The 54,116-nt window shown below is 39.4% G+C and carries 77 protein-coding genes, 1 other RNA gene, 1 pseudogene, 1 riboswitch and 2 other annotated features (2 of these 82 cut by a window edge); of the genes and pseudogenes, 13 read left to right on the top strand and 66 right to left on the bottom strand.

The features are described 5' to 3' along the window. The 34 genes from E2L03_RS13180 to E2L03_RS20920 all read right to left on the bottom strand — a co-directional run. Positions 1–82: the 5' end (the start) of a phage tail terminator protein gene (locus E2L03_RS13180; protein ID WP_166740308.1), read on the bottom strand. 323 nt of this gene lie to the left of the window's left edge; 82 of the gene's 405 nt are visible here — the first part of the coding sequence; the start codon lies at positions 80–82; the stop codon falls past the left edge of the window. 2 nt (positions 83–84) lie between these two features. Then, complete coding sequence (locus E2L03_RS13175; RefSeq protein WP_134259364.1) at positions 85–435, bottom strand: minor capsid protein; 351 nt, start codon at positions 433–435, stop codon at positions 85–87. Next, complete coding sequence (locus tag E2L03_RS13170) at positions 432–773, bottom strand: putative minor capsid protein (protein WP_134259363.1); 342 nt, start codon at positions 771–773, stop codon at positions 432–434. The genes E2L03_RS13175 and E2L03_RS13170 overlap by 4 nt, the downstream gene beginning before the upstream one ends. Before the next feature lie 4 nt (positions 774–777). Beyond that, positions 778–1,887, bottom strand: a complete 1,110-nt coding sequence (locus E2L03_RS13165; RefSeq protein ID WP_134259362.1) for a phage minor capsid protein — start codon at positions 1,885–1,887, stop codon at positions 778–780. After that, positions 1,884–2,225: a hypothetical protein gene (locus E2L03_RS13160; RefSeq protein ID WP_134259361.1), complete on the bottom strand. Its 342-nt coding sequence runs from the start codon at positions 2,223–2,225 to the stop codon at positions 1,884–1,886. The genes E2L03_RS13165 and E2L03_RS13160 overlap by 4 nt, the downstream gene beginning before the upstream one ends. Beyond that, positions 2,215–2,355 (bottom strand): DUF7210 family protein, encoded by a 141-nt coding sequence (locus tag E2L03_RS20485; protein WP_166740307.1) that lies wholly within the window; start codon positions 2,353–2,355, stop codon positions 2,215–2,217. Before E2L03_RS20485 ends, E2L03_RS13160 begins: the two co-directional genes overlap by 11 nt. A 31-nt stretch (positions 2,356–2,386) precedes the next feature. Beyond that, positions 2,387–3,430, bottom strand: a complete 1,044-nt coding sequence (locus E2L03_RS13155) for a major capsid protein (protein ID WP_134259360.1) — start codon at positions 3,428–3,430, stop codon at positions 2,387–2,389. A gap of 15 nt (positions 3,431–3,445) precedes the next feature. Next, on the bottom strand, positions 3,446–3,814 hold the full coding sequence (locus E2L03_RS13150; RefSeq protein ID WP_134259359.1) for a hypothetical protein: 369 nt from the start codon (positions 3,812–3,814) through the stop codon (positions 3,446–3,448). 12 nt (positions 3,815–3,826) lie between these two features. Continuing rightward, entirely contained in the window at positions 3,827–4,516 is a 690-nt protein-coding gene (locus tag E2L03_RS13145; RefSeq protein WP_134259358.1) for a DUF4355 domain-containing protein, read from the bottom strand. Between the two features lie 63 nt (positions 4,517–4,579). Then, positions 4,580–5,917 carry a phage portal protein gene (locus E2L03_RS13140; RefSeq protein ID WP_166740306.1) on the bottom strand — a complete coding sequence of 446 codons (1,338 nt, stop codon included), beginning with the start codon at positions 5,915–5,917 and terminating at the stop codon, positions 4,580–4,582. An 11-nt stretch (positions 5,918–5,928) separates the two neighbouring features. Next, complete coding sequence (locus tag E2L03_RS13135) at positions 5,929–7,227, bottom strand: PBSX family phage terminase large subunit (protein ID WP_206698967.1); 1,299 nt, start codon at positions 7,225–7,227, stop codon at positions 5,929–5,931. Next, positions 7,217–7,951: a phage terminase small subunit gene (terS, locus tag E2L03_RS13130; protein WP_134259356.1), complete on the bottom strand. Its 735-nt coding sequence runs from the start codon at positions 7,949–7,951 to the stop codon at positions 7,217–7,219. Before terS ends, E2L03_RS13135 begins: the two co-directional genes overlap by 11 nt. 70 nt (positions 7,952–8,021) lie before the next feature. Further along, positions 8,022–8,459, bottom strand: a complete 438-nt coding sequence (locus tag E2L03_RS13125) for a hypothetical protein (protein ID WP_134259355.1) — start codon at positions 8,457–8,459, stop codon at positions 8,022–8,024. Then, positions 8,460–8,654, bottom strand: a complete 195-nt coding sequence (ykzS, locus tag E2L03_RS13120) for a protein YkzS (protein ID WP_134259354.1) — start codon at positions 8,652–8,654, stop codon at positions 8,460–8,462. It lies immediately after the preceding gene. A 104-nt stretch (positions 8,655–8,758) separates the two neighbouring features. Beyond that, positions 8,759–9,277 (bottom strand): hypothetical protein, encoded by a 519-nt coding sequence (locus E2L03_RS13115; protein ID WP_134259353.1) that lies wholly within the window; start codon positions 9,275–9,277, stop codon positions 8,759–8,761. 35 nt (positions 9,278–9,312) lie between these two features. After that, on the bottom strand, positions 9,313–10,275 hold the full coding sequence (locus E2L03_RS13110; RefSeq protein WP_134259352.1) for a DUF6731 family protein: 963 nt from the start codon (positions 10,273–10,275) through the stop codon (positions 9,313–9,315). Between the two features lie 591 nt (positions 10,276–10,866). After that, positions 10,867–11,406, bottom strand: coding sequence for a super-infection exclusion protein B (locus E2L03_RS13105; protein ID WP_134259351.1), 540 nt, complete (start codon positions 11,404–11,406; stop codon positions 10,867–10,869). A 96-nt stretch (positions 11,407–11,502) separates the two neighbouring features. After that, positions 11,503–11,937 carry a DUF722 domain-containing protein gene (locus tag E2L03_RS13100; protein WP_134259350.1) on the bottom strand — a complete coding sequence of 145 codons (435 nt, stop codon included), beginning with the start codon at positions 11,935–11,937 and terminating at the stop codon, positions 11,503–11,505. Between the two features lie 193 nt (positions 11,938–12,130). Continuing rightward, entirely contained in the window at positions 12,131–12,472 is a 342-nt protein-coding gene (locus E2L03_RS13095; RefSeq protein WP_134259349.1) for a hypothetical protein, read from the bottom strand. Then, on the bottom strand, positions 12,465–12,650 hold the full coding sequence (locus E2L03_RS13090) for a hypothetical protein (RefSeq protein ID WP_134259348.1): 186 nt from the start codon (positions 12,648–12,650) through the stop codon (positions 12,465–12,467). Before E2L03_RS13090 ends, E2L03_RS13095 begins: the two co-directional genes overlap by 8 nt. Further along, positions 12,647–13,081, bottom strand: coding sequence for a DUF1064 domain-containing protein (locus E2L03_RS13085; protein ID WP_134259347.1), 435 nt, complete (start codon positions 13,079–13,081; stop codon positions 12,647–12,649). The genes E2L03_RS13090 and E2L03_RS13085 overlap by 4 nt, the downstream gene beginning before the upstream one ends. A gap of 102 nt (positions 13,082–13,183) precedes the next feature. After that, positions 13,184–13,291 carry a DUF8096 family protein gene (locus E2L03_RS20980; RefSeq protein WP_496196929.1) on the bottom strand — a complete coding sequence of 36 codons (108 nt, stop codon included), beginning with the start codon at positions 13,289–13,291 and terminating at the stop codon, positions 13,184–13,186. A gap of 68 nt (positions 13,292–13,359) precedes the next feature. Beyond that, the gene (locus E2L03_RS13080; protein ID WP_134259346.1) at positions 13,360–13,773 is read right to left on the bottom strand and encodes a single-stranded DNA-binding protein; all 414 of its coding nucleotides are present in this window, start codon (positions 13,771–13,773) and stop codon (positions 13,360–13,362) included. 14 nt (positions 13,774–13,787) lie between these two features. Then, a complete protein-coding gene (locus E2L03_RS13075) occupies positions 13,788–14,306 on the bottom strand; it encodes an HNH endonuclease signature motif containing protein (RefSeq protein WP_134259345.1) in 519 nt (172 codons plus the stop codon). Beyond that, positions 14,307–14,486: a hypothetical protein gene (locus E2L03_RS13070; protein ID WP_134259344.1), complete on the bottom strand. Its 180-nt coding sequence runs from the start codon at positions 14,484–14,486 to the stop codon at positions 14,307–14,309. Further along, the gene (locus tag E2L03_RS20480) at positions 14,480–14,635 is read right to left on the bottom strand and encodes a hypothetical protein (protein ID WP_166740305.1); all 156 of its coding nucleotides are present in this window, start codon (positions 14,633–14,635) and stop codon (positions 14,480–14,482) included. Before E2L03_RS20480 ends, E2L03_RS13070 begins: the two co-directional genes overlap by 7 nt. Next, on the bottom strand, positions 14,632–15,195 hold the full coding sequence (locus E2L03_RS13065; RefSeq protein WP_134259343.1) for an HNH endonuclease signature motif containing protein: 564 nt from the start codon (positions 15,193–15,195) through the stop codon (positions 14,632–14,634). The genes E2L03_RS20480 and E2L03_RS13065 overlap by 4 nt, the downstream gene beginning before the upstream one ends. Further along, a complete protein-coding gene (locus tag E2L03_RS13060) occupies positions 15,186–15,683 on the bottom strand; it encodes an HNH endonuclease (protein WP_134259342.1) in 498 nt (165 codons plus the stop codon). Before E2L03_RS13060 ends, E2L03_RS13065 begins: the two co-directional genes overlap by 10 nt. Positions 15,684–15,685: 2 nt before the next feature. After that, positions 15,686–16,369 (bottom strand): sigma-70 family RNA polymerase sigma factor, encoded by a 684-nt coding sequence (locus E2L03_RS13055; protein WP_134259341.1) that lies wholly within the window; start codon positions 16,367–16,369, stop codon positions 15,686–15,688. Further along, entirely contained in the window at positions 16,366–16,635 is a 270-nt protein-coding gene (locus tag E2L03_RS13050; protein ID WP_134259340.1) for a hypothetical protein, read from the bottom strand. Before E2L03_RS13050 ends, E2L03_RS13055 begins: the two co-directional genes overlap by 4 nt. Positions 16,636–16,789: 154 nt before the next feature. After that, entirely contained in the window at positions 16,790–17,626 is an 837-nt protein-coding gene (locus tag E2L03_RS13045) for an ATP-binding protein (RefSeq protein WP_134259339.1), read from the bottom strand. Then, positions 17,559–18,329 carry a conserved phage C-terminal domain-containing protein gene (locus E2L03_RS13040; RefSeq protein ID WP_134259338.1) on the bottom strand — a complete coding sequence of 257 codons (771 nt, stop codon included), beginning with the start codon at positions 18,327–18,329 and terminating at the stop codon, positions 17,559–17,561. The genes E2L03_RS13045 and E2L03_RS13040 overlap by 68 nt, the downstream gene beginning before the upstream one ends. A gap of 109 nt (positions 18,330–18,438) precedes the next feature. Then, positions 18,439–19,149 (bottom strand): phage antirepressor KilAC domain-containing protein, encoded by a 711-nt coding sequence (locus E2L03_RS13035; RefSeq protein ID WP_134259337.1) that lies wholly within the window; start codon positions 19,147–19,149, stop codon positions 18,439–18,441. 79 nt (positions 19,150–19,228) lie between these two features. Continuing rightward, positions 19,229–19,483, bottom strand: a complete 255-nt coding sequence (locus E2L03_RS20920) for a helix-turn-helix domain-containing protein (RefSeq protein ID WP_134259336.1) — start codon at positions 19,481–19,483, stop codon at positions 19,229–19,231. A 179-nt stretch (positions 19,484–19,662) separates the two neighbouring features. Between E2L03_RS20920 and E2L03_RS13025 the strand changes: the two genes are divergently transcribed. Next, positions 19,663–19,902, top strand: coding sequence for a helix-turn-helix domain-containing protein (locus E2L03_RS13025; protein WP_134259335.1), 240 nt, complete (start codon positions 19,663–19,665; stop codon positions 19,900–19,902). A 317-nt stretch (positions 19,903–20,219) separates the two neighbouring features. Here E2L03_RS13025 and E2L03_RS20475 read toward each other — a convergent pair whose 3' ends face one another. After that, positions 20,220–20,396 (bottom strand): hypothetical protein, encoded by a 177-nt coding sequence (locus tag E2L03_RS20475; RefSeq protein ID WP_166740304.1) that lies wholly within the window; start codon positions 20,394–20,396, stop codon positions 20,220–20,222. Positions 20,397–20,499: 103 nt separating this feature from the next. Between E2L03_RS20475 and E2L03_RS13020 the strand changes: the two genes are divergently transcribed. Further along, positions 20,500–20,808, top strand: a complete 309-nt coding sequence (locus E2L03_RS13020) for a hypothetical protein (protein ID WP_124741800.1) — start codon at positions 20,500–20,502, stop codon at positions 20,806–20,808. An 89-nt stretch (positions 20,809–20,897) separates the two neighbouring features. On the opposite strand, the gene E2L03_RS20470 is transcribed toward E2L03_RS13020, so the two are convergent. Continuing rightward, positions 20,898–21,071, bottom strand: coding sequence for a hypothetical protein (locus E2L03_RS20470; RefSeq protein WP_166740303.1), 174 nt, complete (start codon positions 21,069–21,071; stop codon positions 20,898–20,900). A 152-nt stretch (positions 21,072–21,223) separates the two neighbouring features. On the opposite strand from E2L03_RS20470, the gene E2L03_RS13015 reads away from it, so the two are divergent. The 3 genes from E2L03_RS13015 (at position 21,224) to E2L03_RS20860 (ending at position 22,290) form a co-directional block, all read left to right on the top strand. Beyond that, positions 21,224–21,760 carry a DUF2975 domain-containing protein gene (locus tag E2L03_RS13015; RefSeq protein ID WP_134259334.1) on the top strand — a complete coding sequence of 179 codons (537 nt, stop codon included), beginning with the start codon at positions 21,224–21,226 and terminating at the stop codon, positions 21,758–21,760. Between the two features lie 13 nt (positions 21,761–21,773). Continuing rightward, positions 21,774–21,974 (top strand): helix-turn-helix domain-containing protein, encoded by a 201-nt coding sequence (locus E2L03_RS13010; protein ID WP_134259333.1) that lies wholly within the window; start codon positions 21,774–21,776, stop codon positions 21,972–21,974. A 190-nt stretch (positions 21,975–22,164) separates the two neighbouring features. Continuing rightward, positions 22,165–22,290 carry a hypothetical protein gene (locus tag E2L03_RS20860; RefSeq protein ID WP_276338673.1) on the top strand — a complete coding sequence of 42 codons (126 nt, stop codon included), beginning with the start codon at positions 22,165–22,167 and terminating at the stop codon, positions 22,288–22,290. A gap of 129 nt (positions 22,291–22,419) precedes the next feature. On the opposite strand, the gene E2L03_RS13005 is transcribed toward E2L03_RS20860, so the two are convergent. The 4 genes from E2L03_RS13005 to E2L03_RS12990 form a co-directional block, all read right to left on the bottom strand. After that, positions 22,420–22,761: a hypothetical protein gene (locus E2L03_RS13005; RefSeq protein WP_134259332.1), complete on the bottom strand. Its 342-nt coding sequence runs from the start codon at positions 22,759–22,761 to the stop codon at positions 22,420–22,422. 179 nt (positions 22,762–22,940) lie between these two features. Beyond that, positions 22,941–23,543, bottom strand: coding sequence for a Sak single strand annealing protein (locus tag E2L03_RS13000; protein WP_134259331.1), 603 nt, complete (start codon positions 23,541–23,543; stop codon positions 22,941–22,943). A gap of 16 nt (positions 23,544–23,559) precedes the next feature. After that, positions 23,560–23,760 (bottom strand): hypothetical protein, encoded by a 201-nt coding sequence (locus E2L03_RS12995; protein WP_134259330.1) that lies wholly within the window; start codon positions 23,758–23,760, stop codon positions 23,560–23,562. A gap of 133 nt (positions 23,761–23,893) precedes the next feature. Then, complete coding sequence (locus E2L03_RS12990; RefSeq protein ID WP_134259329.1) at positions 23,894–24,148, bottom strand: hypothetical protein; 255 nt, start codon at positions 24,146–24,148, stop codon at positions 23,894–23,896. Between the two features lie 160 nt (positions 24,149–24,308). Here E2L03_RS12990 and E2L03_RS12985 point away from each other — a divergent pair, with 160 nt between their 5' ends. Both E2L03_RS12985 and E2L03_RS12980 read left to right on the top strand, forming a co-directional pair. After that, on the top strand, positions 24,309–24,668 hold the full coding sequence (locus tag E2L03_RS12985) for a helix-turn-helix domain-containing protein (protein ID WP_134259328.1): 360 nt from the start codon (positions 24,309–24,311) through the stop codon (positions 24,666–24,668). A 45-nt stretch (positions 24,669–24,713) separates the two neighbouring features. Then, positions 24,714–25,103 (top strand): annotated as a pseudogene (locus tag E2L03_RS12980) (sigma-70 family RNA polymerase sigma factor); the annotation flags it as partial. Positions 25,104–25,418: 315 nt separating this feature from the next. On the opposite strand, the gene E2L03_RS12975 reads toward E2L03_RS12980, so the two are convergent. Next, positions 25,419–25,943 carry a hypothetical protein gene (locus E2L03_RS12975; RefSeq protein WP_208394358.1) on the bottom strand — a complete coding sequence of 175 codons (525 nt, stop codon included), beginning with the start codon at positions 25,941–25,943 and terminating at the stop codon, positions 25,419–25,421. 164 nt (positions 25,944–26,107) lie between these two features. On the opposite strand from E2L03_RS12975, the gene E2L03_RS12970 reads away from it, so the two are divergent. The 3 genes from E2L03_RS12970 to E2L03_RS12960 all read left to right on the top strand — a co-directional run bounded on the left by E2L03_RS12970 (position 26,108) and on the right by E2L03_RS12960 (position 28,626). Further along, positions 26,108–26,605 carry a kinase gene (locus E2L03_RS12970; protein ID WP_134259327.1) on the top strand — a complete coding sequence of 166 codons (498 nt, stop codon included), beginning with the start codon at positions 26,108–26,110 and terminating at the stop codon, positions 26,603–26,605. 250 nt (positions 26,606–26,855) lie between these two features. Continuing rightward, complete coding sequence (lplA, locus tag E2L03_RS12965) at positions 26,856–27,845, top strand: lipoate--protein ligase (protein WP_124741791.1); 990 nt, start codon at positions 26,856–26,858, stop codon at positions 27,843–27,845. A gap of 106 nt (positions 27,846–27,951) precedes the next feature. Beyond that, positions 27,952–28,626, top strand: coding sequence for an NUDIX hydrolase (locus E2L03_RS12960; protein WP_124741790.1), 675 nt, complete (start codon positions 27,952–27,954; stop codon positions 28,624–28,626). 70 nt (positions 28,627–28,696) lie between these two features. Here the strand turns inward: E2L03_RS12960 and E2L03_RS12955 are convergent, their stop codons facing one another. From E2L03_RS12955 to cymR, 20 genes are all read right to left on the bottom strand, one after another. After that, entirely contained in the window at positions 28,697–28,933 is a 237-nt protein-coding gene (locus E2L03_RS12955; protein WP_035396032.1) for a YrhC family protein, read from the bottom strand. 80 nt (positions 28,934–29,013) lie between these two features. Beyond that, positions 29,014–29,706, bottom strand: a complete 693-nt coding sequence (gene mtnN, locus E2L03_RS12950; RefSeq protein ID WP_038478765.1) for a 5'-methylthioadenosine/S-adenosylhomocysteine nucleosidase — start codon at positions 29,704–29,706, stop codon at positions 29,014–29,016. Positions 29,707–29,889: 183 nt separating this feature from the next. Next, positions 29,890–30,495 (bottom strand): YrrS family protein, encoded by a 606-nt coding sequence (locus tag E2L03_RS12945; RefSeq protein ID WP_051667458.1) that lies wholly within the window; start codon positions 30,493–30,495, stop codon positions 29,890–29,892. 124 nt (positions 30,496–30,619) lie between these two features. Further along, complete coding sequence (greA, locus tag E2L03_RS12940; RefSeq protein WP_035396039.1) at positions 30,620–31,096, bottom strand: transcription elongation factor GreA; 477 nt, start codon at positions 31,094–31,096, stop codon at positions 30,620–30,622. 41 nt (positions 31,097–31,137) lie between these two features. Continuing rightward, positions 31,138–31,788, bottom strand: coding sequence for a uridine kinase (udk, locus tag E2L03_RS12935; protein ID WP_038478762.1), 651 nt, complete (start codon positions 31,786–31,788; stop codon positions 31,138–31,140). Then, positions 31,769–32,428, bottom strand: a complete 660-nt coding sequence (locus E2L03_RS12930) for an O-methyltransferase (protein ID WP_243839529.1) — start codon at positions 32,426–32,428, stop codon at positions 31,769–31,771. The genes udk and E2L03_RS12930 overlap by 20 nt, the downstream gene beginning before the upstream one ends. Before the next feature lie 75 nt (positions 32,429–32,503). Beyond that, entirely contained in the window at positions 32,504–33,649 is a 1,146-nt protein-coding gene (gene mltG / locus E2L03_RS12925; protein WP_095149958.1) for an endolytic transglycosylase MltG, read from the bottom strand. Between the two features lie 124 nt (positions 33,650–33,773). Continuing rightward, the gene (locus tag E2L03_RS12920; protein ID WP_038478752.1) at positions 33,774–34,064 is read right to left on the bottom strand and encodes a DUF1292 domain-containing protein; all 291 of its coding nucleotides are present in this window, start codon (positions 34,062–34,064) and stop codon (positions 33,774–33,776) included. A 20-nt stretch (positions 34,065–34,084) separates the two neighbouring features. Then, positions 34,085–34,510: a Holliday junction resolvase RuvX gene (gene ruvX / locus E2L03_RS12915; protein WP_038478749.1), complete on the bottom strand. Its 426-nt coding sequence runs from the start codon at positions 34,508–34,510 to the stop codon at positions 34,085–34,087. Continuing rightward, positions 34,507–34,779, bottom strand: coding sequence for an IreB family regulatory phosphoprotein (locus E2L03_RS12910; RefSeq protein WP_055737379.1), 273 nt, complete (start codon positions 34,777–34,779; stop codon positions 34,507–34,509). The genes ruvX and E2L03_RS12910 overlap by 4 nt, the downstream gene beginning before the upstream one ends. 76 nt (positions 34,780–34,855) lie before the next feature. Continuing rightward, entirely contained in the window at positions 34,856–37,498 is a 2,643-nt protein-coding gene (gene alaS, locus E2L03_RS12905) for an alanine--tRNA ligase (protein ID WP_134259326.1), read from the bottom strand. 53 nt (positions 37,499–37,551) lie between these two features. Next, positions 37,552–37,759 (bottom strand) — a binding site (T-box leader). Positions 37,760–37,818: 59 nt separating this feature from the next. Then, positions 37,819–38,895, bottom strand: coding sequence for an AI-2E family transporter (locus tag E2L03_RS12900; RefSeq protein ID WP_134259325.1), 1,077 nt, complete (start codon positions 38,893–38,895; stop codon positions 37,819–37,821). Between the two features lie 96 nt (positions 38,896–38,991). Then, positions 38,992–39,180: a DUF3918 family protein gene (locus tag E2L03_RS12895; protein ID WP_038478741.1), complete on the bottom strand. Its 189-nt coding sequence runs from the start codon at positions 39,178–39,180 to the stop codon at positions 38,992–38,994. 20 nt (positions 39,181–39,200) lie between these two features. Next, entirely contained in the window at positions 39,201–39,389 is a 189-nt protein-coding gene (locus E2L03_RS12890; protein WP_176463610.1) for a YrzR-like zinc ribbon domain, read from the bottom strand. A 14-nt stretch (positions 39,390–39,403) separates the two neighbouring features. After that, positions 39,404–39,868: a PRC-barrel domain-containing protein gene (locus E2L03_RS12885; RefSeq protein ID WP_371836665.1), complete on the bottom strand. Its 465-nt coding sequence runs from the start codon at positions 39,866–39,868 to the stop codon at positions 39,404–39,406. An 82-nt stretch (positions 39,869–39,950) separates the two neighbouring features. Further along, positions 39,951–42,209: an SF1B family DNA helicase RecD2 gene (recD2, locus tag E2L03_RS12880; RefSeq protein WP_134259324.1), complete on the bottom strand. Its 2,259-nt coding sequence runs from the start codon at positions 42,207–42,209 to the stop codon at positions 39,951–39,953. Between the two features lie 10 nt (positions 42,210–42,219). Beyond that, on the bottom strand, positions 42,220–42,879 hold the full coding sequence (locus E2L03_RS12875) for a tetratricopeptide repeat protein (RefSeq protein ID WP_038478732.1): 660 nt from the start codon (positions 42,877–42,879) through the stop codon (positions 42,220–42,222). A 34-nt stretch (positions 42,880–42,913) separates the two neighbouring features. After that, positions 42,914–44,005 carry a tRNA 2-thiouridine(34) synthase MnmA gene (gene mnmA / locus E2L03_RS12870; protein WP_134259323.1) on the bottom strand — a complete coding sequence of 364 codons (1,092 nt, stop codon included), beginning with the start codon at positions 44,003–44,005 and terminating at the stop codon, positions 42,914–42,916. A 23-nt stretch (positions 44,006–44,028) separates the two neighbouring features. Continuing rightward, entirely contained in the window at positions 44,029–45,186 is a 1,158-nt protein-coding gene (locus E2L03_RS12865) for a cysteine desulfurase family protein (RefSeq protein ID WP_134259322.1), read from the bottom strand. A gap of 12 nt (positions 45,187–45,198) precedes the next feature. Next, complete coding sequence (gene cymR / locus E2L03_RS12860) at positions 45,199–45,618, bottom strand: cysteine metabolism transcriptional regulator CymR (protein WP_035396059.1); 420 nt, start codon at positions 45,616–45,618, stop codon at positions 45,199–45,201. Positions 45,619–45,802: 184 nt separating this feature from the next. On the opposite strand from cymR, the gene E2L03_RS12855 reads away from it, so the two are divergent. Next, positions 45,803–47,065 carry a replication-associated recombination protein A gene (locus tag E2L03_RS12855; protein ID WP_038478723.1) on the top strand — a complete coding sequence of 421 codons (1,263 nt, stop codon included), beginning with the start codon at positions 45,803–45,805 and terminating at the stop codon, positions 47,063–47,065. A 115-nt stretch (positions 47,066–47,180) separates the two neighbouring features. Further along, on the top strand, positions 47,181–47,798 hold the full coding sequence (locus tag E2L03_RS12850; protein WP_038478720.1) for an RsfA family transcriptional regulator: 618 nt from the start codon (positions 47,181–47,183) through the stop codon (positions 47,796–47,798). A gap of 34 nt (positions 47,799–47,832) precedes the next feature. Here E2L03_RS12850 and E2L03_RS12845 read toward each other — a convergent pair whose 3' ends face one another. Both E2L03_RS12845 and ssrS read right to left on the bottom strand, forming a co-directional pair. Next, positions 47,833–48,600: a tRNA threonylcarbamoyladenosine dehydratase gene (locus E2L03_RS12845; RefSeq protein WP_038478717.1), complete on the bottom strand. Its 768-nt coding sequence runs from the start codon at positions 48,598–48,600 to the stop codon at positions 47,833–47,835. Positions 48,601–48,705: 105 nt separating this feature from the next. Then, positions 48,706–48,884, bottom strand: a non-coding RNA gene (gene ssrS, locus E2L03_RS12840) — 6S RNA. Between the two features lie 186 nt (positions 48,885–49,070). Between ssrS and E2L03_RS12835 the strand changes: the two genes are divergently transcribed. Beyond that, on the top strand, positions 49,071–49,379 hold the full coding sequence (locus E2L03_RS12835; protein WP_038478714.1) for a hypothetical protein: 309 nt from the start codon (positions 49,071–49,073) through the stop codon (positions 49,377–49,379). Here E2L03_RS12835 and E2L03_RS12830 read toward each other — a convergent pair. From E2L03_RS12830 to hisS, 3 genes are all read right to left on the bottom strand, one after another. Beyond that, positions 49,374–50,588: a homoserine dehydrogenase family protein gene (locus E2L03_RS12830; RefSeq protein ID WP_051667453.1), complete on the bottom strand. Its 1,215-nt coding sequence runs from the start codon at positions 50,586–50,588 to the stop codon at positions 49,374–49,376. The genes E2L03_RS12835 and E2L03_RS12830 overlap by 6 nt on opposite strands. A 67-nt stretch (positions 50,589–50,655) precedes the next feature. After that, positions 50,656–50,761, bottom strand: a riboswitch (SAM riboswitch). Positions 50,762–50,817: 56 nt separating this feature from the next. Beyond that, entirely contained in the window at positions 50,818–52,590 is a 1,773-nt protein-coding gene (gene aspS / locus E2L03_RS12825; RefSeq protein ID WP_038478711.1) for an aspartate--tRNA ligase, read from the bottom strand. Further along, on the bottom strand, positions 52,587–53,873 hold the full coding sequence (gene hisS / locus E2L03_RS12820; RefSeq protein WP_134259321.1) for a histidine--tRNA ligase: 1,287 nt from the start codon (positions 53,871–53,873) through the stop codon (positions 52,587–52,589). The genes aspS and hisS overlap by 4 nt, the downstream gene beginning before the upstream one ends. A 54-nt stretch (positions 53,874–53,927) precedes the next feature. Next, positions 53,928–54,116 (bottom strand) — a binding site (T-box leader); it runs 27 nt beyond the window's last position.

The raw sequence follows: 54,116 nt of genomic DNA, 5'->3' as shown, positions 1-54,116 counted from the left end.
GTAATGTGACCGGGGAAGAGACCATTGCATAATAATCCTGCTTATTCAGCACATCGAGTAGAAGCCTTTCTAAAAAATCCATTGTCATAACTCGGCTCTCACCGCCCTTTCTGCCACCTTGATCCAATCCCCTCCGTATGCGGACTGTGCTCTTTCATACCAAAGCGGGCCAGCGTATGGGTTGGTGTCCTTAGAAAAGTTCATGCGCACACCATAATATAGAAACCTAGCGTATGGCATATCCCAGATAACCTTTCCATCCTCTAACTGCGATGCTCTGATACCGCTTTTCATGAGGTCGCCTTGATCGAACGGAATAAAGTGGTTTGAATCCTTTAGAATTTGTTCGGTGACAACGTACCTTGCTTTTTTCGTAGCGTTGATCAACTTAGGCCCCACTCGTTTCGTATCAATCGTTATCTTGACGTGCGTCATTGCAACTCCACCTCGTAATGATGTGGCGTGACTCCATCCAACGCAAAAAGTGCTTGGCATTGATGGACTCTGTAGTCATCATCACCAAACGTAACCTTCGACTTTTCTTTTAGCTTGCGGAAAAGAGGCGTGTTCTTGGCATCCAGAAATACGGTCGCTTTAAGAGCGATCTCCTCACCGTTTGAATCCTGGCGAAATGAGCTTGATGGTTCCACTCGCACTCGGTCAATCGGTAGAGGTTGCGCGAACCCCCCACCGCCGAAAGGACCTTCTTCTTCAAATTCTTCGTAAATAATTTGATGGATCAAAAGTCGCTTATCTATCGGACGAATACGCATAGCATCACCCCCTCGGATTATTAACAGCTAATTGTTCGCGGTTTCTGCGTCGTGTACGCCCTGTTTCGTTTATAAAGGTTCTCATATTAGCTTGGCGACTCGAAACCTTCTGACGAGCCAATTTAACGCCCTCGGCATCACCCATAGCATCCATCATGTTCATTTCCTGCTTGGCTTTGCGTATATCTCGTTCCAACTTACGTTGCACTTGGCTTTCTTTGTATGACTGTTCATTTTTAGCTTGGTCAATCTTAGATGGCCGTTTGATCGACACACCTTCTACGAATCCGTATTTAACATGCCTACAATTGATGCCAAACAGTCCATCCGCTTCTCCGACGCTTGTTGATGAAAGTGCAGGATATTTGTCACTTGTTCCATTTCGGCTGAAGATCTTGCCTTGATAGAGCGCACACTTAGTACGAGCGCCCATATGCTCCGATATTTCCACTAGATCAACATCGTACTCATCCATCCTGGCATCCTGCATATCGTTCGTGACACCCGTGGTTGCTGTACGAATCACCGTATTGATGTAAGGCTCAACAGAGAGCTTGCGGTTGTCTCTCGTTATGTGTCCAGTTAGCCCTTTGTCTGCCCACGCTCTAGCAGTCTCGCGTAGCGCTTGATCAGGTGTTTTATTACCTGTCAGCACCTTGGCTACCGCTTCATCTATCACGTTTCTAAACTCACTTTCAAACGTACTCAGCAAAGTGGCATTGGCTAGATTCATGCTACCTCTAGCTCGGTTTACATATGTTTGAAGGATCTGATTCGTATTATTCGCATTCGAAGCAGCTGGTAGCAAAACAGCACCTTGCGTTACAGCAGGGGCAAGCATCTTATCTGTTTCTGCAACAGCTTTAAAGCCCGCGTCTTGTAACAAATCGGTTAACTCTTCAACTGATCTTCCGCTGTACCTAGCTATGATTAATAGGTTGTCCTGACTAAGTGATCCAAGCTTTTGCAGCTGCACCAATCGCCATGACTCAATATCTTCATTCAACAGCGTTCGATTTGCACCTAGCGCTTTACCAGCGTTGACCAGTATGTCTTGCTCAATCTGAGCGTAAAGGCGAGCAACAGGATCTAGCGGTACGTTTGGCTCATTCATCTTGTTCGAATCCGTCTGAACTGAACGAGCTTGCTGTGGTTATCCGTCATCACCTTTTCCGCATTCTCTTTTGTGTTCGAATAGCTGAACTTTCCAATACTCACATTAGAAGGACCTTGCGCATCAATCGCAAAGTCCTCGTTTGGCATGTCTGTTATCATAAGCTCTTTAACTAGATCCACCCATAAATAGAGAATGTCGTCAGGCATTTTGGACAGGTTACAAAATCGTTTGATTTCGTATTCCATTTGCTCTACGTAGTCAGGTATCTGAACAATGACACCCTCGTCCGCTATCTTTAGACGTCTCTCAACAATTTTGGCAACTTTATCCCTCATCCACAACACCCGCTTTCACAAGCTCGTCATATTCAGCTTTGTTAACACTGATCGTTTCGCCTGCTTTATGACGTTTGTCGTCAAGCTTAATATTGGCTGTTAATTTAGCTTTCTTTTTTGTTGCTGCCATCGCCGGCCTCCCTTCAAGGGGGAAGACCCCCTTAATTTACTTTTGCGATGAAAATGTTATCGATTGTTTCAAAGCTTGGTAGCGTAATAGCTGATACTATTGTCTGTACGTTAACCGGATGCGCTTCTTTAAGCGTAGTAATCGCAACACCTGTATCAACAATGGATACGTTTGCTACAGATTGTCCAGTCATGAGATCCGATTCCTCTGGTGTTGTGCCGTAGTAGGTATTCCCAAGGTTCCCCTCTGGAATAAGTGTCACCTTATCATCCTCATAGAATGATTTGTTCTGACCTGCTTCATCGATGAACTTTTTATTGTATACAGCGATGCTTACACCAAGCTTTGTTTGAATAAACTGTTTCAATTCACCCTCTGTAATAAAGATATTCTCTCCACCAAGAGGCTGAATTGCTGACCGTATAGATTTATTAGCAAGTAAGTAACCGAATGTCTTACGTGTCATAACAGCACGAGTAGGACGCACACCCGTATTGTTTTCTACATCATCCTGCCATTTTTGAATGTCCTGCATTGGCGTTGCGTCCGCTTGACTCCAACGAGCGCCACCAGTAAGAGTTTCTTTGTGATCTTCTTTCATATCATAGTCATACGTGTAATCTTGGCGGTTCGCTTGAATGTCAATCGTACCCGTTGATAGCAACTGCATAATCATTCGTTCTGGTTGAACACGCGCCCCACGAACCAATGTAGTGACATCATCGAAGATGTTGTTTATGATTGGCTGGTACAAAGATGCCTGAGCCGAACCTTGCAACTTATTAAGCTCTTGTCGCATTTTTTCACCAATGTGCATTGCTTCACGGAAGAAAGGCATTTCTGTTTGCACTTTATTGAATCCAATACGATCACGAACATTCGCTTTCGTATCAAACGCGGAAGGTTCAAGCGCTACCGGCAATCCGTTCGCGCCTTTAATCCAGCTAAGATCAAGTCCTAGCTGCTTCTTTGCAGGGAATAGCGTAGCTCCAAGGTACGGTACGCTGTTACTCGGGTTGTTCGTGTAGTACGTGCCAATATTCTGTGCTGTTACTAAATCAAAAATAGTATCCATATTTGTCATCCTCTCTTATCGTACAAATGTAATTTGTTTTAATACCGCTTTTTCCTCTGCTGTTGGCGCGGTCGGTAGCTTGTTCAGGGCAACAAATCCATGAATAAGTAATGCACCAGAAGCGGGACCATGAGTAACATCCACATCCTCGAACAACACACCCTCTGCATTGCTACCACCCTCTTCTTCTGTTGTTGCTTTTACGGCAAGTACCGTGTCATCTTCTAACACCCCACCACCAAGAATGGTGCCAGCAGGTACGATCTTCTTACCGTTTTGTGCTGAGACACCCGCATCCGATACCGTAACCGCAAGGTTTACATAGTGATCAGGAAACTTAACAATTCCTTTTTTGTTACCGAATTTTTCAGTAGTAAATTTCATTAGTTTTCCTCCTTAAGAAAAGTAACCCTGTTGGGCTTTTTGTAAATCAGGTTGATTACTCTTTTGTTGTTCAGCTAATTCCTTACCAAATGCACCAGGTTCAACGTTTCCTTTTCCTCCACCCTTCGGTGTCGGACTCTTCAATCGCTCTGTCACTCCGTCTTGTACAGCTTGTCTGAACGCTGTTTCAAACGTATCAATATTCTTCTTGGTGTTCTCTGCATCACTAGATAGCAAGAGATCAGCAAAGGATACAGGGAGCTTCTTCTCGCTAAGAATATTGATAGCTTCGATTTTTAGTTCACGCTGACTCAATGCTTTTTCACGCGCCTCTAAATCAGCTTTATACTGTTCATCTTGCAATTTTTGTTTCTCGGCTGCAGAAAGACCAGCTAACTTCTCCGCCTCTGCCTTAGCTGCTTTAATGGCGTTTTCTTTCTCCTGCTCCGCTTTCTGTTTTGCAGTAGCTAGAGCTTCAGTCACACGCTTATCAGCATTGCTCTGAAGTAACTTATCAAGCTCCTCTTGTGTCTTTGGTGCTTGGAATGGCTCTGGATCTTTCGGTGGATCAGCAGGCGGTGGATCTCCTGCTCCTGGATCGGCTGGCGGATCAGCGAAGAATTGCAGGTGCATCTTCATCAACTTCGGTGCTTTATCCTCAAAAAACTTAAATCCCTTAACCTTGTTCTCTGTTGCTTTCATGTCGTTTCCTCCTTGTGCCCCTCCAAGTACGAGCCTTGCAGTTGCAGATAATAAAAAACACCCCTATTGCGGCGTGTTTAAAAGTGAATCATATTGGAATTGCAACGCTTCCTGAGTTTGCTTTCCTTTACGTACGGCATCCTCTTCCTTGCGCGCAATCTCTGCGTCTGGATCATCAACAGCAGGGTGCAAGCTAAGTGTTGTCTTCTCACTGAGAGAACCACCAAGCTTTTGAAACATATCTGTTATCTCAAGCAAGTTTTTCGGTAAGTTCCGATGGAACGTGAGATTAATTAAGTTTGGATCAAAGTTCCCACCCTTGATATTTAGATAGTTCGAGATAAGTTTAAGTCGCTTAATTAGCCCTGTCTTAAACTTTCGTTCCTTAATCGCAGATACTTGCTCCAAGCCCCACGTTTTATACTTCATACTCTCACCAGACACATTCCCTGCAAACTTTTCGTCTGTGAGATCAGGCGTTTGACTTACGCTGTGTATGTCTGCTTGTAAACGGTTCTTGTAATTCTCAACAGCCGCATCGTTGATATTCTTGATTAACCACCCAGCGCTACCCTCTTTGTCGAGTAGCAGCACCTTATCCTCTTTCATTTGCTGGACATCTGATGATTGAGTGCCGTTGTAGCCAACCAAATACAGGAAAGCGTCCGTGAAGTCCTCGAAATCATTCGCGCTGTCTGATTGAGTCTTGTTGTACGCATCAATAAGAGACAACACGACTTCAAAATCCCCTAAGGATTCATTATTATTCGTGTATTCAATGACTGGAACATCACCGAAGAAGTGTTCTTTTCGATCAACCTCTGTCATGATTCCGCTACCTTGTTCAAAGTAAATAGTGTGTGTATCCGTGTATACTTCAGCTTTGTCCTTCGTATCTCCACTCAGAATGTCTTTTGTCTCGTAGATACGTACCGCGAACAACAAACGCTCCTGTATGCAATCCGTGTAAACGGGGATGATAGACGCATTATCCACTGGCTTAAACTCAATATCTGAATCCTCGTTAGCGTAGATCAACTCAAAGGCGGTGCCAGATATGCTAATTTGTTTAGCGAGCTCATAATTCACATCTTCCTCGTAATTGGCATCAAGAACGTCAAATATCTCTTTCAGCGCCTCTTTTTCGTCACTATCATAGGTGATGGGAATGCCCACGAAATACCCTGTAGCAATATCTGTAATCAACTTAGCGTAATTGACCACAAGCCTATTGTTAGGCTTTGATGGATCTTTCTTCGTACGCTCTAAGATATCATGCTCGCCTTCATAATAGTTTTGAAGCTTTTTAAAACGTTTAGAAGGCTTATCACCACGTTGAGTGATAATCTCTTGTATCAGCTTGCCTGTAATCTCAATATCTTTGTCTACTCGTATTTTCAATATCTCACCTCCTACAAGCCTAAAGAAGCTTTGCTCACTGTTCTGATGCTATCACCCTTGAGATCGGAAACCTCATAGTCATCCAGCGCATACCAAATGGCGCTGAACGAATGCGGATCAATTGTAAATTCATCTTCTACTATCCTGTCTTGCTTATCCTTCTTATAGGTAAGGTTTTCCAGCTCAGCTTTAGCGTTAGGACAAGCGTCGGAACAAATGATCTTCGCGAACCGTTTTACTTTCTTCGTATACTGCAGCCGCGATCCGGGGAACTTCTTGGCATCGGTCATGTTAAAACCCTGTTGCTGGTAATAGCGAATGGTTTTAGGTTCAGCTGCATCCGCGCGAATTAATTCGCCCGTTCTTTTAAACTCAGCTATTTCCTTGGCTGTCTGGTCGTCCGTCATATCGTTTTTGTAATACTCCCAATGGATATAAAGGTACTTCCTCTCATGATCCACTGTGATCCTGTATAGCGCGTTATACGATGTGACAAAACCAAAGTCCATGCCTACTCGTTCAATTGGATCTCGTATGCCTCTAAGCTCCTGTAACACTTGTTCATGCGGCATCGTCTCAAACTGTGGCAGTACCTTAACCCCGTTCACGCCAAAACGACCCTTCCGCGCAATGCGATAAAGGTCTGGATCGTAATCTTTCATTTCCTCCAACTGTTCTACGTAGCTTTCAGGCAGAAACAAGTTATCATCGGCAGTTGAGTGGTGGTAATACGTGTCATTCTCTATTACAATTCGGTCATTGTAGAGTTTTTCATCGTCTAAAATTAAACGTTTATTTTGTTCATCCTTAAAGAAGTGTTTGTAAGACCAGTTATCTTTGCCGACAGGGTTTGTTGATAGCAGCATGTGCAATTTTAACTTAGGATGCCGAAGGCGCCCTAGCAGCTCTTTAAAACCCGCGTATTTAACCTCTGAGCACTCTTCCGTCCACACTAACGAAATATTATTGATTGATTTGAGCTTACCCGGCTTGTCCATACCTTTGAAGATGATCTTGCTCCCATTAGGGAAGCGAATTTGCATAGGGGACGATAAGCATTTTATTCTTCCACTCAATCCTAAGTCTTCGACAATCTCTTCTAAGAGGGAAAACGTAGAATCTCGGTGTGTGTCGTATACCTCGCGAACGACTAAAGCCGTTCGTTTCTCTTCCAGCAGCTTAATGATGATCTTAAAGGCAATGTGATAGCTCTTGCTACTACCGTATCCACCGACAAGAAACTGGAACTTGGTAGACCAGTCGAAAAGGAAGTCTTCAAAGTGTGGGTTGGCAGCTTTTTCAACGATCATCTTTAACCGCCCTCTTTACCACAATTTCAATAGGTCCCCCGTCATCCTTCGTCAACTTGTCCACTTCCACTCTGGTTTTATCAACGTTTAGCTGCATCTGTTCTAATTTGAGCAACCTCTCATCGTCTTCATGAGCTATACTGACGAATTGTTTAATTAGATTACCCATGGTACCCATAGCACGCGACATAGATGTAATAAACGTAGCCTGACGATCCCAAGCAAACTGGATATCGTACTTATCGGCTCCAGAATCGCCCCAACCGTGCTGACTCTTCTCTTTCGCTATATCGTCTTTATCTTGGACAAACATGATTTGTTGAGAACGAATGATAGTTGCGTATTGGATTTGTATCTGATCATACAGGAGATCGGCGGGCGTTTTATCTTGCATTTGGTTTATAATTTCCAACGTCTCTTGCGGAAGATACTTGGAAAAGATGCCGTGTTTGAGCGCCGCTTGGTTCCGTTCTCCAAACTGATTCTTCGGGTTAGGATTGCCACTCCTCTTTTTCTTGGTCTGCTTAGAATCCTTCGGGGTTGCATCCCTAATTCGATTGGTTGCAACCTTAGTTGCATCCTTCCCCTCGGTTGCATCCCTTTCCCATCCCTCTCGACTCTTTCTACTTTTCAAGGTTCCGAGCTTCGCCCCATGCTTTTCAGCTAATGCTTTTAAGGTGATGGTGGTTGTCTCGTATTCTTCTCTTATCTGTTCCCAATTCATTTACATGACACCTACCTCCTTTGGATCAAATGAAAAAGACCACGCTAAAAGCGCAGTCTAATCACATAATTTATTGCCTTCTGTTTGTTAAGTCAAACGTTTTGTTTATAAAGTGATCGTTTAATGTAGATCTAAGGGCTAAAACCCTAATTTGTCTACTATTTATACTTCTATTCCTTTCGGGATTTTTTTCTGTAAATACAACTAATAATTCATCCATATAACTCTCTACTTCTGAAAGAATTTCACGTTGTTTCTCGTTAAGTTTTCTTAGGTCAAGACTTTGTTTAGAGGGATAATTATGAATAGATCTTATAGCAGTGATGGCAGTTCCGTGTTTTAATAATTCCATATCTAATGCTAAATTCGTTAAATAAGTATATAAAGCAAGGAAATAACTATTTATTGCATCTCTCTTTTGTCTATTTTTATCAATTCGATATACAAAAACACTGGTTATCGCTCCACTTATTAGGCCGGTTAATATGCCAACAATCCAATTTTCCACCTAGGCTGTCCACCCCGGCTCATACGTATAGATAATAGCTCCCATATGCTGCGCGTTCCCTCTAAAGTTCTTCATGTCTTCCTGAGCTACTAATGCCAACCTAAACACGTTGAACACGTCTTTCTCTACTCGATACTCGTTTATTTCTCCGTCTCTAAGCTGTTGTAGTATCTCATTTGCTAGTTCTTCTGTCATGTTAATCGCCCCCTGCTTTAATTATAGCAGAGGCTTGGTGACAGTTAACACACAAAAAGAGAACCGCCTCGTAAGGTAGTTCTCCTTTCGCTTTTTATCTTAAGTTATTTCATCTTACTTCGTGTATCGATATCTGAAGTAGCTAGATTCATCACAGTCCTAATACTATATAATATACCTATTGTTATATAAACCATGTAATATGACCACATAACGATTGCAAAAAACACTAAGTATTTATTGTTAATTGGAACGAAAACAGCAAATGCTAAATTAATAAGAATAAAATATATGCAAGCGGAGATTTGTTTCCTTAACTCAAAATATAAATAATTATGAAGATGAGGAAAAAAATCTCTTAGTCTACTCATTACAGGACTAGATTTTAGTGTAACTAATAAGGTTAAGAAAACACCTTGAACAGTTAGTATTCCAACAGAGTAAGCTATAAAATTACCAGTATTGTCTTTTGAGTGACTTATATAACCAGAATAGAATAAGAAGACAGGGATGCAAGAAATGAAAATACAGACCCAAAATTTATTTTTTTCCCATTTTTTCCAAAAGGTTTTATTGGTCTTAGAAGTAAAATTAGATATTTTAGCACCTTTTTCTTTAGTCATATATGCATCCCCCTCCCCCTCTCTTAATACCTACTTCAATTAAATGGTTGTAAAATTATCCTCATTTGATTTCTTTGGGTTTCGTATGCTTCCATAAATTGAGCGTGAATAAATTCATGTCCAATTTGCGCACGATTATCATTTAAATTAAGCCTAATTACGTTTGTTAGTCTAGGCGTTAATAAATTTACGACGTCCATAGGGGAATCCTCATTTTGTCTTGCTGTTAATTCTACATTTGGTTTGTTTTCAGGTTCAGATTCTCTAAAACCTCGAATAATTTCATGAATAGTCTCGTGATTTAGAGTCTCTGTTTTCGGAGCATTACCTACAGATAGTGTCAATTCAAATTTAACGCCTCTTGCTCTTCCTATAACTTCAGAAATTTCTTCTAGAGATTCATTGTCAGCTAATGAATCGGCCATCACATTACTCCCCTTAATGGTAACTTTCCTAAAAATATCCGCTCTACCAATTCTATCAATTTTTGTTGGATCTATTATTGGTTCTAAAGAAACCACTAGGGGGAATTGGTCATCTCTTTCCACGATCTCATTGTATCTATTTCTTATATCAGTCAGAAAGATTTCAACCTGGCTAACATTTAGACTATAAATGTTTGATTGAACTGCAACAGTGCAATATCTCGGATCAAAGACTACTGTTACAAATTCTCCAATATATTCATCTTCTCTTAAACCTAATTCCTCTTTTGGGTTCCCTATGCTTTTTTTTGCCAAGTTTGTTTCTCTCAATTTTCCAATTTGAAAAGAAAATATTCCTCCACGATCATTTAATAGAGTATGTCTGTCAAATTCGGAAATATATTCTCCTACATTTACTACACCGTCAATTTCATTACCAATAACTGATAGATAATTTAACATATCCGTCATGTCCCATGAAGCGTTATAATTTCTACCTTGCATATCATCCGGCAAATCCCTTGGCGCTAAATTGATTGTAAAATAATTAAACCTAATGTTTTTTATAGGCATTTTACTCCCCCTTTTCTATACACGTAAGCAATATTCGACAAAAAGGGGGTAATTTCCTTTTAATTTAATTTATAATTCCATTATACACAAACAAGCGTTCTTAATAAATGTTTTCTTTTAGAATAAACAGCGCATACGGCTATTAAGCTTGTACACGCCTCTTTTTTGTTTGTTCATCGGGTTAGGATTTGCACCTAACAAAGTATAGGATAGGCGTGACATCAGACGCCTCGTTTTACTGCTATGGGTAGGTGTACGGTTACTCAAAAGAGCAAAGGAAACGACTTTCCACCTCTATTCGGCTGTGTTCCTACCTTACTTACTGATCCCCGAATAGCTCTCCTATACCTGATTAACGTCTACCTATTCCGTCACCGATGTGTAGTTTTTCACGCTTGCGTAAGCAAGACTACCAGGGTGAGAGTGTCCCCCTTACGGTACGTGATATTATAGGACACTCTTCCGCTTAAGTGTTTCCACCGACCGAGCTAGTCCCGATCCGACAGAAGAGTGATATTAACGTATTGGGTATTCTCCCATACTTACATATTACACTTGTTTAGCGCCTAAAACTGCAACATTACTGCAAATTTAAAAATATTTCTGAGCAGATGCTCTAAGGTCTTCCTCTAATTCAGTATTATTGGATATCACTTCAACAACCCATGGTTGAAGAAGATAAGGAAACTTAGGATCGTTCAGGTTATCAGTAATAATTTGGTTTGTAGTCTTTCCGATAACAAATTTCTGTTCCAACTCAACTACAGCACCATCTGTAATAGGGAGTGGAGCCGTATGATTATCTTCTTTGTAAATTCCGTACACTATCGCTTTCTGAAAATTTGTTAGGCTTCTAATTCTTTTAGGTGCATTTTTATAAAATTTATTTTGATTTCTTTTCGCTTCAATAAATTTACTAATATTAATAATCAGGGTAATTATAAGAATACTGATAAACACAATAAAAACTAATCCGATAATATATCCGTAATCAATTAAGAATTCCCTTAGAAAAAATTTATTTAACAAATCATCAGAAGCTAATAGTAAAAATCCACTTGCCAATGATAAAGCGGCCATAATATTAACTGGCAAAGTTAGAATATCTTTTATACTCACGTTAAAATTCATTATTACTCTCCCATTAATTTATAATTTTTTTAAATTTTAGTTAAAATAAATATCTTAATTCATAATAAAAGAACCTGTACTTATGTACAAGCTCTTTTATATCCACCCTATTCTCTCTCCAATTGCCTCAACAATTCTTCGCTTGTAATTGTGTACCGTCCTCTCGCTCACATCGGTTTCCATCGCAATCATCACAGGTGACGCATTGTTTCTGCCACTCCAATATCTCATACGCACAAAATCCTTTTGCTTGTCGTTTAAATCGTTGTATACGGACTCTATGGCTTCTGCAATCTCCTCTAGGTTCCTTAAGCGCTTATCTGCCGTTAGCCTTGTAGCCATCCTCTCGGTTGGTCTCGAAATTGACCGTACACTGTTCACTCCTTGCCCTTGGTTCTCGTCTACTTCCTCAAGGTACGGGTGCAGCAGTTCCATTCGTCTCTTCTTAATCTCCTTAACAGTATTAGGATACTGATATAACTCTGCCTCTATATGCTTGAATGTTGCTTTCTGCAATTTTTCTGCTCCCATGATATCGCTCCTCTACTGTTTTTGGTTTCGTTTTACTTGCATGGCATAACGCCTTAATTCATCTGTAACGTTATTGCTGTGGTCACAGTCGTTGCAATAGATTCGTGGTGATCTCGCTACATACTGACTCAATACGTATTCACTCAACTTCTTAGGTCTTCCACACTTTTCGCAAAACATAAGTATCACTCGATCAGCTCCCCATATCGTTCTGCCACCTCAATATGCTTTGTAACAGGCTTGCTTCGGTTCGTAGATTGTTCATCGCATCTAAACCAGCCTTGTATGTTTCTCTCGCTATATCACGATCTAACCTCAAGCTAGCTATTTTTTCGTTACCCTTGGCAAGCTCAAGAATCAATGTGGCCGGATGCCCTGCAGCTTTAAGCGTTAGTATCTCTTGCCTTAAAGCGATCTTATATGCTTTCTCGCTCTCTGCTTTTGCTTTAGCTAGTCCGAATATAGTTTTGCTTGAGTTATCTAGCCTCTGCTGTACCTCTCGCATTGACTGGATGACGCTTTGTAGATCACTCACTAGGTAACTCCATCCCCAATGCCCATTTCGCCTTTATACTCACGCTGAGACGCATTTTTTCTTTATCGGTGTTGTTAAGTGTTCCAGCCTTTTTCTTTGGTTCAAAGTACCATGCATCTACAAGGGCGAGTGCATCTAGCAGCATACTTTTTTCATCGGACGTTAACTGGTGTGTCATTTCCTCACCCATCCCTTTTTGTTGTTCTTCTGCCAGACAACCAACTCTATGCCCATCATGCTCTCAAACATCTTCTTTACAAGAGGAAACCGTTCGTTAGCGTATCCTTTTACGTCAATGACTTCCTCTTTGCCATCTTTATAAGTTACTTTGAAGTCTGCTGTATACTTCCATGGTTGGCGCATCCTCTTACCTGTGCCGCTGCACAACGTGCATTTGTTCATTCTGAGCGTTTTTTTGTTCTCTACCCTGCCAATACCCTCGCATCGGTAACAAGGTACTGAGAAGGCGCTCAAGAGCGTGTACTGCGGTTGTAATTCGATGTCTATTACGTTCTTATCATTTCTTAGCAGGAGATAAAATTCCCCTTCTGCCTTGGAATCAAAATCATTTCCGTAAAAGCTTGTCTTTCTGCTTTTTATCTTTGCCATTGCGCCGCTCCTCTCTCCCAATTAGAGCAAGAGCAATGGAGCAAGATACAATCACTGCCGCTAGTAATATAAATAAACTAATAAGTATATTTGGTATATAGATCACCTTGCCCGCTCCTCTCCGCACTCTTTACACGTCTGTGTCCATTTGCCTTTATGGACGCTTAATTTAAACTTCCCTGCGCCACACTCACACCGTCCATGCCTCATTCTGACCTCCGGCTCAGGAGCAGGACCCTCTCTCTGCTCCCTTACCGCTTCATTCCATCGCTTTTTGCTCAAAAGGGAAGGTCAGAATCCTTGATATCAATGCTATTGTCATTGCTAAATGGATCGTTTTCATAGTTACCGCTATTGTTATTCGTGTTATTGCCTCCACCTTGGCTATTGCGCGACTCTAAGAATGTGATTTGCTCTGCCGCTATCTCTGTTTTAAAGTGCCTTTGTCCGTCTTTCTCCCAACTGGATGTTTGAACCCTACCGCTCACACCAACCAATGAGCCTTTTTTCATATGATTCGCAACCGATTCTGCTGTTTTCTTAAAACAAATTATCTGGATGTAGTCAGCCTTTTCTCTGTCGTAAGATCGATTAACGGCCAATGTGAATCGAGCAACCGCAACTCCTTGTGGTGAATATCTCAAGTCCACATCTTTAGTTAATCTCCCTGTAAGTGCTACTGAATTAATCATGTGCATGAACCCCTTTAAATAACATTTTTGTATGTCGCTCCTTTCAAAATTAAATCAATGACTTTTCTTGATACTCCGAATCTTCCGGCAATTACTCTGTTTGGCAATTCAGGATTCAGTTCCTTGATTCTCCTTATTTTTCTAACGTCATTTTGACTTAATTTAGATTGACCATTCTTATAGCCACTTGGAAATCTATTAAGTTTAATAGAGTCGCTCATATTTTGTCTCTGAGTGCCAATGTATAGGTTATCTAATCTGTTGTCTGACGGAATATCATTTTTGTGACAAACAACCATCCCCTCAGGAATTGGTCCTACAAAGCTTTCAATAACAAGACGATGCAACAGGTGCGCCTTTCCATTTCTTTTGAATCTAAACATTGTATATCCGTGTTTATGTTTAGAACCTTTTAATTTCCGTAAAGATTTTGACCTAACTAGACCGTGGATTCCTTTATTAACCCACTCAGAATAAACGTTACCTTGATCATCAATGTAATATCCGTCATTCCCTCTAATAGGTATCAACATCTATACTCGCTCCTTTATGATTAACAACGCTTTCTGCTCATCGTCTGCCATCTCGTCATGTCCATCTGTAAGTACTTTGACCGCCACTGTTCCATTAGCCTGACGCGCCAATCTCGCTACTATGCTGATGCCTTTGTATATGTCTGCTGTGTTGTCGCCGTTATGCTGTATCGTTAACATTTGACACCCTCCCAATCGGACACTGGTTTTCTCACCCTGCCCGGTATTTTGTCTTTCGCTACATTTCGTTCGGTCTCGCCTTCTGCATACACTTGGATGACTAGCAACTTGTCCTCGCCTTCTCGATGGTAGGCAATCCAGCGAATCATACCTTTACAGATCTCCAAGCTTTTCCGTATTTAATTGATTTAATTGTGCTATCAGGTACACCTGTAATAAGATTTAATTCTTTGTGAGTTAAATCAGTTTTCTCTAACAAAACTTTAAGGGCATAGACTTTTATTTCGCTAATCTTTGCCGAGTGGTGCTCTTCTCCGACTTTTATTCTCTTGTTTCTTAATGCGTCCCTAACGTTCTCTAATTGCGTCCCTTTCCTTAGGTGTTCAGGGTTGATACACATTTTGTTGTCGCACAAATGTCTTACAAGTTCACCTTTTTCTAATGGTCCTATCATCTGTTCATAGACGTGTCTAAAAACTAATTTTTCATGCATTCTTGGATAACCGCGCTTGCCTTTTTTATGCGAAGTACATATAAAACAACCATTTTCGTCGATTTCATAATCAATTGGAAAGGAGCGTAAATGATTTGACCGTCTGTATTGGTGCTGACATGGTTTACTACAAAAATTCATACCGTTAACGTTCACTCTTGATGGAGGTACTGAATATTGTTTAAAACAACATTTGCATTTAACGGTTATTGGCATTTAAGTTCCTCCTCATTCATGAATCTCTCGAACGCTTCATGAGTTGTATTGGGAATTAGAGCTTTTGAAAACAAATCCCAACTATCCATTCCGAAGAAGGGGCCGTACTTCTCTTCGTGAAGACGCTTAAACATAGAATCCCAATCCTCTAACATGGATGCATCACTTTCATTTTGAAACTTCCCGTGACAGGCGTCATGGCACCGGCGACACAAAGGAACGATGTTTCTCCATTGCCCTCTACCACCTTGCGAACGGAATAAAATGTGGTGCAACTCTAACGCCTCTCCGCCATATCCACATCCTCCGCATTGGTGGTTGTATGCCTCTAACGCCTTGCTTCCGTTCTTCTTGCTGATAGCGCCACGTTTTTTCTGAGTAGGAACGCGCCTCCCTTTCATGCGTTGAACTTTCTTTTTCTTCTTTGGTCGCTTCTCGAAATGCGGTTTAGCGACTGCCCTCACTGGTTGTTGCGATAGGTCTTGCATCGTTACACCTCCGCGTATTCTTGCCACGATTTAGCTATTTTTTTTCGTAATATGCGACTTATCTGTATTTGAGACAACCCGAATATCGCTCCAATCTCACTTTGTTTCATATCACCCATATAGAGCTTTAATATCTCTAAGTCTCTTGGCTTTAGCTTCGAAAAGAAGTCTTCGACGATCATATCTGTATCATCTTCAATACTTGGAGCAAGCACTTCCATTAACTCTTGATCCTGATAGAAATCGGATCCTATTTTCTTGTTTCCAGGTACTATGATTTGTTTGATACAGTTCAACGCTTGTTCAATAGTGTAGGCTGTTTCACCAGTGGCATTTTTGAGTTCATCCATATCCATATTTTCAAAATTATTTATCTTCTTAATCTTCTGCATGCAATCTTTAACGGTAACTGGCACATGCACATATTGATTCGAGTCCCTAAACGCACGTAAGATCTCAAATTCCGCATTCTTATATACATGTGCCTCAAATGGCGTGCCTTTGGCTTCATCAAAATTTTTATAAGCTCTTACGAATCCTATAGCTCCGATGTTGTAAATATCTGCATAATCGAGCCCATAATATTTAGCTTGTTTCAACCGTTTGTTTACGGCTTTAGCAATATACTTTTCGTATTCAGCATAGGCTTGATCCACATCGAACCATTTCCCATGAATTTGTCTCATTGGAAGAACGCTCGCTCTCTCGCTTTTAGCTCGCCTCGATCAACTAAGTCAGCCGCTAGTACCAATACCTCTTCCCATCGTCGATTGAAGCGTTTTGCGATGAACATAAGCCCCCTGTTTTCTTTCCAGAGGCGTTTAAATTCCGCTTTCTCCCAACTGGTCCAGATATAATTGAACTGGATACCAGCTACATAGGCGCCCTCTTTTAAGCTAATCTTTTGCTCTGCCCACGTTTTATTAAGCATGTGCGATTCGTTCTTGTTCACGAAGCCTCGCCTCCAATTCTGCTAGTTGTTTCATTCGTCTTGGTCGTGTCTTGTTAAGATAATGCTGGTATTTGTAATCTGACTCGCTACAGGTGCAGGGGGTTATTAACCATCCCCCTGGTATGTTTTTGCCTACTGTACATTTACACATGGTTTATGCCTCCAAATCTTTCGCAAAATTTATTAAACGCTCTTTCGCAAGCTCTTTTCGATAGCTTGTTGCTTTATTTTCAATGGTGATGCACATTTCACTTAGTCGATCAACCGAACGTCCACCGATCTTCTCATGCAGTTCAGATGGCTTGAGATTGCTTGTGTAGAAAATTGGGCGCTTCTTACGATAACGGTGGTCTATGATGCCAAAGAACGTCTCTTCTACCCACTCAGTCACCTTTTCAGCCCCTATATCATCCAAAACTAGCAAGTCGCAGGTTACCAATGCCCTTATTACTTCGTCGTATTTAAAATTGCTCTTGTCGCCAAACGTGCTCTTGAGCTTGTCCAACATGTCCTTTGTCGTTTGGAAAACAACCGTATGCCCTTTACTATTTAATTCATTTGCCACTGCTGCAGCTATATGACTTTTACCGTTGCCGTAGCTACCCCAGATTCCTAAAGATGTACCGCCGAACTCTTCAAACTCATTCACGTATTTTTGAGCCGCTTTAAATGGCTTTTCCGTTCCTGATCGATGAATGAAGCTTTCAAACGTTGAGCTAGCGAATTTCTCACCCATTGTTGAGATATTAAACAAGCGCTTAGTTGTTTTATCCTGTACAAATCGCTCTCTCTTAATCTCTTCTTCTTTCATTTTGCGAGTCACACACTCACACACTGGCTGAACAATCTTTGTACGGTTAAGAATGTCAACTTTCATCTGCGGGATAAACTCTCCACAATGGGGACATTCAGCCCCACCGTCTTTAGAGGGAAAGTTCGTCGTATTCTGCTCCATCACTTGGCTTATTGCCCTTGCTGTTGCCTGAATCATGCTTTACCTCCCTTTGATTGAGATAGCCCTCAAATTTATTTCCGAACAATGTCTCTGGGCGAAGGTACTGGTTCATTTCTGGATCGTTCAACCACTCTTTTGTTTTTATATGAATCACTCTTTTAAAATCACCGAGTTTAAAGCCATCATTCCAACGCGCTTTAATTAAGTCTTTTGTTTTTGAAGTGGTGCTTCTGTAATTTTTTGAAGCAACTTCGTTGAGATAAGAAATGATGTCATCGTATGGAATCTTTTCTTTCTCCTTATCATTCTCTTTCTCTTTCTCTTTCTCTATATCTATGCATAGGGTATCGATAGGGTATCCATACCGTATAAGTTGAGCTTTGTACATTTCCAAAAAAGGTTGATGCTTCACGACTTCCAGCTCTTTTCGAATACGAGAAATTACCTTCGGACTATTGATAAAGTTGTACTTTACCCAATTGAGTAAAATGACTTCTTTTGTTCCTTTGTTGTATGAAACTTTTCCGTATTCCTCAAAACGATCAATATATTTTTCAACTGTTTCTCTCGTATAACCAGTTTCTGTTTCCATGATTCTGTATGGCAATTCGTAGATTCCACATTGAGTTGTTTTACTATTGGTCATGAGATAAAGATAGAAATACTTCTCTTCCGGTGTAAGATCTAAAACGAAACCATCTTGCCAAAAATCTATATGAACGTTTCTGTATTTAGCCATTTGTAACTCCCCTAAAATATTTTTCTAATTCGAGTGGAAACCTGTACCACTATCAAGTGTTTCGTGATATAATAGCAGTACAGGATTATTTATATTTGTTCGTTCTAAGTCACTGCGCCAACAGTGGCTTTTTTGTTTGTCCAATTTTCTTAGACAGCCAATCAACACCCTTTGCCGTAACATATGTTTGCGGCTTATTTATCGTTTCATCACCAATAACTACAGATGTTTCCTTTACGACAAAGTAACCTTGATCGATGTATCTTTGATACGGTGTGTTGTTAGGCATTAGTATTTTCATGCTTCTTAGCTTTGCGAATAAAGTGTTTCTACCTAACCCGAGCACCTTTGCAACCTCTGCCATCTTTTGATTGTTAGAAGCGCTTATAAAGCGATCATGAGCCTCGATCTTTGGTTGATCCTCTTCAATTTTCTTTTGAAGATTAGCGGCTAACATTAAAGCCTCTGAAAATGAATGCGGTAATTGAACGCTGTAAGAACCGGTTTCTCGAATGCTTGGTAAAACTTCTTCCGCGATCCAATCACTGAACTTTTCTGCTTCCTCTTTTCGAGACTTGAAGATTAGCTTGTATAGTCCTGCTTCGTTAACGGCAATGGCGTTCGTTTTATAGTTTGTACCGCTATAACTTAAAGTTAGAGTGGTTTTAAACTTGTTATTAAGCGTCATTACAGCTTTCGATACGTTTGTAATACCTAAGATTTCACAAACATCTTTTGCAACGAACCATGGCTTGCCATCTTGTACAACTGTTCGAATTTCGGAAGATTCATAACTAAATACTTTCATCAAGTCGTTCATTTTATCTCTCCTCTACTGTTTGTTATCTGAAAACCGCTTTGTCGTTTTACCGATAAAAGCAGTCCTCAGACTCTTTTTTTCATGAACACTTGCTATTCTTCGGAAATCCATCGTTTGTTCCGTCAGATCCTTCATACACGTATATGAAGTCGCCTAGCTTACATCCGAAAAATTCACACAAAGGAACGATTAAGTCTGGATCAATTTTGTTCTGGGAGTAGTTATTAAACTTGATTAGCTTTGTATAATTCAACCCAGTTATTTGACTTAATTCTTTTATGGACCTGACTCTTTTCCGAGCCATATGCTCACGAAGGTTATGCCGAAGTTTCATTGTTTCACCTCACTTTGCTACCTTCATTTATAATTTTACTACAAAGGTGTTAAAATAACAATATTGCGATTATGGGTCTTTGTTACTAATTTTTACACCTTTATAATAAAAAGTTGTATAAAAGTTGTCATTTAGAGTATAATCGTAGTAAATAACAACAGCTTAAGGAGTGTCTCATAATGGGAATGAAAAACCGCCTTAGAATCTTGATGGCCGAGAAAGGAATAAACAGTGTTTCTGAACTTCATCGTTTGATACAAGAGCAAGGTTACACCATGAGCAGAAGAACATTAGACAAGTTCGTTAGAAACGAAAATAATAGAATCGATTACGATACAATCGTTGCTATTATCAAAGTGCTTGAATGTTCATTTGATGACCTTTTTGTAATTACTGATGAAGAAGAAGAACAAAACTAATCCAGTCGCACATGTCAATTGCATATTAACTGGAAGGAGGGGCGCGCACGATAATGTGATCAGCTCCTTTTTAGTATGTAATGAGACGTTTCGACAAATGGCGCGTTCGACCTTTTAGCCAGATGTTAAGTACGTATGTTCGGTTCCGGAACGTGCTGAAAAGAGTTGACTCCCCTTATGCCTTTTGAACCTTACCTAATGCCTGTCTCTCTACAGTAATCGTAGGCGATACAGCAATCGTTGCATTTAAAACGATACTTTTTAGGATATCGCCCGTAGATTTGCCGCAATCACAAAAGAAATTAATATTCATCATCTTATATTTCGGCTTCCTCCTCGTAGTCCTCATTAATAATTAGCTTAATAAAGCCATCTGGTTTTTTATCAAGGTATTTAATTAGTTCATCAACTGTATTCGCGTTATATTTCTCTTCAGCAGCTTTATCTTGTAGAAATGAAATTAAAGCTGCTAGATCTGAATAATACAATTTCATACATTTTCCCTCCCAAGTGTCATCCCAAATCAAATTTGTGTTATATTAGACATAAGATTTGGAATAGAATATATTTAATGATTCTTTGAAAGGAGATCATCAATTGGAAAATACAAATGCTTTAACAAAGAAAGGAACTATCATAAAATACATAGCGTTAATTATTGGCATCGCATGTTTGTTATTAACTTTCGTCACTCCTACAAGGGTAGTAATGATTGGTTCCATTTACGGTGATTACATTGTCTTTGCACTTACAGCAATTGGTGTGCTACTGTCAATTTACTCAATAAGAATTTCAGAAAAGAAACTGATACCAATTTTGTCTTTAATTTTGTCCTTATCTTTCCCTATAATGTTCGTGCTTTGGTTAATCTTACTTTTTACTGGGACAATCGATTTTGCACCGTGATTCAAGGCTGCTTTTAAAGCCTTATTTTTTTTTGAAAACGTGCTAATGATAACCTCTCAGTTATGGACTTCGTTTGGTCATACTGCGCTCTACCCTTTAGCTACGCTAGAAATTATCATTTGCAACCCTTCTAGTTCGCTCCCGGAAAGTTCTCTTGATCCTAAAGTACACCCTTCCCGATCTATAACGGACATGTTTACCGACCCCTCATGCACCCAAACATCAACAGTTGCATACGCGGAAAGTCTAATTTGGTACATCATGTTTTGCCCTCCTGTTTGGTCATACTACGTAGTTTAATCTTAAGAAAAAATTCCACCTCTTTAAAAAAGCCTATATAGTCCCTTGAAAATTATCGTTTGACAATAATTCATTATTGTCCTAAGATAAAAAAGTCTAAAAAGGGGGATAATTCATGAATTTGTTTACCAAAATAGTTTTAAGGTTTTTGTCAATAGCTTCTTTAATTGCTCAAGGTTTTCTTGCTTTTGCTGGTTTAATACTCATTTTTGCTTCTGTTGCCTTACTGGTTGTATCTGACGGGGTTCGAAACCAACTGACACAACATATATATATCAGCTCTAATACAGCTCCTTCAATTTCATTTATTGTTTTTTCATGTTTAGTAGCACTAGCAATAATTACATGCTTGTTTATAACTACATTTGCTCTATATAAAATCATTAGTAATATATACGGTCAACAATTCTTTGTTGTTCAAAACCTTAAATATCTTAGGTTCATTTTAATTTCCATAACTAGCTTTATCGTTTTTCAGAGCATTAGTCAGTTGTTCTTTGCACAAGCACATCTTTATAATGTAAGCGATATTTTCTTAAATACTTGGCCAAATTTGCTTGAGAGCGTTCTTCTTTTATCTATCATTTATACAATATATGTGGTCTTTAAGTATGGGATATCTTTGCAGGAAGACTCCAATAATGTAATTTGAGTGGAGGAACTTAATGTTAAAAATTAATCTTGATAGAGTAATGTTAGAACGAAAAATCACATCAAAAGAATTAGCGGAAAAAATAGATATAACTCAGGCAAATTTATCAATACTTAAAACAGGAAAAGCTCGTGGCATCCGCTTCGCCACATTAGAAAAAATTTGTAAAACATTAGATTGTCAACCTGGCGATATACTTGAATATGAAGATTAGTGACGAGGGTGGCAGGAGCCACCCTAATATTTTCCTAATAATAGAATAAAAACAGAAATCTCTTCTTACCGATCAGTTTATGGATACTAAGATCAAAATTTAAACGAAACCAAAATCCGTATTTTTCGTAACTTATACCGAGGTGAATATTATGAAAAAGTTCTACTACTTATCTTCTGCAAGTTTTTTTATGCTTGGAATTATCAAGCTACTATTAGAACCAAACCCGCTTTTTTATATCCCTTCTTTTGGATTAGCAGTTTGCTTCTTATTTTTAGGACTGCTTGATCCTAAGAAAACAAAAAACACTAATTAATATTCAGCGGCGCTATTGCGATCGCTTTTTTGTTTGGTGGCAGGATCTGCATTGTGTGGTCATACTAAGCGGCTAGTACCCTAACCGCTGTATATAATAGACAAATGATTTTGACTCGATAAGACTGCGTTAGAGCATGTGTACATCCGTTAGAAAGAGGGCTGAACGATAAAGTTTGTTGATCCTCTCTCGGTCGGGAAATTCCCTTAATGCTTCATTTCTCACAAGCTTTAAAGATGTCTCTAGCTTATTTATTTTCTGTTCCTGCTTGTTTAACTTCTCTGCCATGCCAGAGACATAGACAAGGAGATCAGCTAGCTCCTCAAATGCGTGAGCCGATACCTCGCGTTGGTTAAAGTGGTCAGGGTTAAACGGCGCACCGTACTTCTTGACCCCCTTTTCATACTGTTGTTGCTGTACTATGCCAAAATTGCTTATAGCTGATCGGATGAACTTGTCATTTTCGTTCATATATTCACCCAAGCCAACGTGAGGACTATTCCAAGAACTACACAGGCTATCATTTCGGTTAAACGTTGAGCATTTGTAACTTGTATTGGCTTTGTACTCATAAGAGCCTCCATTTAATAGAAAGTGTGTTATAATCGGCGTAACAGTTTTTAGCTAGGGCGCTTTGTAGTGGGAGCGTCCTATTTTTGTTCCTCATTAGTTTCTACTGCTTTTTTCTGCGCTTGCGTGTACCAATTCTCTAATTGCTTTATCACTTGTTCTGCTTGCCCCTTAGTCAATTGGCTTAAATCAGTTATGTTCATCTTTCCAAAGACCGTAGCTAAATCAGTACCACGTAATTCCGCCAATTCCATTGCTGTGCTTTTGATATTCTCGATTAACTGTTCATCTGGTTTTTCTTCATCCACCATCGGTAAATCTTCACCTGCATAGATGTATAACCCTAAGCCATGTAACGCTATTGCTTTAACTAAACAACGTTGAATGCTCGTATTGATATCGAAGGCAGTAGGCTTCTCTATTGGCTTGTTGAAGTTATTTAAGACAGGATGAATCTGTGACATCGGAATGCCGTTGCTTGTGACTTCCACCTCTACAAAATATCCTAAATCTGTCTTCATATATGGTTTATCATCGAAACGTTTAACTTCCCACTTTGCATTTGGATCATGTCGTCTGAGTTTATCCACTGCCCATGCCCATGATAAATAGCTGAACTTCCCTTTCTTCTCAACATGCTTCGATACATCAATTTCTGCCAACTTCTGAAAATGATTGTCCATGTGTTTCACCTCCTCTTTAGAATTTAGTTACTAACAAATCCCCTTCTATGCTTAGTGTTCGAAAACCATGCTTGTGTAGCTCTAATGCGATAACTCCCTTTAAGCGGTCGAAGTCTCGGAAGAATGAGCGATCAATGAGAGTGTGTGGCGATCCATCTAAGTAATCCTCGTTAACTAGTGCGATGCAGCGGCGTTTGATTTCTGATGTAGGTTCCATTGGTTAAGCCTCCTTTTTGTTTGGTTTGTTTAATTCTTCTTGGTATCTTTTAACTAAATAGCCGTAACAACGATTTACATTTGCTTTAAAATGTGGACCATACAACACAGTGACCTTCATGAATTACGCCTCCTTATATAACTTTCGTGTATTCACTACACACATTCGATAAAAAAAATAAATCATCAAATTTCTTATCTTTGAACACTGATAACGATCCCGTTATAAAATCTTCACCAGGGTAACAAAAATTTGCATGCGTTACAGGTAGCTTAGCTCTCCACAATCGACTCCGAGAAATTTTCATTTTTCTTGCTAACTCACTATTGTTAAGGCCCACCTCTTTTTGAGCTCTTTCAAAAGCTTCTATATCCAGTATGATCTTCAATTCCTAACCTCCTTCCTTTATTCGTTTCGCCTCTACACGTTTAGTCTACTACACATGTGTACTGTACGCAACAGTTATTTTTCAAATTATCCATGTTTTTGTTTAAAGTACGACACAATACTGATAAAATAAGCTTATAACATTGATAGAGGTGTTTATTATGGAAGCTAAAAAATTGGGTACATACATTGCCAAGCTCCGCAAAGAAAGCGGCTTTAAAAGTCAACGTCAGTTAGCAGAAGCAAGTGGTTTATCGAACGGAACCATTGCTCGAATTGAAAACGGGACACAAAAACCATCTATGGAGACACTATCTACTTTGTCTAAACATTTAAAAGTGGAATTGATTGATCTATATACAAATGCAGGTTATTCTCTTGAAGCTAACGATTTGAGAGTTAAAGAAAATACTAAAATTTATTTCGATGACGTATACGGTGAAATTACTGAACAAGAAAGAGAAGCACTTGAAAAACACTTAGATTACTTAAGATGGCAAGCAAAACAAGATAAAAAATAAGGACCACCTCGTAGGTAGTCCTCTGTAAAATATTTCCGTTCACATCGTGACATCAAAACGGAGATTCTCATGCATTTGCGAGCATTAAAAAAAGTAAAGAAAGACGTATCTCTTCATGATCCCATTGGAACGGACAAAGAAGGCAATGAAATTTCTCTTATCGATATTTTACAAGAGGATGCAGACGATATCGTTGACATTTTGCAAGCGGAAATGGAAAAAAAGCAAATTTATGAATACATTCATGTGTTAGATGAGCGGGAAAAAGAGGTGGTCATTGGTCGCTTTGGTTTGAATATGGAGGAGGAGCGTACCCAAAGAGAAATTGCGAAAGAATTAAAAATCTCTAGAAGCTACGTTTCCCGGATTGAGAAACGAGCACTAATGAAGTTATTTCATGAATTTTATAAGCACAGCCGTGGCAAGGGGAATTAACCTCCTTGCTTTTTTTATTTTTTCATAAACTGGGACAAAACGCTACAGTACTCTCTACTTATATGTATAAGCACAGCTTTGTTTCTCAAGGGGGTTTGTCTCTTTAGAGTGGAAGCAAATGCTCCCCAGTAAAAATAGCCCTGATTAAAGAATGAGCGTACAGTTCATCATTATTGTAAAAAAATTGTGCTCGGTGTTGATAGATCGTATGGGGACCCATTCGCAAGCCCCCTAACATTGTTCCTGAAACCTTTCTCCTCATATCTCACTGATTTTTAAAAAGTGTATCAGGTTTTAGCCCAATACACTTTTAATTTAGAAAAAGTAAAGGGGATAGAAGTACGGGAAAAATCCTATACCGCCAAATCTACCAAAGGGGAAAAACCGTGGGCGATACCGACGAAATCTCCAACCGCCATATTGACGACCTTCTTCATGATGGGTGTCTTCGCCCACTAACAGCATAACGCCATCCTCGCGAATTTCTGTTAAAATTCCGTCTACAGATTGACCATCAGACATTTTTAATTCGACATGGTGATCTTTCATTTGTTGGCATTGATCTTTTAATGCTCCTTGAAAATGCTGAGTATTTGCTTGAGCATATGACTGTTGATTCGAATGCATATGAGAGTGTCCATTGTTCGTTTGTTGTACGTGATGCATCTGCTGATACTCATTTGTTTGATGAGGTACAAATCCATTGGAAACTTCGTATGAATTTCTATTCAATTGATCGGTATCATATTGCGTCGTGTTTGTTTGATATGGATACTGGAAATACCCATTGTAAAAAGTATTCATTTCTTTCACTCCTTTTTCTAGAACTAGTGTATTCACCTAGACCTTGTCAGGTACGTTGCCTATGAACTTTTTTATCCAAATTTTTTAAGTTGCATCTAAACGTTGCTATGTCATAGTAGAGTATAAGAGTTGTTAAGAAATAGACTTAGTTTAAAGTGTTAATATGTTGTTACAAAAACACATAATGGAGAGGGTAGTTTATGAAAACCAAGTTAATTATCTTAAGGGGCAATTCAGGGAGTGGAAAAACTACAACTGCAAAATGCCTTCAGAATCATTTAGGGCAAGGAACTCTTTTGGTTTCTCAAGATGTTGTTCGTCGTGATATGTTAAAGGTTCACGATAGAGACGGAAATCCATCAATTGATTTAATATACAGGATTGCAGAATACGGAAAAGGTAAGTGTGAATTTGTAATTGTAGAAGGAATTTTTAATAAAATTCGATATGGTGAGATGCTTAAAAACTTAATCCAGTACTATAATCAAGAGGCATATATATATTATTTCGATTTATCTTTTGAAGAAACAGTCGAACGTCACAACAATCGTACTAAAAAGGCGGAATTTGGCGAAGAATCTTTACGTGCCTGGTGGATTGACAAGGACTACCTTGAAGTGCAGGGAGAAATGCTATTTACTAATGACATGTCGCAAAAAGAAGTACTAGAGCAGATTTTGAATCAAATTCAAAAGTGATTATACATGAGACATAAGATTTGGATGTGAAGCTTTAAAGAATACGAAACTGGCTAATAACGTTGCGGGATTTTTCCATTACAATGTCACAAAGTAAACGGAATATTTAATAGAGTTGTTAATTTTCTATTTGTTCTGCTTGCAAAGAAACATTCACTACGATACATATTTAGAAGGAAACGAATCCCTCGATTTACCGGAGTAAAATGAGTATACTAGTAAGTGTACGAGTACGGAAGGGAGTTCTACTATGAAGTTTATTAATAACAACAATCTTACAGATCCTCGGATCAATTTAGCAATTGAAGAATGGGCATTAAAAAACCTTGACCCTAATGAATCTTACCTCTTATTTTATATTAACGAACCATCTATTATTATTGGTAAAAATCAAAATACATTTGAAGAAATTAACCTCGATTATGTGAAAGACAACAACCTTCATGTGGTCCGTCGCCTATCAGGAGGTGGCGCGGTTTATCACGATTTAGGAAATTTAAATTTTAGCTTCATTACAAAGGATGACGGAGATTCTTTTCATAATTTCAAAAAATTTACGGAGCCCGTTGTACAAGCATTAAAACAGCTTGGCGTTCAGGCTGAATTAAGTGGTAGAAATGACATTCAAGTTGGAGAAAGAAAGATCTCTGGTAATGCCCAGTTTACAACAAAAGGAAGAATGTTTTCTCACGGTACATTAATGTTGCAATCTGAAATTGAAAACGTCGTTTCTGCGCTTCGTGTGAAGGATGATAAGATAAAATCAAAAGGGATTAAATCTATCCGAAGTCGAGTGGCAAATATTTCTGAGTTTCTTAAACAGCCGATGACGATGGAAGAGTTTAAGTCTATGCTTTTACAATACATTTTCAATGGGCAGGAAGACATTCCAGAGCATGTGATAACTGAAGAGGAATGGAAAGAAATTAACGCATTATCTTCTGAGCGCTATCAAAGTTGGGACTGGAATTATGGTAAATCCCCAGCCTTTGATATTCAGCGGTCAAAACGATTTCCAATTGGAACCATTGACTTACGCTTAAATGTTAAAAAAGGCGTTATAAGTGACTGTAAGATTTTTGGTGATTTTTTTGGGGTAGCTGATGTGAGTGGGCTTGAGGAACAACTCGTTGGCAAGCGCTACGATGCTAATGAGCTAGCTCAGGTACTTGATTCGGCGGATTTAAAAGCATATTTTGGATCTATTAGTAAAGAAGAGTTTCTTTCTCTTATTTATTAAGCAAAAAAAAGTGGCGACCACATAATATGGTCGCCCAATTGGGGAGAGAGACAAGAAAGAACAATTAGAAAGCAAGGGTTATATCCTTTCCTTATGTATTACTATAATGGATGATCCAAACGATTTCATTGAGATTGTAACAAGATCTAACAGTATTTTTCAGTTGGAGGGTATTGTGAATTTAGAAGAAATTAAACAGAAGCTTTCAACACCTCAAAAGAAAAACTATGTGCGTGATGCTGCCGTTCTTTTGCCCCTTGTTTCCATAAAAGATGAACTTCATATTCTATTCCAAGTTCGAGCATTAACGTTACATGCTCAACCTGGTGAGACTTGTTTTCCTGGAGGTCGAATTGATCGAGATGATCAAGATGCGCAAGCCGCTGCTTTAAGAGAGTTCCATGAAGAGTTTGGTATAAAACAAGAGAAAGTAACGATTCTTTCTTCTCTAAATAAAATCGAATCTCCTCGGCGTGGCCTCATTCATCCTTTCGTTGCGTATATTGATTCACTAGATGAGATTAAACCGAACACAGCTGAAGTAGAAGATTGGTTTACCGTTCCAGTAGCCGTACTACTCTCTACACCGCCTGAAATTGGCTATGTAGATGTTATCATTAAGCCTGGAAAAGATTTTCCTATCGATCGTATTGCCAATGCCGTCGCTTATCAAGACAAGCGCTATAGTACCCCAGAATCTTTTTATGTGTATAAAGAGCATATTATATGGGGGTTAACTGCTCGTATCTTACAAGAATTTCTAGAGCATATAAAATCATAAAACAAGGGCTTCCGCCTTTATAAAAAAGCTGTCCGTCAAGTCTGCTACAGGACTTTTGGGACAGCTTTTTTTATTCTTTATTATTTAATCGTTGTAAACGCATATTTGCTAGCCAAGACAATACAAAACAGCCACTGGAAAAAACAAGACAGGCGCCTACAATAACAGCTAATGCCAACGTTGTTTCAATTCGATAGGGTTCTGGAAGCCATAAACCCACAGTTAAAAAGAAACCAATACCTAAAAACACAAGACAAAAAGCATGATAGTCTTTTTTTGCATATACTAGTTTATCTCTTTGATCCACTCCGCTTCCCCCTTTCCCTCATCATAACAGATGACGTGCTTAAAAGAAGCGAAGACTCTTTCCTCAACTGGAAAAAAACGTTATGCCAATGACTCAATCATTAGCATGACTTGTTTCGCTGAATTGACAGCTGATTTTTCTAAAAAGGTGTCATAAGACATTTTCGCATCTTGCCCAGCAACGTCAGATAATGCACGTATAATGACAAAAGGTGTTCCGTATTGATGACAGACTTGTGCAATCGCAGCAGCTTCCATTTCTGCACAAAATGCAGTTGGAAAACGCACTTTGACAGCGTTCACTCGCTCTTCATCGTCCATAAACGAATCTCCTGTTACAACTAAACCTTCCTCAACGTGAAAGCCAACCTTGGTTGCAGCGTCCTTTGCTGCTTCAATTAGAGTTGGTTCAGGTAAATATGCTGAAACCATACCTGGTACTTGACCATACTCATATCCAAATACAGTTGCGTCTACATCGTGATGACGCACTTCTGTTGAGATAACCAAATCCCCTACAGCCATCGTTTGGTTTAAACCGCCTGCTACACCTGTATTAATAACATATGTTGGTTGATAGCGATCGTTTAAAATAGACGTTGCTAAAGCGGCGTTCACTTTACCAATTCCGCATTTTGTTAAAATAACATTTGTACCGTTCAAATTGCCGTCTGTAAACTCACAATTTGCAATAACTGTTACCGTTACATCCGTCATTTGCTTTCTTAAATAATTAACCTCTTCTTCCATTGCGCCGATGATGCCTATTTTCATTTAATTCATCCTTTCCCTAGCAAAATGCTTCCTCAACTAGTATACACATTGCTTTCACTTGTTTCACTAAAAAAGTCTATTCTTTAAGCATTGGATAGTCCGTTTTCTTTACTTCAATACGATTTTTCCTTTCGAGCAAAGAAAAGCCTCTCCATACAGTGTGAATGGAAAGGCTTTGGTTCTTTAATTCGGATTTGTTTCCGATTGATTCACTGATTCAATTTGCCAGCCAAGTTCTGGGGATTCTACCCACTGTAAACGAACTTGATAATACAGCCCCGTGCCTTTATCTAATAGCGTCACAATGGCACTCGTAGTCGATCCACCGTTTCCAATCCAAATGGTATCACTCGTACTACTCGATAGACCAGTTGCATTATAAGCTGCTTGTTCCATCTCATTCCAATTTTGACCACCGAAGTTATTTGGAGCAGGGTTCGTTTGCTCTGTTGGTAACACATCCCCTACTTCAGCTTGTCCGCCATCTTCTTCTTCGTTGGCATCGTCCTCTTCAGTCGCTTCTTCCTCATCTATACCGTCTTCTTCATTTGAAGCATCTTCTTCATTTGCCTCGTCTTCTGTTTCCTCATTATCACTGGACTCATCCGATTCATCTGAATCAGGGTCTATAATTTGTCTGCTCTCTTCTGTAGCAGTTTGGTCTTGATTCACCATATTTACGACTAATGTACCTCCAAAAAAGAGAATTAGAATGACAACAATGGTAATTGCGATGTTAAGGATTTGGTTTTTTCGTTTATCTTTACGGCTTTCATAACGTTGGCCCATAGTGTAAATTCCCTCCTATCTCTCTACTCCATTATAGCTCGTTCTAATTAAACCGCAACAGGTATCACTTAGCAAGCGAAAAAAGTCTCCTTCAGTTAAACAGAAAAAGGAGACTTTTTTACTATTAGCGAATCTCTAAAATTTCTACTTCCATTTCACCAGCTGGCGTGTTGACCGTGACTTTATCTTTAACCGTTTTCCCTAATAAGCTTTGTGCCATTGGGGAGTCATTTGAAATCTTCCCATCAAGTGGGTCTGATTCAGCTGAACCAACAATGGTGTACTCTTCTTCATCCCCATCAGGTAATTCAATTAGACGTACTGTTTTACCAAGTGATACGACATTACTAGCTGTTTTTTCTTTTTCAATCATGACAGCATTACGAATCATTTTTTCAAGTTGTGCAATTCGACCTTCTACAAACGCCTGGTCTTCCTTTGCAGAGTCGTACTCGGAGTTCTCTGATAAATCGCCAAAACTTCTAGCTATTTTGATACGCTCGACTACTTCTTTACGTCGAGTCGTAATTAAATGTTGCAATTCATCTTCTAATTTCTTTTTTCCTTCTTCTGTCATATAATGTTTTTTCTCTTCAGCCATTCTTTCATTCACTCCTCAATGTTAGTAAAGAATCTATATCATTAGATGTTTGAATCCTGCTTTTGTTGGATAACCGTTCTGATCTTTGTTGCCATTAAATCAATCGCAACTTTATTTTCTCCACCTTCAGGAATAATCACGTCTGCATAACGCTTCGTTGGTTCAATAAATTGTAAATGCATCGGACGAACCACATTGGTATATTGCTCGATAACAGATTCAATCGTACGCCCTCTTTCTTTTGTATCCCTTAAAAGTCGCCTCATAATACGAATGTCAGCATCCGTGTCAACAAATACTTTAATGTCCATCATACTGCGTAAACGCTCATCTTCTAGAATTAAAATCCCTTCTAAAATAATGACGTCTTTCGGTTCGATTTCCAGTACTTCCTTTGCACGTGTATGCTGCGCATAGTCATACGCAGGTTTGTAAATAGGCGTGCGATCAACAAGCTGTCTCAGGTGAGCATAAAGCAACTCATTGTCAAATGCAAGCGGATGATCGTAATTTGTTTTTAATCGGTCTTCAAACGCAAGATGATCTTGATTCTTATAGTAAGCATCTTGTTCAATCAAAACAATAGAAGATTGGTTAAATTGATTAAAAATTTCTTTTGCAACGGTTGTTTTGCCAGAACCAGTACCACCAGCTACCCCTATAATAACAGGTCTATTTTGATTTATTGTCATAATCTTCCCTCTTTATTCTCGTACTACAAGCTATACCGTCTCCGATTGGAATAATGGATGTGTAAAACTCAGTGTGTTGACTAAGCCATTCATTGTAGTGCTTTATTTTTGCAACCAGCTTTTGAATTCGCTTAGGCTCCATAGATAAATCTTGTTTAGCTACAAGCCCTCTAAATAAAATATTATCACTTAAGATAACACCATTATCTGATAAAAGCGGTTCAAACTGTTCAAAGAATGCTTGATATTTTCCTTTAGCAGCATCAATAAAAATACTGTCAAAAGGAAGGTAGGGTGTAAGCAAATGAACGGCATCTTCTGCATCAGCCAGATAAGGAATAATTCGGTCCGATAGTCCCGCCCGTTCAATATGAGCTACAGCTTGTTCGTAGCGGTGCTCATCCCGCTCAATGGTAATAATGGTTGTTGAAGGAAGCGCTTCCGCTAATCGTATAGCAGAATAACCAATCGCTGTCCCTACTTCTAAAATTCGCTTTGGTTGCTGTGCTTGCAAAATGGAAACCATTGCGTTTAATGACAGTTCATCCATAATCGGCACGTTTTCTTTGCGAGCCAATGCTTCCATTTCAAGAACCAGTTTGCTTTTTGCACGGTTTAAAGATGCAATATATGAGATCATTTCTTCATTTATCATGTACGTTCGAACATCCTTTTACGAAAAAAGCATGGGAGCACGTTGCTCCCTATGCTTACTTTATTCAGTATCCTCTGCTGCCTCTTGCCATTCATGACGATACGCATCTCTTGCCTCTAAATGAGCATCATACTCTTCATTATAAATAATCTCGCCATTATAACGGGCATAAAAGTAAAGATAATTTGTTTCATTTGGATCAGCTGCTGCAACGAGCGCTTCCTCTCGTACAGTAGAGATTGGACCTGGCGGTAAACCTGTATGCTGATACGTATTATAAGGTGAATCTACCTCTAAATCATCATAAGTGGTCATATAAATATGTTCCCCTTGCGCATAGGCAACCGTAGGATCTACTTGTAGCATCATACCTTCATTTAAACGATTATGCAAGACTCCAGCAATAGTAAAACGATCTTCTCTTTCTCGCGCTTCACGTTCTACAATGGAACCAATGGTCAAAAGTTCATGAAAGGTATAGTCACTGGCATTAATAATTCCTTGTCTTTCATTATAAACAAGTTGCATCTGATCAAGCATTGAACGTACAACCGCTTCGATATCAGGCTGTTCCTCATCAAACTGATAGCTAGCAGGAAAGAGATAGCCCTCAAGCGGGTGATGAATGTCTTCATCTAAAATTTCTTCCGTTAGCATATCGTATTCTTCAATAAGTGATTGAACAAATTCTTCATCATCAATAAACGAAAAGATATCGTCTTGACTGTCTCCTGTAAATTCACTTAAACGCTCTGTAATGGTGTTTAGCGTTAATCCTTCTGGAATGACAATCGTCGTCGCCGCTTCTGCCATAACAAGACCATCTTTTAATTCTTCAATAATTTCATCAGTATCCATTGATGTATTGAGTGAATAGGTTCCTGCTTGGAAACCCGATTCGTTTTTATACCTTGTGTAATAGCGAAAGAACGTTGCATTTCTAATAACACCTTCATCTTCTAAGATTTGAGCAATTTGTGAAGTAGAGGTGTTTACAGGAATGTGAACTTCAACGTCCTGTCCATCATCACTTGCATCGACAGGCTTTAATGCATTAACAAAGTACGTATAACCGCCAATGATAACAGCAAGTACAACGACAAAAAAAGCCGACAGACTGATGAAGACAATCTTTCGAACTGTCTTTGCCTGAGATGCACGCTCTTGATAAACATCATTAGCTTTATATTTCTTTTCTTTTGACATTAATTGCCTCCTCACTCGTCCAATTATACAATAGTTTTCTGCTTTCTTGTATAGGGGGATTGGACGATGTGCAGCATACACATACGGATGAACCCGTGCAACGCCTGCACGGGTTATGTGCTATTTACTCGTCTTCTTCCTCAGAAAAAGTATTCAACATTTCTTCAATCATTTCCCACTCTTCATCTGTTTCAACTGGGAAGAAGGCAATATCATTGTCTTCATCTTCACGATCTTCGTAACGAAAAGCAAATACTTCTACTTCCTCATCGTCATCCTCTTCTTCACCAACTGGAACTAAAACCATATACGATTTGTTTGTTTCATCAACTGTAAAGCGGAATAATTCATCAAATAAATGTTCCGTGCCTTCTTCATCTGGAATAACAAAACGTTCTTTTTCTTCTTGTGCCATGTAAAAAACCTACCTTTTTTCTATTTAGTGTATGAACGTCGATCAAGATAACCTTGCAAAATCAAGCGGGCCGCCATTTGGTCAATCACTTTTTTACGTTTCTTTCGACTAACATCTGCATCAACCAACACACGTTCAGCAGCCATCGTTGTTAAACGCTCGTCCCAAAGTTCGGTATGAATGGCTACATATTCAGATAACTGTGCGACGAACTGTTCACTTCTCTGCCCACTTGCTCCAATAGTTCCATCCATATTTTTAGGATATCCAACAACAACCGTTTGAACAGCATGTTCTTCTATTAAAGAAACAATTTGTTTAAAGTCCTCTGCTTCATTCGATTCATTTCTTCTAATCGTTTTCAAACCTTGAGCAGTCCATCCAAACGCGTCACTTATGGCAATGCCAATTGTTTTCGTCCCTACATCTAGTCCGAGTATCTTCATTTAATCGTTTTTCCCTGCTCCTTTAAATACGATTTAACCAATGTTTCAATTAGTTCATCTCGTTCAAGTTTGCGAATGAGTGTACGTGCATCTTTATGTCTTGGTATATAGGCCGGATCGCCAGACAAGAGGTAGCCTACAATTTGATTAATCGGATTATACCCTTTTTCCTCAAGTGCATCATAAACAGATAAGAGCACTTCACGAACATCTTTATCAAAGGAATCATCATTAAAGTTAAACTGCATCGTATTATCCATTGAACTCAATTGCTCTCACCTCTTTTATTTAGTAATAGAAGGTTTGCTCAAAGTATCGTCTTCATTGTACAACAGATTGGTTCAATTAGGAAATTAAATTGACATGTTCCTTTACATAGTTTAACGCATCTTGAAGTTTCGATGGATCCTTACCACCCGCTTGAGCCATATCAGGACGGCCACCACCACCGCCGCCAGTACGGCTTGCTACTTCTTTAATTAATTTCCCAGCGTGAAGCCCTTCGCTAATTGCTGCCTTCGTAACACCTGCAACAAGTGATACTTTATCCCCTGTTTTTGCTCCTAATACAATAACAGCTTTGCGATCTTCTTGTTTTAAAGAATCGACCATTGCACGTAAAGAATCCATATCCTTTGCTTGTACGACTTCTGCCAATACTGAGATACCATTAATCTCTTCTGCTTTATCAAGTAATTGCCCTGCTTCTTTTTGAGCAAGTCGAGCAGTTAACGAGTCATTTTCACGATTTAATTCACGTAAATCTTGTTGTAATGCTTCAATTCTTGCAGGCACATCTCTTAGCTGCTTCACTTTCAAACGCTCTTGCGCGTCTGTTAACAGTGATAATTGGTCGTTAACAAAATCATAAGCTCCTTTTGATGTTACAGCTTCAATCCGTCGAACGCCTGCGCCAATTCCAGATTCACTGACGAGCTTAAACAAACCAATTTCAGCAGAATTGCGAACGTGGCAACCTCCGCATAGCTCTAAGCTATAATCACCAATTTGAACAAGTCGTACTTCATCACCATATTTTTCACCGAAAAGCGCCATTGCACCTTTTTCTTTCGCGGTTGCAAGAGACTCAGTCGTGATCGTGACAGGCAACGCCTGCCATATTTTTTCGTTTACAAGCTGTTCAATTTGCGCAAGCTCATTTGGCGTCACTTGACCGAAATGAGAAAAATCAAATCGTAGTCGTTCTCCGTTTACAAGAGATCCTGCTTGATTAACGTGCTCTCCAAGAACATCTTTTAAAGCTTGGTGAAGCAAATGAGTGGCCGTATGATTTTTCACAATGTCTAAGCGTTCTCTAACTTCAATACGTGCTTGCACTTTATCACCTTGTTGAAGAGTGCCTGACTCCATTTCAACTGTATGCAAATGCTGGCCATTTGGTGCTTTTTTAACGTCTTTTACGCGACCTTGTCCTTTATCTGTATAGAGAACACCTTGGTCCGCTACTTGACCACCGCTTTCAGCGTAAAAAGGAGTTTCGTCTAAAATAATTGAAACCGTATCCCCTGATTGAGCCATATCGATGGTTTCTTTGTCTTTGATGATGACGTTAATTGTAGAGGTCGTTTCCGTATGTTCGTAGCCTACAAATACACTTGGAGTTTTCAAGTCACCAAATACATCTTCCTGAACACCCATTGATGCGGTTTCCTGTCTAGCGGCACGTGCACGGTTACGCTGAGCTTCCATCTCCTGCTCAAATTCTTCTCGGTGAATGCGAAGCCCCTCTTCTTCCACATATTCTTCGGTTAAATCAACTGGAAATCCGTAGGTATCGTACAAGCGGAACACGTCTTTACCGTTGATCATCTGTTCATTATTTTCTTTAGCCTTTTTCATGATCTCACTTAAAATTGCTAGTCCCTCATGAAGTGTTTCATGAAAACGTTCTTCTTCTGTGCGAATCACACGTTGAATAAACGCTTTCTTTTCATTTACTTCGGGATAAAAATCTTCCATAATTGTGCCAACTACTGGTACGAGTGTATACATAAAGGGTTTTTCAATCCCAATTGCTTTAGCAAAGCGTACTGCACGTCTAAGTAAACGTCTTAATACATAGCCTCTTCCTTCATTTGAAGGCAATGCGCCATCCCCAATCGCAAAAGCAACTGTTCGAATATGATCCACAACCACTTTATAAGCTGTGTCTACGGTTTCATTACCACTATTATATGGCGCGTTTGCTAATTTCTCGGTCTCTTTAATAATTGGCAAAAATAAATCTGTATCAAAATTTGTTCGTGCATCTTGAATAACAGATATCATTCGCTCAAGTCCCATGCCAGTATCAATGTTTTTCTTCGGTAAAGGTGTATAAGTGCCATCTGCATTGTGATTAAATTGTGAGAAAACCAAATTCCAAATTTCTAAATAACGGTCATTTTCTCCTCCTGGGTACAACTCAGGATCTTTCGGATCATTGCCATAGCTTGGTCCACGATCATAAAATAATTCCGAGTTTGGTCCACTTGGCCCTTCACCGATATCCCAAAAATTTCCTTCTAAACGAATGATTCGCTCTTCAGGTACACCCACTTTGTCCAGCCATAATTTATACGCTTCATGATCTTCAGGATGAACCGTTACCGATAGTTTTTCTTTATCAAAGCCAATCCACTTCTCACTTGTAAGGAATTCCCAACTCCAAATGATGGCTTCTTCTTTAAAATAATCACCAATCGAAAAATTTCCAAGCATTTCAAAGAAGGTGTGGTGACGAGCCGTTTTTCCAACAATTTCAATATCACTCGTACGAATCGATTTTTGAGCGTTTACAATACGTGGGTTTTCAGGAATTACTCGACCATCAAAATATTTTTTAAATGTAGCTACCCCACTGTTAATCCACAATAAACTAGGATCTTCAAACGGGACTAACGATGCACTCGGCTCTACAGAGTGACCTTTTTCTTTAAAGAAATCAATAAACATTTGTCGGACTTGTGCTGAAGTTAATTTCTTCATTTTTGGACTCATCTCCTTTATGTATAAAAACAAATAAAAAAACCCCTTCCCTATAAAGGGACGAGATTGTTTTCACGCGGTACCACCCTTAATTATAACAAGAATTCTCTTATTATCACTTAAGCCCTTTAACGCAGGTGACGGCGATATACTCGCTACTCCAGAATAGCATTCCGCATTTCTTCGTTAATGCTTTTTTCAGCCAAGAAAGCATCTCTCTTTAAACGGGCTAATGCGTACTCGTTCTTTCACTGTAATTATTCCACTATGCATGTACGTAACTTGATTCACGAAAATTATAGCGCGCAAGACTTTAAAAGTCAATTAAACTCCACTTCCCCTTTCATATACGTCCGAATATGAAGAAATGTAACTTTTGCGATAGCTGTTACAGGGACAGCAACAAGTAATCCGACAATCCCTCCGACTTCTACTCCGATTAGTAGTGCTAAAATGATTAAAATTGGATGAAGGTGAACGGTTTTCCCTACAATTAAGGGGGATAACACGTTTCCTTCTATTTGCTGAGTGACAAAGATACTTATGGCCGTGAAGAGCGCTAATGATGGAGACACAAGTAATGCGGAGCCAACGGCTGGTATTGCTCCAATAAAAGCACCGAAATAAGGAATGAAGTTTGTTGCTCCAATAAAAATACCAAGTAAAAACGCATAGGGCACCCCTAAAACAAGAAGGGCAATCGTTGATAACCCGCCAACACAAAGGGCAACGAGTAATTGTCCACGCAAATACGATCCAAACGTTTTGTCCACGTCTTTTAAATAAAGACGTGTCATGGTTCGCCATTTTCTAGGTGTTACATAAAAACCGACTCGCTGTAATAGAGTAAAATCTTTTAATAAATAAAAGACAAGAAAAGGAACAACAATCCATAATACGCTCGATTGTATTATTGTTAAAATAAAGGATTCTACCTGATCTAAACCTTTTTCTGTAAATTGTTCTATTTTCCCGGACCAGTCTCCTACATGCTCTCTTAAGGGATCTGGTAAACCCTCCGTTTTTTCTTGATAAGTAAGAAGCATTGCTTTTAGAGAACCAATATGATGCGGCACTACCTCCATCGCCTCTTGTACTTGTCTTACAACGATTGGTATTCCTAAAAATAGAAGAGCCACTATGACTAGGATAAATAAAAGGAATAGCAAAGCCGTTGCCACACTCCGATTCATGCCAAAATGGACTGCTTTCTCAATTAATGGATGCAGTAAATACGCAATTAATATAGATACAAGAATCGGCCAAATTAGTGGCTGAACAATGGTGAAAAGTGGCTTAATATATGTAAGCACGTAGAGAACAAGTAAAAAAAACACGAACATAATAAGCCATTTTGACCACTTTAATACGTCAGCAACTAGTAAGTCTCGCTTCAATTGGTTCACTCCTCTCTTCCACTTAGAATGCGCAACTTTAAAGTAAATTAACAAAAAAAGAACATGGCATTCGATCCATGTTCTTAATAAGCACTGTTATGAGTGAAACATTTTTTTCACTTTTTTCTTTGTTTTCTTCCACGTTTTTCCGTTCATTAATTTCTTATCCGCTTCCATGATCGGTTCAAAGAAATTGTATACTTTCTTTTTTGCCTTCTTATCGTTCATTGAATACCAAGCAGCTCCAAGACCAATCACCATTAATGGCGCAATGGATTTACGCAAGATCGATTCACCTCGATTCTTTATAAATCTATTTGTCTTTCCTCTTCTGCAAATAAATCATCGAGGGAACTCAAAGACCCATCTTCCTCTACTTGATGGAGCATTAATGTTCCTTTAACCAGGCTCATTTCAATGAAACAGTGCCAACAGTAATATTGATTTGTGCCAATTTTACCAATATCTTTTAAATGGCAATTCGGACATCGCATTATAGGTGCCTCCTCTACAGAGACAAGATCGCTCGTTCCTTACAAAGAAGTAAGTCATGACCTTTCACAACTTTTCGACCTTCTTTAATATCCGACAACCAGCCATCTGTCACTTCATACCCTATGATGGTGCCCACTTCCATTGAAAAATATACATCTTCTGCTAAACCAAGCATATCGCCTTCTGAGGATAAGACAGGCTTCCCCTTAAACTTTTTGCGGCTTGTACAAATAGGATCATACTGCTTATGCGTATCAGCAACATTTTCCACTTTTGTGTCTTCATCAATCATAACGGCTTGTTCTCCGAGATGTTGAATCGCTTCAAAAGGAAGAAAACCATGGTGATGGAGCAAAGCGTGGTTTCGCTTAATTATGAACCCTGCTATTCGACCATCACACATACAGCCGTCACAAATTTGTCCAATTTCTTTGCCAGTTGCCATTGAAACAATTGGTAAACCAATCATTCTCTGCATCGTTCGCAAAAGCTGCACCACCTCTCCGAACAGTTATAATGTATGTACCTTCTCCCTCCTTATCCCCGGAGATGGTTACCAGCTACATCATTCGCTCTTGAAGTCGGTCTTTTAATAATGATTGTCTGCCGTCATTCTTTTTTTGAATCGCTTGTTCAAATGTTTTTATGTCTCCGCATAAAAGTAAAAATTGCTTTGCCCTTGTTATGCCTGTATATAATAAATTCCGTCGTAGCATGCGTTGATAATTTCCAACAACTGGCATGACTACAATAGGAAATTCACTACCTTGGGCTTTATGAATAGAGGAACAGTAGGCATGGGTTAGCTGAGTAAAATCTTTTTTGTCGTACGTTACTTCTAAGCCATCAAACGACACAACGAGTTGATCTTTTTTCTCCGTTGTCTCTTTGGCATAAAGGATAGCTACAATTTCTCCTCTATCTCCATTAAAGACATTTTCTTCTGCATTGTTCACAAGTTGAAGTACCATGTCACCTTTACGAAAAATAACATCACCAAAAGGAATTTCACGCCGCCCTTCTTTAGCCGGATTGAAGAGTGTTTGTAACATAGTATTTAATTCAATAATGCCTGCTCCACCACGATAAATCGGAGCTAATACTTGAATTTCCCTCGGACTATAGCCTTTTGTACGTGCATTTTCACATATTTGCCAGACCGCTTGCTTCACTTGATTGGTTTGACAGGAGAAAAAGCGTAAATCAGGTTTTTTTGCCGTTATATCTGTTGGCAAATAACCATCTTTCATGGAATGAGCTAACTCAATAATGGATGAACCTTCTGCCTGTCGATAAATTTCATTTAATTGAACGGTAGGTATCACTTCCGAGTCGAGCAAATCTTTAAGCACCTGCCCAGGTCCAACCGATGGCAATTGATTTTCATCACCAACAAGAACGACTTGCATTCCTTTCGGAATCGCTTTGAACAACTGATTAGCGACCCAAGCATCCACCATCGACATTTCATCTACAATTAACAGTTCTCCTTCGAGCTGATCATGATCTCCTTTATCAAAACCTGTGGCGCTGCCTTTCCAGCCAAGCAAGCTATGAATTGTACCAGCAGACAGTTCGGTGGCTTCAGCCATTCGTTTCGCTGCACGTCCTGTAGGCGCAGCAAGCTTAATTGGCAAAGACCGGTTTTCTTTTTCGCTCGTTCCTCGACCATCAAGATTGACGCCTTGTAAACGTGCATAAGATTCTACAATTCCTTTTATAACGGTTGTTTTGCCTGTACCCGGACCTCCAGTCAAAAGCATAATAGGCGAATGAAGCGCTGTTTCTATTGCTTCTTTTTGTAAATGCGAATACGTTACATTGTAGTTCTCTTCTAACTCACCGAGGGTTTTTTCCATATCTGCTTGCGTAAATTCAGATTGAAGCTCATAAGACTTTATACGCATAATGTTTTGAGCGATTCCTCGCTCCGCATAAAAAAGAGATTTCATGTAAATACGGTCATGCTCTGTTACAACCAGACCTTCTTCATTCATTTCTTTAATGATTTGTTGAACATTTTCATTACTTACAGGCTTATTTGGTGTATGTAGCAATAGCACAACCTCTTGAATAAACGACTCCGTATTAAGAAAAAGATGCCCATCTTGGATACTTAATTCATTAATTAAGTATAAGATACCCGCACGCACGCGTTCCGGATGATCCCCAGTTAAGCCAATGGCTGCCCCAAGCTGATCGGCGCGGCGAAAACCAACTCCTTCTACGTCTTTTATTAATAAATATGGATTAGTACGAATAATATCAAGTGCTTGAAGTTTATACGCGCGATACACATTCATTGATAGCTCTGTCCCAAAGCCATATTGAGATAACTGAATAATAACTTGTTCGGCTCCTTGATGTTCTAATAAACGTTGATGAAGCATCATAGCATTCTCTTTTTTCAACTTTGGCACTCGATCAAGAACATGCTGATCTTCAATAATAAGCGAAATTGCGCGTTCACCTAGTTCATTAACAATCGTTTCGGCTGTTTTCGTTCCAATACCAGGAAAACGATCACTTGAAAGAAATTTAATAATACCATTTTTCGTTTTAGGCATTTCCCTTTTAAATGTCTCAACTTTATATTGTGTACCAAACTTTGGGTGTTCGGTAACCTGTCCAAAAAACGAATACGTTTCGTCCATCTCAAGCTCTGGAAGGTGACCGACTATTGTTGTTTTCTTCGCTTCAATTTGTTCATTCGTTTTATCAATTTTAACAGTAGCAACCGTATAATCATTTTCAGCATTACGGAATAGCACGTGTGTCACTTTTCCTTTAATGTATCTTCCTGTTTCTTCCACATCCATAAGTATACACTCACCCTTTGTTCAATGCATCTTCTACAACACGTTTCGCATTTCCAGCAAGTAAATGGTCCTCTTGATTCGTTAAAGCTAAGTCAAAACATTTCAGTGCTTCCTCTACCCTTTCTGAGGATAAATGAATGACACCAAGGTTATAATACGCATCCGCATGAGTTGAGTCTTGTTTTAATACCTCAATAAACAGCGCTTCTGCTTCCCCTAGTTGATCTTGTTGTGCAAGGCAAAGACCATATTGAAAGGCAATTTCCGGATCATCTGCTTGTAATTCATGGGCACGGCTTAAATTAGCCTGTGCATGAGCAAGAGAACCTAGCTGATAATGGGACATGCCAAGCATATAAAATAAGTCAGCATCAGCTAACCCTTTTTGTTGAGCTGTAAGAAAATGCTTGATCGCTTCTTGGAAATGTTCGTCTTCATACGCAAGCACACCAAGGCTATAATAAGCAGTGGTCGCATCCTTATCTAGTTCAATTGCACGCTCATTAAAGACAACTGCCCGTTCTCGGTCCCCAAGCACCCGTAAGAGGTTAGCCATATTTATATAGCCTTCTGGCTCTTTTGGGTGTTCTTCAATATAGTCAGTAAACACTTTTGCTGCCTCTTCATAATTGGCTTCCTTCATATATGCAATACCTGTTGATAAATCCATTTATACGTACCCCCTTGAAAAAAGGAAAACGCCCTTAGACGTTTTCCCGTATAACCTCATCAATTGTTCCTCCACCGAGGCAACGTTCTTGATCATATAGCACGACTGCCTGTCCTGGTGTAATTGCGCGTTGTTTCTCATGAAACTGAATATCAGCCTGACCGTTTTCTCGTGGAATAACCGTGACCCATTGATCCTCTTGACGATAGCGAAACTTCGCTTTACATGTAAATTCACCGTTTGGCTCACTCATAATCCAGTTCATTCCTTCTGCTTTTAATCCAGAGGAATACAATCCTTCATGATGGAAGCCTTGTCCAACAATTAACACATTTCGTTCTAGATCTTTATCAATAACAAACCAAGGTTCACCAGCGCCACCAATTCCTAAACCTTGTCTTTGCCCTAAAGTATAATACATCAATCCATCATGCTCGCCTTTCACTTCACCATCAACAGTTTGCATCTCACCAGGTTGAGCAGGAATAAATGTTTGTAAAAATTCTTTAAAGTCTCGCTCGCCAATAAAACAAATACCTGTACTATCTTTCTTTTTCGCTGTTGCTAAGCCTGCTTTTTCTGCTTTCTTTCGCACATCGGCTTTCACCATATGCCCAAGCGGGAACATCACTTTAGATAATTGCTTCTGACTTAGCGCATTCAGAAAGTATGTCTGATCTTTATTCGCATCAGCACCTTTTACTAACTGATACTCTCCATCTTTATAATTAATTTGTGCATAGTGCCCGGTTGCTACATAGTCGGCTCCAAGAGCAATGGCGTGATTCAAAAATGCTTTAAATTTAATTTCTTTATTACACATAACGTCTGGATTTGGTGTGCGCCCAGATTTGTATTCATCTAAAAAGTACGTAAACACTTTGTCCCAATACTCTTTTTCAAAATTAACCGCGTAATAAGGAATATCAAGCTGTTGAGCAACACGCTCCACATCCTCATAATCTTCTGTTGCTGAGCAAAAGCCCGAATCATTTGTATCATCCCAGTTTTTCATGAAGATCCCAATGACGTCATACCCTTGCTCTTTTAATAAAAGTGCTGTAACAGAAGAATCGACGCCACCAGACATACCGACGACAACCCGAGTCTCTTCTGGTTTTTTCATACAATTTCCCTCGCTTATTTAATCTATTCGATAAAATTATCTCGACTTTGCTCTGCCTTGACAATTGTCGCTATTTTATTAAATGCTTCTATCGTTTCGCTCTCTTCATTTGTTAGTCCAAAGCTAAACCGAATTGCTTCCATTACTTTATGATTATCATGTCCGTACATGGCTTCTATCACATGGGATGGAACGAGTGTACCAGCCGTGCAAGCAGAACCTCCAGACGCAACAATACCTGCTATGTCAAGTTTCATTAATAATGTTTCAGTTTTAACGTTACAAAAACTTATATTAAGAATATGGGCTAAACGATTTTTTGATCCGTTCAGTACATACTCTACACCATGAGCGTCCATTATTTCTATAAATGCGGCTTGGAAATAACTGTACTTCTGCTGGTTGACAGCTTGTTGCTCTTTTGCAAGCTCGATCGCTTTTGCAAAGCCAACAATGCCCGGTACATTTTCTGTACCAGCACGACGTTTCCGCTCTTGTTCACCACCATAGGTCGTTGCATCAAGTGTCACTGCTTTTGATACATATAAACAACCTACACCTTTTGGACCGTTCACCTTATGACTTGCAAGGGAGAGCATATCAACACCTAACAACTTATGATCAAGCGTTCTTAATCCTGCAGCCTGAACCGCATCTGTATGAAAAACAGCTTGGTGAGAGTGAAGAATGGCTCCAATTTCTTCTATTGGCTGCACTGTTCCGACCTCATTATTACCGTACATAACTGATACTAAAATCGTATCTTCTGTTAATGCCGCTTTTATATCGTTAGCTGATACTTGCCCCGTTGTATCCACGTCAACATAGGTAATCGTAAATCCTTCTCTTTCAAGTTGCTTCATCGTGTGTAATACTGCATGATGTTCGATTTTAGACGTAATCAAATGCGTCCCCTTCGTACGATTCGCCCGAGCATAACCAAGTAATGCAAGGTTGTTCGCCTCTGTACCACCACTTGTAAAAATGATTTCATCTGCACTAGCAGAAATATGCGAGGCTATACGATGCCGAGCATCCATTACAGCTTGTTTTGCACGGCGCCCAAAACGATGACTACTGGATGGGTTACCGAACACATCTGTATAATAAGGAATCATCGCCTCAACCACTTCTGGGTGAACCGACGAGGTAGCAGCATGATCAAAATAATATTCGTTCATTCCATCACCTTTTTAAATATAAAACATGTAGTAATCTTGCTCGCCATCTTCTTTGAAGTTCGCTAAATCTGAAAGCGTCGTTGTATCAAGCACATCTTTAACAGCATCTCTTATTTTAATCCAAAGATCACGTTTAGCCGGCTCTTCATCATCTAACACTTCAACAGGGCTAATCGGTCCTTCCAATACACGGATAATGTCACCAGCTGTAATCTCTTCTGGCTGCTTTGCCAACTTATAGCCACCATAAGCACCACGCACACTTTTTACAAGCGTCGCGTTTCGAAGCGGGGCAATTAGTTGCTCTAAATAATGTTCAGATAGATTGTACTCCTGCGCAATGGACTTTAATGAGATGGGACCTTCCCCTTCTTTTTTTGCCAGTGCCATCATAATGGTCAACCCGTAACGACCTTTTGTCGATATTTTCATAATGAGTAGCTCCTTTAAATCGTTTCCTATTCAATTCATTTACGTATTCGCCCACAATATTTCTCCATAAAACATTATAGCATGATTTCTTATCTGATTAATAGGTTGAGCGCTTTTCGATTTGCCCTTGAAAATAAAGATAAGCTACACTGTATACATGAATCAGTGAGTCAGGGGGATACGTATGAAACAAAAACCACTTGCATTTCGCATGAGGCCAACTTCGATTGATGATGTTATCGGGCAAGAACGCTTGTTAGGTGAAGGAAAATTATTACGACGAATGGTAGAGGCAGATCAACTTTCATCTATGGTCTTATATGGTCCTCCCGGCACTGGCAAAACATCTATAGCAAGTGCCATTGCCGGTACAAGCGGTCATCATTACCGCCTTTTAAATGCAACTGTACACAACAAAAAAGATATGGAGACCGTTGTTGCTGAGGCAAAAATGTACGGGTCCATCATTCTTATATTAGACGAGGTTCATCGACTTGATAAAGCAAAACAAGATTTTTTATTGCCGCATTTAGAAAGTGGCTTAATACTGCTAATTGGAGCGACAACAGCTAACCCTTATCATTCTATTAATCCTGCCATTCGAAGCCGATGTCATATATTTGAACTTGAGCAATTAGATCCACCAGAAATTGAACAAGCTCTTCACCGAGCTTTAAACGATAAAGAACACGGCCTTGGTCAGGAGAAAATCGACATTGACGCTAAGGCCATTACTCATTTAGCTCTTGCTTGCGGTGGTGATGTACGAGCCGGCTTAAATGCCCTTGAACTGGCGGTACTTTCGACTCCAAAAGATGAAAATGGTATTCGATCTATTCAGCTCGAAACGGCAGAACAAAGCATTCAAAAGAAAAGCATTCAGCACGACAAAGACGGTGATGGGCACTATGATGTTTTGTCTGCTTTTCAAAAATCCATTCGTGGGAGCGATGTTGATGCAAGTTTACATTATCTTGCTCGATTATTGGAAGCAGGAGATTTAGTTAGCATTCATCGCAGACTTCTTGTCATTGCATATGAAGATATCGGACTGGCAAACCCTCAAGCTGGTTCACGCACCTTAACGGCAATTGAAGCAGCAGAACGTGTGGGGCTACCAGAAGCACGTATTCCGCTGGCGAATGCTGTGATTGAACTAGCTCTATCACCTAAAAGTAATCGTGCCTATAAAGGGATTGATGCAGCTATTGCAGCGCTTCGTGAAGGGGGAAACGCAACAATTCCACTGCATTTAAAAGATACGCATTATCAAGGCGCTAAAAATCTAGGTAGAGGGGTCGAGTACAAGTACCCGCATGATTTTGAAGGGAGCTGGGTAAAGCAACAATATTTACCTGATGCTTTTAAAAAACACCGCTATTACGAGCCAAATCACGACAATAAATTTGAACATGCGCTTGCCGCACTTTATGAAAAACGGCAATAAACAACTTCTGAATCTGCTAGAATTCTTTTCTCTCTCCTTTATTACTAGCCTAGTATAAAAAAAGAAAACTCTGGTTAAAGTAATAGCAAGACATAATTGCTTAGGAGTTGAGATAATGAAAATAAGACAAGATGCGTGGTCACACGAGGATGACGTATTATTAGCGGATACAGTACTCTCCCATATAAAAGATGGTAGCACTCAATTAAAAGCTTTTGATGAAGTAGGCGATGCGCTAAATCGAACATCTGCTGCTTGCGGGTTCCGATGGAATGCGGTTATACGACAAAAGCACTTACGTACCATCGAAGAAGCAAAACGAGAAAGAAAGATGCGAAAGCGTATGATCGCTTCCCCTTTTTCAACAAACTATCAAAAACATGACGCGAGACCGTTTGAAACGATGCAACCAACTACGCCATTTCATGAGCCTGAACCATCAATGGAATCCATCATTGCTCAACTAAAGAAAGTCGACCTAGGGGCATCTACTTCATTAAAAGAAGAGAACCAAACATTACGGCAGAAACTACAAGCCGCACAAGCACATATTGGAGAATTAGAAAAGCAACTATCAAGAAATAAGCAAGAACATAGTATGATTGAAGAAGATTATCAATCACTTATTTCCATTATGAACCGCGCAAGAAGAATGGCTATTTTAGAGGAAGACTTGGATGATCAAGTTGCATTTCGAATGGAAACAAACGGAAACCTAGAAAAAATCGATTAAACAAAAAAAGCCTTGGCACGGCTTTTTTTGTTTGTTAGTTTTGTCGGTTAATCGTTATTCCCTCTAACAAATTTGTAATAACATGTCCAGCCATAATTAATCCTGACACAGATGGCACGAAAGCATTTGATGATGGAGGAAGCTTCGCTTTACGAATAGTACCTTGCTCAGCACTTTCTGGCACAATCTCTTGACGAATATCTTCGCGAATCTGAATAGGCTTTTCATCTGAGAAAACGACTTCTACTCCTTTTTTAATCCCTTCTTTTCGTAAACGTGTGCGGATGACTTTGGCAATAGGATCATAACTTGTTTTTGAAATGTCTTCAATACGTAGTCGAGTTGGATCAAGTTTGTTGGCAACACCCATACTTGAAATGAACGGGATTTTACGCTTCCGACATTCTTTTATTAAATGAATTTTATAAGAAATGGTATCACTTGCATCAATAACATAGTCTAATTCGTGAGAAAAGAAGTCCTCATATGTTTCTTCTGTGTAGAACATTTTTAATGCAACTACGTCACAATCTGGATTAATATCTTGAATTCGTTTAGCCATTAAATCAACCTTTGGCTGACCAACTGTTGACAATAGTGCATGAATCTGTCGATTAACGTTTGTAATATCAACATCATCTTTATCAACAAGTACAATTTTACCAACGCCTGAACGCGCAAGAGCCTCAGCGGAAAACGAGCCTACTCCACCTATCCCAAGTACTGCTACTGTACTACCTTTCAATCGATCTAATCCATCGTGGCCAATGGCCAATTCATTTCTTGAAAACTGGTGTAACACGTTCATCAAACTCCTTTATGATTCCCTTATGCTGTTGTGATTTTATCATATTCTAAAAGAAAAGCACATACAAAAAAGCATTCCCAAAATGGAAATGCTTTTTTCGTGATCCCGATCATGCCGTAGGTAGTTAATGCTTTGAACCTGCCAGGCAGGTGGGCGCTCTGTACCGTTTCTTTTACGTCCTCAGCTTCCGAGGCATGTAAGCAAAACTGTAACGACGAGCTCCCTTTTTTAAGGTGTTGGCTCAAAGAATAAAACCCGTACGAACATTTCAGGAATCATTTAATTAACGTTATCATAACAATTTAAATGACTTTACGCAACCTTTTTTCAAAAAATTGTGACTAAAGACATATACGGTAGATTGCTATAGATATGTACCCCGTTTGCAAAAGGATGAAACCACCGCATATTAAGTGAGTTTTCACAAAAAATATGGTACATTCTTCTTTAAAGGGGGCATCACTATGACCGCAATTGTAAAGCAACGTTGTATTGAAGTCACACAAGAAATCGGACTGCTTGAAAAAAGAATTGTCGAAAGTTCTTTTGAGCTATCCTTGTTCAATGATCGTATTGAAACAGAGTCCGACCGGTTTCCACTTGACAGCGTATTTGATATCTCATATCGCTTCCCTAGTGATTCACCTGATTCGCTTGGCTTTTTATATTTACATACAAGTCGAGGTGTTTCAACATACAAAATTAAAACGTCACCAGAGCAACTCATTCAAGAATTTAAAAAACTAGTCCCAGAAACGAAATATCGATTATGATTCATTTTGAACAGTTTCTTTTAACTGTTCCATTTCTGTTAAGAGCGGAAATGTATGAAATGGCGTAGCAAAAGGGAGCGGGGTCACGACAAAGACTTTCCCTCCTTTTACTTCATGCTCTCTCCATACCGTCGTTTTGTCTAAATACGGTTGGATTTTACTTTCATGATTTTCCTTACAAAACCACACTTCCTGTGTCGTTACATTGTCAGCAATTCCCTCTTCAAGCTTCGTTAAGCGATTTGTAAATCTAGGTATGACATGTTTCTGCTGTTCGTGGAAAACAAAATCTTCAACTACACTATTTGCTGTTGTTTCCTTTCCTGCTCCTGGTCCCGCAAAGATAAGACGCTCCATATCCTTACCTTCAAGTGTTACTGCATTTAACACACCACGAATGGGCGCTAACGAATGTTCTTGATCGATTAAAGCCGGTTTAACAAACCCTTTTAAAGACGTTGCATCCGATTCTAATTTAGCAATCAATTTAAACGATAAATTCAATTCTTTAGCCGCTTGAATATGCCATTGATCAATATGACTTATTCCAACTCGGTCAATATCATCTGGACAAACCCACTGATCATAGCATTGTCGAGCTAACAAACAAAGCTTATATACAGCATCCCAACCCTCAACATCAGATGTAGGATCTTCCTCTGCATATCCTAGTTTTTGCGCCTCTTCAAGTGCAGCTTCATATGTGCTACCCTCGCTCATTTTCGTTAAGATATAGTTACTTGTCCCGTTCAGAATTCCGGCAATTGATTGTACATTCGTTGTTAATAACACACTTTTGAAAACATTCACAATAGGTATGGCCCCACATACAGCCGCATCCCATCCATAATAAGCTTGATTTTCAAAAGCCAGTTGTTCTAATTCTTCACCATGTAATGCGACTAGCTTTTTATTTGCAGATATAACAGATGTGCCTTGTTTGAGAAGTGCCTTTGTATATGTTCTTGTCAGTTCTGTTCCATTAATTGCTTCAAACACAATGTCGTATTTATCTGTATTAAAAAATGTATCCCATGATGAAGTAAATAATGATGAGTTAACATCCTTATACTTCTCTACATTTTTAACTAGAATGCGAACGATTTCGAATTTTTCTCCGATAATGGATTCTATTTGCTCTCTTGAGCCAATTAACCTTTCATATACACCACTTCCAACTGTTCCATACCCTATTAAGCCTATCTTCATCTCCAACACCCTTTCTCTCTAATACAAAAGCTCCTTTTCTTAGATAAGAAAAGGAGCTTTTCGTCTCCACTTATCTCTCAGAACTAAGTCTGCTGAATGTAGCACCTTAACCTCACACAAGGTTGGTTGCCGGGCTTCGTCGGGTCAGTTCCCTCCACCACTCTCGATAAGATATAACAAGAATTCTATATGATATTATCCGTCATTATAGATGGAAGGGTTGCGTCTGTCAACCGCGCTTCCCTAGAACAGATAAATTTAAATCAATTAATTGCTCTAAACTAACAGCACCTGGCGCACTTGTCATTAAATCACTTGCACTCGCTGTTTTTGGAAATGCGATAACCTCTCTTAAGTTCGTCTTTTGAGCTAGTAACATGACGATGCGGTCTAAGCCTAATGCAATACCACCGTGAGGAGGCGTACCGTATTCAAAAGCTTCAAGTAAAAAGCCGAATTCTTCATTCGCTTGTTCTTTTGTAAAGCCAAGGGTTTCAAACATCTTTTCTTGAAGTTCACGCTCATATATACGCTGTGAACCTCCACCTAGTTCATATCCATTTAATACGAGATCGTATGCTTCTGCTCGTACGTCATCTGGATTTGATTGAAGCAAATGTAAATCTTCTTTTTTTGGTCTAGTGAAAGGATGGTGTAAAGCGACGTATCGTCTTGCTTGCTCATCGTATTCTACAAGTGGAAAATCAACAACCCAAAGAAAATTAAATTTAGATGAGTCGATAAGATCAAATTCTTTTCCAAATTTCAACCGAAGAGCTCCGAGAGAATCAAATACAACTTGCTTTTTATCTGCACCAAAGAACAACAAGTCTCCTGGAGTGGCGTGCATATGCTCAAGTAATGTTTCAGACTGCTCACTGTTAAAGAACTTGGCAATTGGTCCTTTAAGGCCATCTTCTTCTACTTTTAGCCATGCCAGTCCTTTTGCTCCAAAAGGCTTGACGAAGTCTGTTAAAGCATCAATCTCTTTACGAGAAAGCTTGCTTGCCCCGCCAACAAGATTCAATCCTTTGATAATGCCTTTTGATTCTATTGCCTGTTTGAACACTTTAAACTCAGTATCTTGAAGGACCGTTGTAAGATCCACAAGCTCCATACCAAAGCGAGTATCTGGTTTATCCGACCCGTAGCGATTCATGGCATCTTCATATGTCATTCGTTCAAAAGAACCTTCTAATTCTAACCCATGGGTATCAAGCATTAACTTCTTCATAAGCTTCTCTGTCATAGCCAGAACATCCTCTGTTTCTAGGAAGCTTGCTTCAATGTCGATTTGGGTGAATTCAGGTTGACGATCAGCACGTAAATCTTCATCTCTAAAACAACGAACAATTTGAAAGTATTTTTCAAAACCAGACACCATTAATAGTTGCTTAAAAATCTGTGGTGATTGTGGTAAAGCATAAAATTCACCGTGATGAACACGACTCGGAACTAAATAGTCTCTGGCACCTTCTGGTGTACTTTTCGTTAACATTGGCGTTTCAATTTCTAAAAAGCCATCACCATCTAAAAAGTCACGTACTGTTTTTGTAATTCGATGTCTAAGTTTAAACGCCTCCTGCATATCTGGACGACGTAAATCTAAATAACGGTATTTCAAACGCACATCTTCAGAAGCATCTGTATTTGCTTCAATTTGAAACGGAAGTGGCTTTGAAGCGTTTAATAATTCACACTCATGGACATGAATTTCAATTTCTCCAGTTGCAATTTTTGCATTCACAGCTTTTTCATCACGTTCAACAACGATACCTTTGATAGAAATCATGTATTCATTTCGAACTCGATCAGCCTGATGTAAGGCTTGCTCATTTATGTCAGGGCTACAAACTACTTGCACAAGACCGGAGCGATCTCGTATATCTAAGAAAATAACCTGTCCTAAATCTCTTCTACGCTGTACCCAACCTACAAGCTTTACTTCTTCACCAGCCTGCTGCTTAGTAATTTCTCCACAATGATGTGTTCGTTTACTCACGCTTCTAATCCTCCTTTAATGCTTTCCCCTAGTTCCGTTACAATTGCTTCGTAAGCAATGGTTTTTTGTTCGCCAGAACCCATATGGCGTATAACGGCTTGTTCGTTTGCTAGCTCATCTTCACCAATAATAATTGTGCACGTTGCCCCGTTTCGATCTGCAGCTTTAAACTGTGCTTTCATTTTTTTGTCCATATAGTCTTTATCTACACGAAAGCCTTGTTTTCTTAATTCATTTAGCAAGACTGCCCCTCGCTGATTTGCTTCATCGCCTAAAGCCACAATATATGCATCTAACTTAGGGCGTTCAGGTAACGTAACACCTTCTGCTTTCATTGCAAGAATAAACCGTTCAATGCTGAATGCGAACCCAATTCCAGGTGTTTCTGGTCCGCCGAATTCTTGTACAAGACCATTGTAACGACCGCCTCCACACAAGGTTGTAATAGCACCAAATCCAGGTGCTGTGCTCATTAATTCAAACGCGGTATGATTGTAATAATCTAAACCTCTAACCAGAGTAGCATCTACTTCATAGGCTATATCTAGCTGATCAAGCGTTTGTTTTACCTTTTCGAAATAATGACGTGATTCATCATTTAGAAAATCTAAGATCGCTGGTGCTGTTTTCATTAACGGATGATCTCTGTCTTTCTTACAATCGAGAATACGTAATGGGTTTTTCGTTAGACGCGATTGACAGTCTGAACAAAATTCTTCAATTGAGGGTTCAAAATGATGAATAAGTGCTTGACGGTGAGAGTCACGACTGTCTTTATCGCCTAATGAATTAATCACAAGCTTTAAATTGACTAACCCAAGTCGATTGCAAATTTCAATTAGTAAAGCTAATACTTCTGCATCCAAGTGTGGGTTTGCACTACCTAATGCTTCGACCCCAAACTGCACAAATTGACGCATTCTTCCAGCTTGCGGCCGCTCGTAACGAAACATCGGCCCTGTATAGAACAGCTTTGTTAAAGCATTCGCTTCTCCATATAACTTGTTCTCTACATAGGATCGTACAACAGATGCTGTACCTTCTGGGCGAAGCGTTAAGCTGCGATCGCCGCGATCCTTAAACGTGTACATTTCTTTCTGCACAATATCCGTTGTATCTCCTACTCCACGGGTAAATACTTCTGTGTGCTCGAATATTGGTGTACGAATTTCCTCAAAATGATACCCTTGACACACTTCTCTAGCTATTTTTTCAATATGTTGCCAAACGACAGCATCTTCAGGCAAAATATCTTGCGTTCCTCTTGGCAAACGAATAGACATATACTTTCTCTCCTTTTTAAAAAACAAAAAAACTCTCATCCCAGATGATTACTCATCTGGGACGAGAGTTGAACCCGTGGTGCCACCCAAATTTGAGACTGCGTCTCCTCTTAATCTGTTAACGCCAGCTACGTTTTTCCCTACTAGTGTTTCAGGAAAAAATCCTCAAAGGTGTTCATTCATATCGGTAGATGGAGCTACTTCCAGCCTATGGCAACTCTCTCTAAGCATCTAGAATCCGCT

It is taken from the genome of Shouchella oshimensis, assembly GCF_004375095.1.
Classification (GTDB): domain Bacteria; phylum Bacillota; class Bacilli; order Bacillales; family Bacillaceae_D; genus Shouchella; species Shouchella oshimensis.
This window is presented reverse-complemented; position numbering and strand designations above follow the sequence as displayed.

Bases quoted from the DNA above. Each gene is read 5' to 3' on its own strand.
- E2L03_RS13000 (WP_134259331.1), bottom strand. From the start codon at position 23,543: ATGGACAATCATTTTCAGAAGTTGGCAGAAATTGATGTATCGAAGCAT.
- E2L03_RS13135 (WP_206698967.1), bottom strand. From the start codon at position 7,227: ATGATCGTTGAAAAAGCTGCCAACCCACACTTTGAAGACTTCCTTTTC.
- E2L03_RS13060 (WP_134259342.1), bottom strand. From the start codon at position 15,683: ATGCAAGACCTATCGCAACAACCAGTGAGGGCAGTCGCTAAACCGCAT.
- cymR (WP_035396059.1), bottom strand. From the start codon at position 45,618: ATGAAAATATCGACAAAAGGTCGTTACGGGTTGACCATTATGATGGCA.
- ykzS (WP_134259354.1), bottom strand. From the start codon at position 8,654: ATGACAGAAGAACTAGCAAATGAGATACTACAACAGCTTAGAGACGGA.
- E2L03_RS13085 (WP_134259347.1), bottom strand. From the start codon at position 13,081: ATGGCAAAGATAAAAAGCAGAAAGACAAGCTTTTACGGAAATGATTTT.
- E2L03_RS13035 (WP_134259337.1), bottom strand. From the start codon at position 19,149: ATGAACGACTTGATGAAAGTATTTAGTTATGAATCTTCCGAAATTCGA.
- E2L03_RS13015 (WP_134259334.1), top strand. From the start codon at position 21,224: ATGAATTTGTTTACCAAAATAGTTTTAAGGTTTTTGTCAATAGCTTCT.
- E2L03_RS13160 (WP_134259361.1), bottom strand. From the start codon at position 2,225: ATGAGGGATAAAGTTGCCAAAATTGTTGAGAGACGTCTAAAGATAGCG.
- E2L03_RS20920 (WP_134259336.1), bottom strand. From the start codon at position 19,483: ATGAAACTTCGGCATAACCTTCGTGAGCATATGGCTCGGAAAAGAGTC.
- E2L03_RS13150 (WP_134259359.1), bottom strand. From the start codon at position 3,814: ATGAAATTTACTACTGAAAAATTCGGTAACAAAAAAGGAATTGTTAAG.
- E2L03_RS20470 (WP_166740303.1), bottom strand. From the start codon at position 21,071: ATGATGTACCAAATTAGACTTTCCGCGTATGCAACTGTTGATGTTTGG.
- E2L03_RS13005 (WP_134259332.1), bottom strand. From the start codon at position 22,761: ATGAACGAAAATGACAAGTTCATCCGATCAGCTATAAGCAATTTTGGC.
- E2L03_RS12885 (WP_371836665.1), bottom strand. From the start codon at position 39,868: ATGCAGAGAATGATTGGTTTACCAATTGTTTCAATGGCAACTGGCAAA.
- E2L03_RS20475 (WP_166740304.1), bottom strand. From the start codon at position 20,396: ATGAAATTGTATTATTCAGATCTAGCAGCTTTAATTTCATTTCTACAA.
- E2L03_RS20980 (WP_496196929.1), bottom strand. From the start codon at position 13,291: ATGAGGCATGGACGGTGTGAGTGTGGCGCAGGGAAGTTTAAATTAAGC.
- E2L03_RS12875 (WP_038478732.1), bottom strand. From the start codon at position 42,879: ATGGATTTATCAACAGGTATTGCATATATGAAGGAAGCCAATTATGAA.
- hisS (WP_134259321.1), bottom strand. From the start codon at position 53,873: ATGTCTATTCGTTTGCCAAGAGGAACGCAAGATATTTTGCCTGAAGAT.
- E2L03_RS13080 (WP_134259346.1), bottom strand. From the start codon at position 13,773: ATGATTAATTCAGTAGCACTTACAGGGAGATTAACTAAAGATGTGGAC.
- alaS (WP_134259326.1), bottom strand. From the start codon at position 37,498: ATGAAGAAATTAACTTCAGCACAAGTCCGACAAATGTTTATTGATTTC.
- E2L03_RS13170 (WP_134259363.1), bottom strand. From the start codon at position 773: ATGCGTATTCGTCCGATAGATAAGCGACTTTTGATCCATCAAATTATT.
- E2L03_RS12995 (WP_134259330.1), bottom strand. From the start codon at position 23,760: ATGGAACCTACATCAGAAATCAAACGCCGCTGCATCGCACTAGTTAAC.
- E2L03_RS13175 (WP_134259364.1), bottom strand. From the start codon at position 435: ATGACGCACGTCAAGATAACGATTGATACGAAACGAGTGGGGCCTAAG.
- E2L03_RS20485 (WP_166740307.1), bottom strand. From the start codon at position 2,355: ATGGCAGCAACAAAAAAGAAAGCTAAATTAACAGCCAATATTAAGCTT.
- E2L03_RS12830 (WP_051667453.1), bottom strand. From the start codon at position 50,588: ATGAAGATAGGCTTAATAGGGTATGGAACAGTTGGAAGTGGTGTATAT.
- E2L03_RS13155 (WP_134259360.1), bottom strand. From the start codon at position 3,430: ATGGATACTATTTTTGATTTAGTAACAGCACAGAATATTGGCACGTAC.
- E2L03_RS12890 (WP_176463610.1), bottom strand. From the start codon at position 39,389: ATGCGATGTCCGAATTGCCATTTAAAAGATATTGGTAAAATTGGCACA.
- terS (WP_134259356.1), bottom strand. From the start codon at position 7,951: ATGAATTGGGAACAGATAAGAGAAGAATACGAGACAACCACCATCACC.
- E2L03_RS12960 (WP_124741790.1), top strand. From the start codon at position 27,952: ATGGATGATCCAAACGATTTCATTGAGATTGTAACAAGATCTAACAGT.
- E2L03_RS12945 (WP_051667458.1), bottom strand. From the start codon at position 30,495: ATGGGCCAACGTTATGAAAGCCGTAAAGATAAACGAAAAAACCAAATC.
- E2L03_RS13145 (WP_134259358.1), bottom strand. From the start codon at position 4,516: ATGAAAGCAACAGAGAACAAGGTTAAGGGATTTAAGTTTTTTGAGGAT.
- greA (WP_035396039.1), bottom strand. From the start codon at position 31,096: ATGGCTGAAGAGAAAAAACATTATATGACAGAAGAAGGAAAAAAGAAA.
- mtnN (WP_038478765.1), bottom strand. From the start codon at position 29,706: ATGAAAATAGGCATCATCGGCGCAATGGAAGAAGAGGTTAATTATTTA.
- E2L03_RS13065 (WP_134259343.1), bottom strand. From the start codon at position 15,195: ATGCCAATAACCGTTAAATGCAAATGTTGTTTTAAACAATATTCAGTA.
- E2L03_RS12970 (WP_134259327.1), top strand. From the start codon at position 26,108: ATGAAAACCAAGTTAATTATCTTAAGGGGCAATTCAGGGAGTGGAAAA.
- E2L03_RS12835 (WP_038478714.1), top strand. From the start codon at position 49,071: ATGACCGCAATTGTAAAGCAACGTTGTATTGAAGTCACACAAGAAATC.
- E2L03_RS12850 (WP_038478720.1), top strand. From the start codon at position 47,181: ATGAAAATAAGACAAGATGCGTGGTCACACGAGGATGACGTATTATTA.
- E2L03_RS13105 (WP_134259351.1), bottom strand. From the start codon at position 11,406: ATGAATTTTAACGTGAGTATAAAAGATATTCTAACTTTGCCAGTTAAT.
- E2L03_RS13070 (WP_134259344.1), bottom strand. From the start codon at position 14,486: ATGTTAACGATACAGCATAACGGCGACAACACAGCAGACATATACAAA.
- E2L03_RS13165 (WP_134259362.1), bottom strand. From the start codon at position 1,887: ATGAATGAGCCAAACGTACCGCTAGATCCTGTTGCTCGCCTTTACGCT.
- recD2 (WP_134259324.1), bottom strand. From the start codon at position 42,209: ATGGATGTGGAAGAAACAGGAAGATACATTAAAGGAAAAGTGACACAC.
- E2L03_RS12865 (WP_134259322.1), bottom strand. From the start codon at position 45,186: ATGAACGAATATTATTTTGATCATGCTGCTACCTCGTCGGTTCACCCA.
- E2L03_RS13010 (WP_134259333.1), top strand. From the start codon at position 21,774: ATGTTAAAAATTAATCTTGATAGAGTAATGTTAGAACGAAAAATCACA.
- E2L03_RS12985 (WP_134259328.1), top strand. From the start codon at position 24,309: ATGGAAGCTAAAAAATTGGGTACATACATTGCCAAGCTCCGCAAAGAA.
- E2L03_RS13045 (WP_134259339.1), bottom strand. From the start codon at position 17,626: ATGATTCAGGCAACAGCAAGGGCAATAAGCCAAGTGATGGAGCAGAAT.
- udk (WP_038478762.1), bottom strand. From the start codon at position 31,788: ATGACAATAAATCAAAATAGACCTGTTATTATAGGGGTAGCTGGTGGT.
- E2L03_RS13075 (WP_134259345.1), bottom strand. From the start codon at position 14,306: ATGTTGATACCTATTAGAGGGAATGACGGATATTACATTGATGATCAA.
- E2L03_RS13115 (WP_134259353.1), bottom strand. From the start codon at position 9,277: ATGACTAAAGAAAAAGGTGCTAAAATATCTAATTTTACTTCTAAGACC.
- E2L03_RS12855 (WP_038478723.1), top strand. From the start codon at position 45,803: ATGAAACAAAAACCACTTGCATTTCGCATGAGGCCAACTTCGATTGAT.
- E2L03_RS13025 (WP_134259335.1), top strand. From the start codon at position 19,663: ATGGGAATGAAAAACCGCCTTAGAATCTTGATGGCCGAGAAAGGAATA.
- mnmA (WP_134259323.1), bottom strand. From the start codon at position 44,005: ATGAAAAAACCAGAAGAGACTCGGGTTGTCGTCGGTATGTCTGGTGGC.
- E2L03_RS13110 (WP_134259352.1), bottom strand. From the start codon at position 10,275: ATGCCTATAAAAAACATTAGGTTTAATTATTTTACAATCAATTTAGCG.
- E2L03_RS13055 (WP_134259341.1), bottom strand. From the start codon at position 16,369: ATGAGACAAATTCATGGGAAATGGTTCGATGTGGATCAAGCCTATGCT.
- E2L03_RS12920 (WP_038478752.1), bottom strand. From the start codon at position 34,064: ATGGCACAAGAAGAAAAAGAACGTTTTGTTATTCCAGATGAAGAAGGC.
- E2L03_RS12930 (WP_243839529.1), bottom strand. From the start codon at position 32,428: ATGATCTCATATATTGCATCTTTAAACCGTGCAAAAAGCAAACTGGTT.
- E2L03_RS20860 (WP_276338673.1), top strand. From the start codon at position 22,165: ATGCTTGGAATTATCAAGCTACTATTAGAACCAAACCCGCTTTTTTAT.
- E2L03_RS13090 (WP_134259348.1), bottom strand. From the start codon at position 12,650: ATGACACACCAGTTAACGTCCGATGAAAAAAGTATGCTGCTAGATGCA.
- E2L03_RS13040 (WP_134259338.1), bottom strand. From the start codon at position 18,329: ATGGCTAAATACAGAAACGTTCATATAGATTTTTGGCAAGATGGTTTC.
- lplA (WP_124741791.1), top strand. From the start codon at position 26,856: ATGAAGTTTATTAATAACAACAATCTTACAGATCCTCGGATCAATTTA.
- E2L03_RS13100 (WP_134259350.1), bottom strand. From the start codon at position 11,937: ATGGGAGCAGAAAAATTGCAGAAAGCAACATTCAAGCATATAGAGGCA.
- E2L03_RS20480 (WP_166740305.1), bottom strand. From the start codon at position 14,635: ATGATTCGCTGGATTGCCTACCATCGAGAAGGCGAGGACAAGTTGCTA.
- mltG (WP_095149958.1), bottom strand. From the start codon at position 33,649: ATGTCAAAAGAAAAGAAATATAAAGCTAATGATGTTTATCAAGAGCGT.
- ruvX (WP_038478749.1), bottom strand. From the start codon at position 34,510: ATGAAGATACTCGGACTAGATGTAGGGACGAAAACAATTGGCATTGCC.